The sequence below is a fragment of the Kitasatospora sp. NPDC032150 genome (assembly GCF_055579945.1).
This window is the reverse complement of sequence record NZ_JBVIMH010000017.1, coordinates 113043-161353: the sequence shown is the minus strand read 5'-3', so window position 1 is coordinate 161353 and position 48311 is coordinate 113043. Positions and strand designations below refer to the sequence as shown.

Below are 48311 nucleotides of genomic sequence, written 5' to 3'. Positions count from 1 at the left end.
GCCTTGGTGTTGAGGTCCTGGGCCGCCCATTTGCCGCCCTTGGGGCGGTAGGAGTCGGTGAGGTGACCGTTGCTCTGGTTGATGCGGAAGACGTGAACGGTGCCGGCCTTGTCGGTGACAGCAGAACTGGTGAACAACGAGTAGTTCTCGGTGACCGGAGTCGCGACGTCGAGGTAGTCGCGGTCGATCCCGATCTCGACCCCGCCCCACGTCTCCTGGACGTCTCCGCTGTACTGGTGGACGCGCTGGTGGTTCGCCCACGCTCCGCTGGGCAGGATCGGGTCGTCGGTGTCGGCGACCCCGTTCCAGTTCGCGTCGAAGACGACGTCCGGCATGGCGTAGGAACCGCCCAGGTTCCGCACAAGGTCGGAGATACCGGAGGAGGAGCTGCTGTAGACCGCCGAGACATAGCCACGCGCGTGGAGCTCCTTGGTCCAGGCGGACAGGTACCCGAGCACGTTGGCACTGTAGGTCGAGTTGTAGCTCTCCATGTCCTCGTACAGGACGCTTCCGACACCCAAACCGAGGGACTGGGCCTGGTTCACCGCATCGTCGGCGGCAGCGGTTCCCTCGCTGTCCGGCGAGCTGATCTTCTCGGCCATGGCGCCCGCGTACAGAGGCATGAAATGCCAGCCGGCGGCGGCCTGCTGCTGGACCCACGAAGCGGTGAGGTTGCGCTGGCCGCACGAGCGGCTCGGGCCGCCGATGTAGATGCCGACCGCGCCGTAGGGGGAGTTGGCCAGCCAGGTGTTCATCGCATCAGACGCTGGCGCGGTGCAGGCCTCGAAGCCCTTGCCGACGTAGTTCGTCACGCTGGCGGGCAGGAAAGCGGCTGCCGCGCTGTCGGCTGGGCCGGCGTTCGCCGCCGTCGCGGTCCGGGGCCGTTTCGGGTTGCCGGTGGGCAGGGCGGCCTTGGCCAGGATTCCACTGACGAGGGACTTGTCCTCGTCATAGGTGCCGGTGACCTTGATGTCACCTGCGGCGGCGTCGAGTTCGTGCGCCACGGAGTTGTCCGTCGTCCCCTGTGCAGCTGCCGGGGTGGTTGCCGGTTCGACGAGGAGGGCCTCTGTGCGGCCGGTCAGCCGAGGCGGGCACTGCTGATCCTTGCCCGGCGTTCCGAGGTACAGCGCATGCTGGTCGAAGCGTACGCAGGTGGACGGGTTGGCGGTCAGATCGAACACCGGCCAGGAAGTGGGAATGCTGAACACGTGCCCGTGGTAGGAGAGTTGCTTGAGACGGCCCGTCGTGTCCGAGGCCGCGTGGGCGGGGCTTGCGGGCATGGCGCAGACGGCGGCTGCCAGACCACCGAGGAGCAGCGATCGCGGGTACCGGCGACGGCGCGCGGTGGCTGTGGGCACGGGTATGGGCAGAGGTGTGTGCATAATCACCGGTTTCAAGGCGGATGCGGTTTCGTCAGAGGTGTCGCGGCGCCGACTGGTCACCGACTGGACCCCATCTGGGCGGCGATGGTGCCGCTCAGTAGCCCGGGCGTAGCGCAGGCCGTGGTGCGGGAACCGGTGAGCAGAGCAGTGACTTCGACGTACGAGCAGATATGAGTCACTCCTCTTGGGCCGGAGACATCGTTGTGTCCCGTTCGATTCCTACCGGCCGGGGCCGCCACCGGAAGCAGGCTGTGGCCGTTCGACGCAGTGATCTTCCCGGGGCCCGCCCACAGACGACTAACGTTCTGTCAACGGCCTGCCGAAGCGGCTTGCCGCTATCGATCGCCAACGAAGGAGCCGAGCCTTCTGCCGTGGCGCCCCGAGTCGGCGAGCCGAGCGGAGCCGGTCTCACCAGAGCCGCAGACAGGGACATGGCAGCTAGGCAACTGATCACTAACGTGCCGCGTTGACGCCTGGCGAATTCACCACCTCCGGGTGGCGCCTGACGTTCCGACAGTCATCACTTTCGCACCCGGGTAGCGTCGGTATCTGGCGGTAGTCAAATCGACACCAAGCGTGTCTGGCGGGGTGTACCGTGGCCGCCGTAACGGGTCGCCCCGCCGGAAAGGGGCGAGCCCGGCCGGGTGTTGACGCACCGGGCCGGGCTCTACACCCGTCGAGTGGACAAGGACCACTGAAGGATGCTCAGGCATGTTATCGCGCCCTCGCGCGACTTCACGCAGATCGCCAACACGCTTGTGTGGGACGACAATCTCTCGGACGCGGCCTTTCGGCTGCTGGTACGGGCGCTGGCGCTGCCGCCCTCGCGCGCTCGCGGCACCACGGTCACCGAGCTGGCGGCCGGGCTGCCCTGCGGCCGGATCACGGCGGATCGGGCCCGCCGTCAGCTGTCCGGGGCCGGGCTGCTGCACTGCGCGCGCTGGCGCAGTGCCACCGGGCAGGTGCGGACGGAGTCGTTGATCTCCAGCGTGCCGCTCGACGAAGCCGAGGCGGAGCGGTTCTTCGCCGAGCACTTCGCCAAGGTCGGCCCGGGTGCCGGAAGGCGAGCCCCCGGCGGGGCCGCCGCGCGGGAGTCCGGCACGGCCCTCCCTGCGGGAGAAAGACTGACAGAGGGGGAGACTTCCCCCCTCCCGGTCCCGCCCGAACCGAAACCGGACTCGGGGCCCGAGGCCGGCCCGGCCGACCCGGCGATGCTCGCTGAGGCCGAGCGGGTCCTGCTGTCGCTGCGGCGCACCGACCCGAGGCTCGTGCTCGGCGCGGCCGAGGTGGGGCGCCTGCTGCCGCTGGCCGCCGAGTGGCTGGCCAGAGGCGTGAGTTCGGCAGTCATGCGACACGCCCTGACCGCCGGCCTGCCGGCCCAGCTGAAGTGCCCGTCGGCCCTGCTGCGCTGCCGCCTGCGGGACAAGATGCCCGCACCCGTACGGATCGCCTCGCTGACGTCCTGCGAGGGCTGCGACCGCGCCTTCCGCCCAGTCAACGGCGAGCAATGCTGCGGGAGTTGCCGCCAGGAATCGGCAGCGGCAGCCCCCGCCCGAGTGGCCGGGAACGGCGGCAAGCTCGGCTGGCGCGAACGGGTGGCCCTGGCCGCGCGAGGTTGACGGTCGCCCTCTCCGTCGAGTGGGAGAAGAGTCACGCGCCTCCCTGCCGGCCCTCCGCTGCCGTGCGGCTGGCGGGTTTCAGTCCGTCCAGGGTGAGGTCGAGGAGGCGTTCGGCCTGCTCCCGCTGTTCGGGCTTCGCCGAGGTGAGGGCGATGCCGGCGAGGGCGGCAAACATGTCGGTCGGGCCGATGTCCGTCCGGATCGCTTCAGCAGTGGTGCAGGCGTCCATCAGGGAGGCGATGGCGGCTTGGATCATGTTGTGACTGTGGGCGTGGGGGTTGCTCCCCGAGGCGGCCACGGCTCGCAGGGCGTCGGCCATGCCGAGTTTGGCAGTGGCGTAGTCCATGAAGAGGCGGGTCCATGCGCGAAGGGCTTCGAGGGGCGGTTTCGTCGCCAGGAGGTCCGGGACGACATCACACAGCTGGGCTACTTCGTTGCGGTAGGCCGCCTCAACCAGGGCCTCCCGTGTGGGGAAGTTGCGGTACAGGGTGGCCGTGCCCACGCCGGCTTCCCTGGCGATGCGCTCGAGGTGCGCATCCAGTCCCTCCTCCGTGAACACGCGCACTGCGGCAGCGAGGATCTTGTCCCTGTTGCGTTGTGCGTCGGCTCTCAACGGGCGTCCGGCGTCTCGAGCCATCGGTGCGTCCCTTCCTCTTCCGCTTGCTAAGTGGAGGAGCATCCACTTAATCTGCAACAAGTGGTGGCGCCTCCACTTTCACTCTAGGGCATGGCCTGGCCTGCCCGAACTCCTCCACTTGGAAGGACTGACGATCATGTCGGGAATCGAGGGCAAGGTCGTGGCGATCACCGGTGCCAGCAGCGGCATCGGCGAGGCGACCGCTCTGCTGCTTGCCGAGCGAGGCGCCAAAGTCGTCCTCGGAGCACGCCGACCGGAGCGGCTCGAAGCCCTGGGCGCCCGGATCGCAGAAGCCGGCGGCGAAGCCGCGTGGACTCGCACCGACGTCACGCTGCGCGAGGACCTGTCCGGACTCGTCGAGCTGGCGCGTGACCGGTTCGGCAAGATCGACGTCCTGGTCAGCAACGCCGGGATCGGCCTGATCTCTCCTCTGGACGACCTCCGGGTCGAGGACTGGGAGAAGATGATCGACGTCAACCTCAAAGGCGTCCTGTACGGGATCGCAGCCGCACTGCCGGTCTTCAGGGCGCAGGGCTTCGGACACTTCATCAACACCGTCTCCACGGCCGGACTGCGCATCGTCCCGCTCCAGTCGGTGTACGCCGCAACCAAGAACGCCGTGCGCACCCTTTCGGAGGGGCTGCGCCAGGAAGCCGGCGACGGCCTGCGAGTGACCGTCGTCTCACCCGGCGTCACGCGCACGGAGTTCACGGAGTCCATGGCGCCCGAGATGAAAGCCCAGATCAACGATTCAATGGGAAAGATCGCGATCCCTCCGGACGCCATCGCACGAGCCATCGCCTTCGCTATCGAACAGCCGGACAACGTGGACGTGGGCGACATCGTCGTCCGTCCTACCGCGCAAGGCTAGTGTCCTTCGCCGGAGATCCGTCGGCAGAAGCGGGCCAGGGAGTCGAGGATCTCCTCGGCTGTCTTGGCTACGAGGGGGGAGGTCCGCACGGCGATGACTCTCCTCCTGCTCCTCAGTTCTGCGGCCCGCGGGGCCTGTGATCACTCTGTATCAACGGGCGCGACTTGAGGGCGTTGTCAGGGCGGCATCTTTGCGCCTGGCGCATTGAGGAGGGGGACAAACAAGCGAGAACCGGACAAAAGTCCGAGTCGGATGGCAGGGCCCGCACCGCCCGTGGGGAACGGCGCACCGCCGCCGGGCGCGGACCGTCCGACGGTTGCCGCCGGGCGCTCTTGCGGGCCGTCGGTGACCGCACCGCCGGCCGTCGCGGACCGTCCGGTCGGCCGTCAGGACGGTCCGCGCCTCGGGGCGGTCAGAGCATCGCGGCGGCCGGCTGGACCATGCCCCGGGCGGTCTTGGCGTCGACGTACTCGCCGACGGCGGTCATCACCCATTCGCCGGAGTACTGGCGGATCAGCTTGCACATCACCACGCCGGTCTTGGGTTCGGCGTGGGTGAGGTCGAAGCGGACCAGTTCCCGGCCCGAACTGCCGTCCAGCAGGCGGCAGTAGGCGTTCTTGATGTCGGTGAACTTCTGGCCGGAGAAGGAGTTGACCACGAAGATCAGGCCGCAGACCTCCGAGGGCAGGCCCTCCAGGTGGACGGTGATCGACTCGTCGTCGCCGGTGCCCTCGCCGGTGAGGCTGTCGCCGGAGTGGGCGATGGCGCCGTCGAAGACGCTGAGCTTCATGAACCAGGCAGTGTCGATCTTGTTCCGCTGGGCGTCGTAGGCGATGCAGGAGGCGTCCAGGTCGATGTTGCGGCCCTGCTTGGCGGGCTCCCAGCCGAGGGCCATCCGGACCGAGGAGAGCATCGGCTTGCCGTTCTTCTCCAGCGAGACCGAGCCGCCCTTGACCAGGCTGACCCGGCCCTTGTCCAGGGTGACCTTGGGCAGGGCGCCCGGTGCCGGGGCGGAGGCGGCGGGCTTGGAGGAGGACACCGAGACGCCGAAGTCGGTGGCGATGCCCGCCAGGCCGTTGGCGTAGCCCTGGCCGACCGCGCGGACCTTCCAGTCGTCGCCTCGCCGGTAGATCTCGACCACCACCAGGGCGGTCTCCCGGGTGAGCCGGCGCGGGGTGAAGGTGACCAGGACCGCTCCGGTGATGGTGTCCCGCAGCGTCGCGGTCGGCTCGGTGCCGGCGAAGGTCCCCGAGGAGTCGTCCAGGCTGGCGGTGACCACGACCTTGCTGATCTCGGGCGGCAGCGCGGCGGTGTCCACGGTGATCGCGCCCGGGGTGTTGCGGGTGGCCGGGCGGTGGGTCACGCCGGGGCCCTTGGGGGCGTTGTAGAAGACGAGGTCGGCGTCCGAGCGGACCTTTCCGGCCTCGGTCAGCAGCAGCCCCGAGACGTCCAGTGCCTTCGGGGCCGTCACCTCGACCGTCACGCGGCCGGCGGTGAGCGGCGCGTTGCCGCCTGGGGTCAGGTCCGTCGGCACGGTTCTCCTCCTGAGCTGGGTGGTTGCGGCACTTCGAGCAGTCCCACAGTAGTCACATCGCCTTCGCTGACGGCCCGTGGCCCGGCCCCCGGACGGCGCCCCCGCACGGCTCGGGCGGACCGGCAGGCGGTCCTCGGACCGCGAAAAGCCTTGCCCGCCCGCGCACCGCCGGGCGAGCATGCAGGGATGCGAGCTCTTCAACGTACCGAAGCGCGGATCCGTGCCCGACTCGTCCGGGTTCGCGAATACCGGATCGATCTGGACCTCACCCGGGGCGAGGAGGTGTTCGGCAGCAGTACGGTGATCCGCTTCGGCTGTGCCGAGCCCGGCGCCGCCACCTTCCTCGACCTGCGACCCGCCGTGCTGCACCGGGTGGTGCTCAACGGCCGGGAGCTCGACCCCGCCGGTCTCGACGGGAACCGCCTCGAACTGACCTCTCTGGCGGCCGAGAACGAGCTGCTGGTCGAGGCCGAGATGCGCTACTCGCGGGTCGGCGAGGGCCTGCACCGCTTCACCGACCCGGCCGACGGGGCGGTCTACCTCTACGCGACCTGCGGCCCCGACAACGCGCCGCTGGTCTTCCCCTGCTTCGACCAGCCCGACCTCAAGGCCCCGATCCACCTGGCCGCCACCGCCCCGGCGGACTGGACGCTGGTCGCCAACGGCGCGGGGGAGCGCACGGATCCGGGGGAGCGCACGGATTCTGCGGGGCGCGCGGACGCGGACTCGGGGGAGGGCACGGCCCACTGGGAGTTCGCGCCGACCCAGCCGATCAGCACGTACCTGTTCACCGTGGTCGCCGGCCCGCTGCACTCCGTTCACTCCGAGCACGACGGGATCCCGCTCGGCCTGCACGCCCGCCGTTCGCTCGCCGCCGACCTGGACCGCGAGGCCGAGGAGATCTTCGAGGTCACCCGGGCCTCGTTCGACCGGCTGCACGAACTCTTCGACGAGCGCTACCCGTTCGGCCGCTACGACCAGGCCTTCGTGCCCGAGTTCAACTGGGGGGCGATGGAGAACCCCGGCTGCGTGGTCTTCCGCGAGGAGATGCTCTTCCACTCGGCCCCGACCGAGGCCGAACGCGAGCTGCGCGCCGTGGTGATCGCCCACGAGATGGCCCACATGTGGTTCGGTGACCTGGTTACCATGCGCTGGTGGGACGACCTGTGGCTGAACGAGTCCTTCGCCGAGTACCTCGGCTACCGGATCGCCGCCGAGTCCACCCGCTTCACCGGGGCCTGGACCAGCTTCGGCGTCAAGCGCAAGGGCTGGGGCTACGACGCCGACCAGCGAAGCAGCACCCACCCCATCGCCGCCACCGGGGTCGAGAGCCTGGCCGAGGCGATGGTCAACTTCGACGGCATCGCCTACGCCAAGGGTGCCTCCGCACTGCGGCAGCTGGTCGCCTGGCTCGGCGACGAGGCGTTCTTCGCAGGCATCAACGAGCACTTCGCCCGGCACCGCTTCGGCAACGCCGAACTCGCCGAGTTCCTGGAAGCGTTGGCGGAGAGGAGCGGCCGGGACGTGCACGGCTGGGCCGAACGCTGGCTGCGCACCAGTGGCGTGGACACCCTGCGGCTGGACGTCCGCTACGACGGGACCGACCGGGTCGCCACCGCCGAGCTGGCCTCGGGCGGCACCCGGCCGCACCGGGTCGGCATCGCGGCGTACGACCTGCGGGCGGACGGTGCCCTGGTGCTGCGGGACGGCTTCGAGGCGGAGGTCGAGCCGGGCCGGCCGGTGGCGCTGCCCAAGCTGACCGGTTCCGCGCGGGCCGACCTGCTGCTGCCCAACCACGGCGACCTCACCTGGGCCAAGTTCCGCCTGGACGAGCACTCCTGGCGCACCGTCACCGGATCGCTCTCCCGGATCGAGGACCCGCTGGTCCGCGCCGTGCTCTGGGAGAACGCGCGCGACCTGGTCCGCGACGGCGAGTCGACGCCCGCCGAGTACCTGGACCTGGTCGAAACGCAGCTGCCCGGCGAGGACCGGGACACGGTGGTCGACGCCGTCCTCACCTTCGCCCGGACGGTGCTGGTCACCGAGTACCTGGCGCCCGAGGAGCGCCCCGCCGCTGCCGCGCGCCTCGCCGCCGTGTCGCGCCGGCTGCTGGCCCGCCCCGGGATCGAGGACGGGCTGCGGGTCGCCGCGCTGCGCGGCGCGATCGAGAACGCCGTCGGCGAGGAGCAACTGGACGAGCTGGAAGCCTGGTTGGCCGACGGCTCACCGGTCGGGGAGCTGAGCTGCGAGCTGCGCTGGGCCGTCCTGGCCAGGCTGGCGGCCGAGGGTCGGGTCGACGAGGCCCGGATCGCCGCCGAGTTGGCCGCCGATCCGAGCAGCAGCGCCCGCCAGGGTGCCGCCCGGGCCGGGGCCGCCCGGCCGGAGCCGGCGGCGAAGGCGGCGGCGTGGCGGCAGTTGTTCACCGAGGGCGCGCTGTCGAACCACCTGATGACCGCCGTCGCTCAGGGGTTCTGGCAGTCGGGCGCGGACGAGCTCCGTCAGGAGTACGTCCGGCGGTACTTCGCCGAGCTGCCGGACGCGGCGCAGCGGGGGGCGACCGTGGCCAGGGTGCTCGGCCGCGCGCTGTTCCCCGCCGGGCACACCGAGCCGGAGACGGTGCGGCTGGCGGAGGAGTGCCTGGGCCGGGAGGACCTGACGCCCTCGCTGCGGCGGGTGCTCGGCGACCAGGTGGACGACCTGCTGCGGGCGGTGCGGGTGCGCTCGCGCTGAGCCCGGGTGGCCGGTGGGCCGCCGTCCGGGCGGCCCCGGCCCCGGCCCCGGGCAACCGGGGCGGTGCGCGGTGCGCCCGAGGCGGCGCGGGGCTCAGCCGAAGGCGCCGCGGACGGCGAGGGCGCGGGGCGCGTCCAGGGCGAAGGCGGAGGCGGCCCAGGTCTCCTGCGGCGGCCGGTCCGAGGCGTCGGCGGGCCGGGTGCCGCGGACGCCGAAGGTGTAGCGGCCGGGGGCGAGGTCGAGGCCGACCGGTGCGGTGAAGCGGTAGACCAGGGCACCGCGCTCCTGGGCGACCGTCACCACCGCGCCGGGGAGGCTGCTCCAGGGGGTGGTGCCGGGGAGCGCCTCGGGGCGGGCCAGCCGGAGTTCGACCTGGAGCGCGGTCACGTTCTCACCGACGGTCAGTGCCAGGGTGTGCCGGACACCGGTGGTGCCGACCGCGTCGGAACTGCCGCTTCCGGACAGCCCGCTGTCCGGCTGCGGGCTGAACCGGGGCGCCGGGCCGCCGCTCGCGGTGCCGCTCGGGCTGCCGGTGCTCGCGGTGCCGCCGGCGGGCCGGGAGGCGCCGGGCGACGGTGCGGCGGCGGAGGTCCGGCCGCCGACGGGGGCGCTCGGGGACGCCGAGGGCGTACCGGACACCGGGGCGCCAGCGGACGGGGTCAGGGTGGTCCGGGGCGCCGCCTCGGGGGTGCCGAGCGCCCTGGCCTCCGCCGACGCCGTCACGGTCGGCGTCGAACCCGGGGAGCGGGTGGCCGGCCCGGCGGCCGCGTCGGCCGCGTCCGGGCTCGGCAGCGGCGGGCTCGCCCCGACGTTGGACATCCCGGGACGCCGGCCGACGTTCTGCTGTTCGTTGAGCAGCCAGGTGGTGGCGACGCTGATCCCCAGCACCGTGGACATCGCCATGGCAGCGCCGGAGAAGCGCAGACCGGGCAGCCGGAAGCCACCGAACGGCCTGGGCCGGCCGTGCCGTCCGGAGCGTTGGCCCGCGTGCTCCAGGCCGACGGGCCCGCGCACCGGCGCGCCGCACACTGCCGCTTCGGCGCGCTGCCGCTGCTCGCGCGGCCTGTCGCGAAGCTTCGCATTCATGGTCGGACGCCCTTCCAGGTCCCCCGCCGTGTCCTCTCCACGCCTCATCCGGGCTGGATGACGAGGGTATCAGCGGCACGCCGCTGATCCGCCAGCCCCGGAACGGAACGGGCTGATGGCACTTACCGGTATGACCTGTCCGATAATTGACGAAGCGTCTGATGTGTGTTCGTGTAGGCCCGGGAGCGGGCCGGCGGCCCGGTCGGTCAACGGCCGGTTGCAACCCTCTGCAACTCTTGCCGGACGCGGCACCGTGCAGCACGCTGGCCTGAACCCCAGCCGCCTCGGAGAGATCGTCATGCCGCGCGACCCGCTGTCCGCCTCCGCCAACCCGCCGCTCGCCGCCACCCCCACGGGCGACGAGGCGGGCAGAACCACCGGTGCTCCGGCGCCGGTGGAGGAGGTCCTGACCCTGCGGATCGCGTTGGAGAAGGACCTGGTCGGCGAGGTGCGCACGCGCTTCCGGTACGACCCGCAGCGGCCGTACGAGGTGCAGCTCACCTTCCACCTGGGCCGGGCGGACGAGGCGGACTGGGTATTCTCCCGGCAACTGCTGCGAGACGGCCTCGAAGGTCTGAGCGGCCAGGGCGATGTGAAGCTCTGGCCCGCGTACTGTCCCTGCCACGGCTCGACACTCCACCTCGCGCTGGAATCCCCGCACGGCAGCGCCCTGTTGGAGATGTCCAGGGCCGCGGTGAAGTCGTGGCTGAGGCGGACGTACGCCTGCGTCTCGGAGGCGGCGGAGGCGGCGGTGGAGCCCACGGACGAGCAACTCGCCCAGCTGGTGGGCTCCTAGGGCGCCCGGCGGGTTCCGGGACGTACCCGGTGGAGGCAGCGGGGCAGGCGTCTTCGGCGGGGCAGGCCCCGGGGCGCGGGGCCGCGAACGGCCGCGCACGGTGGGCCGGTCGGCGGGTCTCCCGGCCAGGGGTGCCATGAGGCGCGGGAGTCAGCGCGTGACCGTACCGTCCGCTGCGGGCGCTTCCTCGCGCTCCTGACCCGGCAGGCGGTACGTGCCCGCGAGGAGGCCGGCGCGGAGCGCGCGTACGGCGGGGGCAGAGGAGGTCGGGAGCAGGTCGTAGGGGTCGGCGGGGCCGGCCACGGAGACGGTGGCCGAGTGGGCGATCCGGTACGGGCGGTGCTCCAGGAGGCCGCCCAAGTAGCGGCGCAGGCGGGAGATCTCCGCGCGTACGGTGACGGTGCGCGCCGGGTCGGCGAAGAGGGCTTCGGCGAGCTGGGCGGCGCTGCGCCCCTCGCGGTGGACGGCGAGCAGCAGCAGGAGCTCGGCGTGCCGCGGGCTGAGGGCGTGGGACCAGCTGCCGGCCGCGCCGGTGACCAGCAGTTTCGGATGGTCGGGATGGCTCAGGTCCAGGCGGAAGGCGGCCCGTTCGGTCTGTTCGGCGACGGCGCCGGCGGAGCCGGTGAGCGGACGGATCAGCCAGCCGCCCGCCATGGGTTCGACGGCGCACTCGCCGAGGGTGGGCAGCCAGTGGATGTCGGAGGAGCCCCAGCCGTCGGCGGGCAGTCTCAGCCGGGCGAGGGGCGGCAGGCCGAGGGTGGCGGCGGTCCAGCCGTCGTCGTCCACCACCATGGCGGGCTCGGTGACCCGGGCGAGCAGCGGGGCGGCGACGGTGCGCAGCTGGTGCAGTGCCTCCAGCTGACGGGCCCGCAGCTCGGCCTCGGCCAGCCGGGCGGCGGTGGCGGCGAGTTGGAGCAGGTACGGGGCCATGGTGCGGGCCGGTCCGCTGAGGTCGACCACTCCGGTGAGCCGTCCGGTGCGCGGGTCGTGGACCGGTGCGGCGACACAGGTCCAGGCGTGGTGGCTGCGCAGGTAGTGCTCGGTGGAGTGGACCTGCATCGGGCGGCGGACCCGCAGGGCCATGCCGATGCCGTTGGTGCCGACCGCGTCCTCGGACCAGCGGGCGCCGGCGTCGAAGCCGATCCCGTCGGCGTTGCGGCGCAGGTGGCGGGCGCCCTCCTGCCAGAGCACATGGCCCTCCGCGTCGGCGACGGCGAACAGCAGCGGGGCGCCGGTGGAGGGCAGCAGCAGGGTGGAGCGCAGCACCGGGAGCACCTCGGCGAGGTGGGTCTCGCGGCGGCGGTGCTCGACCTCGGCGGCGCTGAGCCGGTCGACGTTGCGGCCGAGCTCGGGGTCGAGGCCGAGCCGGCGAAGCCGCTCCCAGGAGTCGCCGATCTCGGGCCGGGGCAGTACCGGAGAGGTGTCGCCGGCCAGGGTGAGTTCGTGCACCCTAGCCATCTCACCAGGTGAGACCGGGCCTGCGTGGGCCGAGCCCTCGCTGTCCAGCACCGCACTCTCCCCCCGTCGAGTCGCCCTCCAGGCCGCCCGTGTGTCATGTCCCCCGGATGCCCGCACACAGGGTACGGCGGGGAGCTCGCCGGGTGGCGGGGTTGCCGGATATTTCGTATCGCGCCGTGACGGCCCGGGCCCGCGTTCCGGCGGTGGCCGCAGTCCGAGGGGTGGACCGGAGGGGGAGCGGTTCGGCGCACCGCAGACCGACCGGTCACGGGGCCCGCGGCGTCCCGCGCTCCCCGTGGCCCGGCGGTCCCGTTCACTCCGCCGGCCGGGGTTCACCCGTTCAGCGGTCGCGCGAGGGGCTGACATCCGGCGGATCATCGGTCGATCAAGGGGTTGGCGGGTGAGCCGGGACACCGGCCCGCGCCTGGTCGAGCTGGTCCGCCCAGGGCGGGTTGGCGCCGGGGACGGCGCAGGTGAGGGCGGCGACCCCGGCCGCGTACGCGCAGGCGTCGGCGGTGTCCCCTTCGGTGAGCCCGTCGAGTGCGCCGCCGAGCAGGCCCCGGCTGCCCAGGCGGTGCAGCAGCCCGGCGGTGAAGGCGTCGCCCGCGCCGACGGTGTCCACCAGCCGGACGGGGACGGCCGGGACGGTGATCCGGGTGCCGTCCAGCGAGGCCAGCGCTCCGTCCGCGCCGAGCGTGATCACCACCAGCCGGACCCCGGCCGCGTGCCACCGGTCGCAGGCCTCCTCGGGCGGGACGCCGGGGAGCAGCAGCCCGAGGTCGTCGGCGGAGAGCCGGAGCAGGTCGGCGGCTGCGCACCAGCGGTCCAGCCGCTCGCGGTAGCGGGCCGGATCCACCAGCAGCGGGCGGACGTTGGGGTCGATCGAGACGGTCGGCCGGTCCGGGGCGCGGTGGACGTGGTCGAGGAAGTCCTCGACGGCGCGGCCGCCGGGTTCGCGGATCAGCGCCAGCGAGCCGGTGTGGACGCAGGCGGTGCCGGTGAGCGGTACCGCCGCGAGTTCCTCGGGCCGCCACTGCCAGTCCGCGGTGCGTTCGGCGTGGAACGAGTACGACGCCCGGCCGTCCGGGTCGAGGTCGGCGACGGCGAGGGTGCTGGGCTCGGCGGCGCGGACGCTGAGCGAGAGGTCCACGCCGGAGGCGGTGAGACGGGAGCGGAAGAGCCGGCCGAAGGTGTCCTCGGAGAGGCGGGCGACGAAGCGGGTGGGGGTGCCGAGCCGGGACAGGCCGACGGCCGTGTTGGCGGGGCCGCCGCCCGCGTGCACCCGTAGGGTCAGCTCGCCGGGTGCGGCCGGCTCGCCGGGCGCGGGGGGCTGGACGAAGGCGTCGGCGACGCACTCGCCGAGGACGGTGATCGGCTGGACGGGCATGCTCGCGGTCTCCCTCGATCCTCCGGTTTCGTTCAGGGCGGTCGGGTGCCCGTGTGCCGCAACGACGGCGGGCGGGCGCGCGGTTCCCCGGGCGCCCGGGGTGGTGCGATCTCCGGTCAGTGATGGGCCTGGGCGGCTTCGACGTTGTCGTGGAGGTCGGCGGTGGCCTCGGCGGCGGCGAAGGTGGTGAGGGCCAGGCAGGCGGTGAGGGCCAGGGCGACGGCGGTGCGGCCCGCGGTGCGGCGGCCGCGGCGGGGCGGGGTCAGTAGGGCGGCGACCCGGCGGGGGACCGGCCCGGAGTGGGCGGCGGGGGCGAGCCGGGGCCGGTGCGGCCGGGGCGCCGCGGCGGCGGCGAGTGCGGCGCGCCCGACCGCGCGGGCGGTGAGGGCGCGGTCGCCGGTGGCCTGGGCGGCGGCTTCGTCGGCCCACCGTTCCAGCTGGTAGCCGAGCGGTGCGCGCAGCGGTCGCAGGGCGGGGTGCAGCACGGTGGCGTACTCGGTCGCCGCCAGGAAGAGGTGGTGGCGGGCGTTGAGATGGGCCTGTTCGTGGGCGACCAGGACGGCGCGCTCGGGGCCGGTGAGGGCGCGGAGCATGCCGGTGGTGACCACGACCCGGCCGGGCTCGGTGGGACGGGCGAGCGGCCCGGGCAGTGCGAAGGCGTCGGCGTGGTCGTCGTCCAGGACGGTGAGCGGCCCGAGGCGGACCGGCTCGGTGCAGTCCTGGCGGTCGGTGGAGCTGAGGTGTCCCGCGTCGGCGGCGTCGCGGGCGCGGCGCAGATCGGTGAGCTGGCGGCGGCCGGTGCGCAGCAGCAGCGCGGCGGCGGCCACCAGCAGTACGGCGGCCGCGACCGCCGGGTAGGCGGGGCCGCCGGGCAGTCGGTGCGGCGCCAGGTGGCCGAGCGCGGCGACGATCGGCAGCCGCAGCATTCCGGCGGCGGCGAGCAGGCCGAGCGAGACGGCGGTCGCCCCGGCGGTGGTGGCGGCGGTGCCGGCCAGCACCCAGGCGGCGAGGCGCGGGCTGAGCGCCTCGGCGAGGTGGCGGGCGAGCGGGACGGCGAGGAAGGGCAGCAGCAGGGGAGCCCAGACGGCGACGATCACTCGTTCTCCCCGAGGAGCTGGCGGAGCAGGCGCTCGTCCTCGGCTGAGAGGTCGGAGACGAACCGGGCGAGCACGGTGCTGCGGTCGCCCCGGTCGAGTTCGCTGCGCATCCGGCGGGCGGCGAGTCCGGCCTGGTCCTCGACGGTGGGCGTGTAGGCGAAGGCCCGCCCGGCCTTGGTGCGTTCGACCGTCCCCTTGTCGTGGAGCCTGCCGAGGATGGTGGCGATGGTGGTTCTGGCCAGCCCGTCGCCGAGGGCGCTCTGAACGTCCTGCGGGGTCAGCGGCCGCCCGGCGTTCCAGAGTGCGGCCAGCACCTGGGCTTCCAGCTCTCCGGCACTGCGACGCGACTGCGGTCCGTCGGTCATGTCGCACACCCTCCGAGTTATCGTCTACAGTCCTGTCGACCGTCTACGTCATTGTAGACATTCGGGCGCCCCTCGCGGGGCCGCGTCCCAACGTACGGGAGGTCCGCCAGTCTTGGTCCAGTCGTCCGCCCAACTCGCGGTGAACGTGCTCGACGCCTCGTCGCTGCTCTCCGCCTTCGGCGCCCTGGGTGTCGCCGTCATCCTGTTCGCCGAGACCGGTCTGCTGGTCGGCTTCTTCCTGCCCGGCGACTCGTTGCTGTTCACCGCCGGGCTGCTCTGCGTGCCCGGTGCCACCAAGGGCCCGCAACTGCACCTCGCCCAGGTGATCCCGGCCGCACTGGCAGGGGCGCTGGTCGGTGCCCAGGTCGGCTACTTCATCGGCCGCCGGGGCGGACGGGCCCTGCTCGCCCGCAGCAACCGCAGGAGCCTGCGGCAGGGCGCCGAGCGGGCCGAGGAACTGCTGGCCAAGTACGGCCACGGCAAGGCGATCGTGCTCGCGCGGTTCATCCCCGTGGTCCGCACGGTGCTCAACCCGCTCTGCGGGGTGCTCGACGTACCCGCCGGGGTCTTCGCCCGCTGGCAGGTGGCCGGCGGCGTGCTCTGGTCGGTCGGTGTGGTGCTGGCCGGGTACGGACTCGGGTCCACCGTGAGCGGTATCGACGGATATCTGCTGCCGATCATCGGTCTGGTAGTAGTTGTCTCCGTGATCCCAGTTGTCCTAGAAGTCCTTCGCGCTCGACGTTCCGGTGGTGCTGCCCAGTGAGTCCGTACTTCCTCGCCTACGACGGCAGCGGCATCGACGGTGACCTGTACACCAAGGTGATCGGCTGGGCGCACTCGTCCCCGCACTGGTTCGACCAGTTGGTGAAGGTCTGGTCGGCCGTCGGTCTCGGCCTGTTCGCAATCTTCATGATCTACGGCTGGTGGAAGGCCCGCTCGGACGACTCGGTGGTCATGGCCAGGGTGCTGGCCTCGCCGCTGGTCGTGATCGCGGCCTATGCGGTCAACTCCGGTCTCAAGGGCCTGGTCCAGGAGAACCGGCCGTGCCAGCAGATGCCCACCAGCGTCACCCTGGAGACCTGCCCGGTTCCCGGTGACTGGTCCTTCCCGAGCAACCACTCGGTGATCGCGTTCGCCACGGCCACCGCGCTGGTCTTCGCCTACCGGCGGCTGGGTTGGGCGGCCATGGTGTTCGCCGCGCTGATGGCCGCTTCGCGGGTCTGGGTCGGTGTGCACTACCCACACGACGTCGCGGTCGGCGCGTTGGTGGGTGTGGTGATCGGGATTCCGCTCGCGCTGCTGGCCGGACGGTTGGCGCCGCTGGTCGACCGGCTGCGCGGCGGGGCGCTGGCGCCGGTGCTGGGCAGCGGGCCGGCGGTGCCCGCGGTGCAGTGGCAGGGCCGCTACTGACCTTGAACCAGCGTGGTGGTTGAACCATTGCGGTGAAGGGGTGCGGGGAACTGCGCGACCAGCCCTCGACGGAGGTGCCGGGTCGCTCGCGGAGTTCCCCGCGCCCCTTGGCATTTCCCGGTGTCCTCCGGGTTTCGAGGTACGGGTGTGACGCAAGGTGCGGGTCGGTCCGCGTAGTTCCCCGCGACCCCTTGAGGGTTGGGCCGGGCAGGGACAGCATGGAGAGCCGGGTGAGGGAGGGCCCTTGCCCGGCTCAGTCGTTGCTGCCCCCGTGGTGGTGGGTGGCGAGCGGCCCGGAGGGGGATGTCCGATGGCGTACCGGCTCGAAGTCACCCAGGGCGACTGGCCCGCCGAGGAGTTGGCCAAGGGGGTCGAGGGGCTGCTGGCCGAGAGCATGGTGCTCTCCCTCGCCACCGCGTCCCCGGAGCACGGGCCGCACGCCAACCTCGCCTTCTTCGCCCATGACGAGGACCTGGTGCTCTACTTCGTCAGCGAGCGCTCCACCCGGCACAGCCGGCACCTGGCGGAGGAGGCCCGTGCCGCCGCCACGGTGTTCCTGCCCCCGCCGGCCTTCGGCGAGCAACTGCGCGGTGTCCAGCTGACCGGTGGGGCGGGCGAGGCGTGGGGCCGGCAGGCGGAGGCGGCACTGGCGGCCTACCGGCGGCGGTACCCGGCGTTCGCCCAGGACCCGGAGGTGCGGCACCAGTTCCTCACCGGCGGCGGGGCGGCGGCGCTGTACAGGTTCCAGGTGGAGCGGCTGACGGTGGTGGACGAGCCGCACTTCGGGCGGCGCAACTACCTGCGGGCCCAGGTGCTGCGCGGCTGACCGGGGCGCCGTGCCGGGTGCCGCTCTGCGTCGATGTTGGCTGTACATCTTTGGCCATGTTGTATGCAGTTGTATGTACAACTCTTCCGATCGGTTCATCTCCGCGCAGTCAGGAGGACGCCGGTCGGACATCTCGCCGCCGCAGCCTGAAGACATGAGAATCGTCGTCGTAGGAGCAGGCGTGCTCGGCACCATGCACGCCTGGCAGGCCGTCGAGCGCGGCCATGAGGTCGTCCACCTGGAGCGCGAGAGCGAGGCCCGCGGCGCCTCGGTGCGCAACTTCGGGCTGGTCTGGGTGAGCGGCCGGGCCGCCGGTGAGGAACTCGCCGTCGCCCAGCGCGCCCGCGACCTGTGGGCCGGAATCGGGGAGAAGGTGCCCGGGCTGTACTTCCGCCCCAACGGCTCGCTCACGATGATCCGCACCGAGGCCGAACTGGCCGTCGCCGAGCAGGCGTTGACCCTGCCCGACGCCGAGGAGCGCGGCTACCGCCTGCTCGACGCGGCCGAGGCGCGGGCCAAGAACCCCGCGCTGCGCGGCAAGTACCTCGGCGCGCTGTGGTGCTCCCGGGACGGCGCCGTCGAACCCCGGCTCGCCCAGCCCGCGCTGCGCGCGGCCCTGGAGGCCAGCGGCCGCTACACCTTCGTGCCCGGCCGCGAGGTCCGCGAGGTGATCGGCGAGAACGCGGTCCGCGACGACCACGGCCGGGTGCACCAGGGCGACCTGGTCATCCTCTGCACCGGCGCCTGGCTCGGCGGGCTGGTCAGGGAGCTGGCGCCCGAACTGCCGGTCCGCCGGGTGCGGCTGCAGATGATGCAGACCGACCCGCTGGACGAGCCGCTCGCCACCTCGGTGGCCGACGGCGACAGCTTCCGCTACTACCCCGCCTTCGCCGGCACCGCGCTCGACGAGCTGCGGGCCGCCCAGCCGCAGCCGCCGGTCGCCGCCGAGCACAAGATGCAGCTGCTGATGGTCCAGCGCCGGGACGGCTCCCTGACCATCGGCGACACCCACGAGTACGACCAGCCGTTCGGCTTCGACGTGGTCGAGGAGCCCTACGAGCACCTGTCCGAGGTGGCCGAGGAGCTGCTCGGCCGCCCGCTGCCGCGCATCCGCCGCCGCTGGGCCGGGGTCTACGCGCAGACCGTCGACACCACCAGGGTCGTCCACCGCGAGCAGGTCCGGGACGGCGTCTGGCTGGTCACCGGACCGGGCGGCCGCGGCATGACCTGCTCCCCCGCCATCGCCGAGACCACCGCACAGATCTGCAACCTGTAAAGGCAGTCATTCATGACCAACACTGACATCCGGCTCGTCGTCCTGGACATGGCCGGCACCACCGTGGCCGACGACGGCCTGGTCGAGCAGGCGTTCCTGGCCGCTGCCGACCGGCTCGGCGTCGAGGCCGGCACCGAGCGCCACCAGCAGATGCTGGACTACGTCCGCGCCACCATGGGCGAGTCCAAGATCTCGGTGTTCCGCCACCTGTTCGAGGACGAGGAGCGCGCCCAGCTCGCCAACGTCGCCTTCGAGACCGCCTACCACGACCTGATCGACGCCGGGCACTGCGCCGCGCTCCCCGGCGCCGCCGAGGCCATCGGGCAGCTGCGGGCCGACGGCCGCGCGGTGGCACTCACCACCGGCTTCTCCCGGGCCACCCAGGACCGCATCCTCGCCGCCCTCGGCTGGCAGGACATCGCCGACCTGACGCTCTGCCCCGCCGACGCCGGACGCGGCCGCCCGTATCCGGACATGCCGCTCACCGCGCTGCTGCGCACCCGCACCGACTCGGTCCGCCAGCTCGCGGTGGTCGGTGACACCGGCTACGACATGCTCACCGGCACCCGGTCCGGCGCGAGCGTGGTCGCCGGAGTCCTGACCGGCGCCCACCGCGAGGAGCGCCTGCGCGCCGACGGCGCCACCCATGTGCTCGGCTCGATCGCCGAGCTGCCCGCGCTGCTGGCGGGCTGAGAGCGGCACCCGCGTCCCGCCCGCCGTACCCCGGCGGGCCGGACGCGTCGCTGTGCGACCGCCCTCACCGGCGCGGCCGGGAGGTCAGCCGCGCTGCGGCCCGTACCGCCAGGCCCGGCCGTTCATCGCCAGCCAGCCGCGCCCCACGCACCACTGGCAGGTCTCCGGCACCGTGCCGCTCCCGGTGGTGGTGCCGCGCATGCCCATCCGCACCCGGTACCGCACCCCGTCGGCGCAGTAGGGGCACGTCACCTTGAACGTCACGGATCTGGTTCGCTGGTGGCCTTCGCTCATGTGCCAAGTATTCCTGCGTATCGGTCCGGGCACACGAATCCGTCCGCTGCAGGCAACGGGTGAAGGCCATTCGCGTGGCCGGTATTGACTACGGGACGGCCGGCGGTACCGTTCGCGCCGCAGTGCTCACGTCCGGGCCGCCGTCTCGGTGCGGTAGCGGCCCGGGGTGGTGCCGAACTCCCGGTCGAAGGCGTGGGAGAGGGCGTACGGGGTGCCGTAGCCGACGCGGCGGGCGATGGCGGCCAGGGGGTCCTGGGTGTCGCGGAGCAGGGCGGCGGCGAAGGTGAGGCGCCACCAGGTGAGGTAGGCCATCGGCGGGCGTCCCAGCCGGGCCGGCCGGTCCGGGGCGGACCCGGCCGGCCGGGGTGCCCGTCAGGCCGGGAGGGCCCGGATGAGGACGAGCGAACCGTTGAAGCGGGGCTGACCGCGCAGCGCGCCGTGGTGCTCGTCCCAGGCGCCGCTGAGGAGGTCGCGGCGCAGCCGGTCGGTGTACTGCTCGGCCAGGGCGGCGTCCACGAAGCTCCAGGCCGAGCACGCCTGGCGGGCGCCGGGGTCGAGCAGGCGCTCGGGGCGGGCGTAGTACGCCTCGTTGAAGCCGTCGGTGCAGTCGGCCGGGATCGGGACCGGCTGCACGGTCGCGGTGCCGCCGAGGGCCTCGGTGATGTCCCGGACCGCCGGGTAGCGCCGGGCCTCGGTGTCCAGCACCAGCGGGGCGTACTCGTACAGCCAGAAGTCGCGGACGAGCGCCGGGTCACAGGTGAGGACGACGACCGGACCGCGCGCCACCCGGCGCATCTCCCGCAACCCCGCCCCGAGGTCGCTCCACTGGTGCACGCTGAACGTGGTCATCGCGGCGTCGAACTCGCCGTCGGCGAAGGGCAGCCGCTCGGCCACGGCGTCCACGGCGGGCGGCAGGTGGGCCGGCCGCTGGGCGCGCATGGACGCCGACGGTTCGACCGCCGTCACCCGCAGTGCCTCCGACTCGTACGACCCGGCGCCGGCTCCGACGTTGACCACCGTACGGGCGTCGCCCAGAGCCCGGGAGATCGCCCCGGCGATGCGCGGGTCGGGCCGCCGGTAGTCGGCGTAGCCGGTGCCGATGGTGCCGTAGTCCGCGTCTCCCGCGCTGCCGTCCGCTCTGCGTTCGCTCATGATCCGAAACTACCTGGACCGTCAAGCGGCCTGTCGGGGGCCGGGGTTGGGCGAGCGGGCGGTGAGTTCGGCGCGGGATCGTCGGCCCGGTCGGGCCGTAGACGCGACCGGGCCGGTTGGATCTGGCGGGCCGTCAAGAGCGCGTACAGGATCACCCGACGGTGAGCCGGGAAGTCTGGTCGGCGTTCGCGCCCGACGATGTCCCTCCGGATGTGGATCCAGTTCTGCATCTCCACGGTGATCTTCGGGGGATTCTCGCTGTGGATCATCCCGTGGCCCTGATCCGGCCGGCACCGCGCCCGTACGGCGGCCGGGTGCCGTACGGGCGCGGTCGCGGCGCTCAGTCCGCCGTCAGGATCTCCGGCACCGCCCGGCGCGGGGTCGTCGGCCCGGGCGGGCCGTAGCCGAGGCGGACGACCAGCTGGACGTGCCCGGGGTCGGTGGCCGGGTCGCGCAGCGCCCAGCGGGTGTCGGGCCACTCCAGTGCCTGGTGCAGGACCGAGAGCCGGGTGCCGTGGACGGTCGCCAGCAGCCAGACGTGCTCCAGGGCCTGGCCCGCCCGCAGCCAGTGCGCGGGCAGGTCGCCGAGGGTGGCGATGGTGCACAGCTGCGGCAGCGCCTCGAAGCGCTGGGACAGCATGTTCGGTTGCGGCGGGTGGCCGGTGAAGCCGCGCATCGGGACGTGGGCGTCGTGGTCCTGCGGGCCCAGGGCGTACTGCGGGATGCCGTCGGAAGCGGAAGCGGAAGCGGAAGCGGAAGCGGAAGCGGGCACGGCCGCGGGCGCCTCCAGGTGCAGCCACTTCCTGATCTCGGCCTGGCGTGCGGGGTCGTCGGCCGTGCGCCTTTCGGCCTCCGCGGTCAGGTCGCTGACCCGGCGGACGCCGTCCTCCTCCAGCGCGGAGAAGACGGCGCCCTCGGCGCGGGCCGCCGCGATGAGCTCGCCGAGTACCGCCTCGGGCACGTCACGGTTGGCGAACGGCAGGCGGCTGGAGTGCCGGTCGGCGATGGCGGGGTACAGGTCGCGGCCGGACGGGTGCGTGGCATGGCCGAAAGCGCGGTCCAGGGCGCGCGGGGCGGTGGCGGCCCGGGAGAGGTCCAGCACGGCGAACAGGTCGGGGTCGTCGTCGTCGGGGAACAGCCGCACCACCGGCTGCCGGCCGAGGTGGCGGGCGGCGACCCGCAGGTTGAACAGGGCGGCGCCCACCGAGATGTGCAGTGCGCGGCCGTCCGGGTCACTGAGCGGAAGAGCACGTTCCCGGTCCGCGTACACCCGCAGCTCCCCGGTGCCGGGCGACCAGCCGAAGCGCCAGGGCTGGGTGTTGTGCAGCGAGGGTGCCGCGCCGCCGGCCGAGGCCAGCAGGTGCAGTTCCTCGGTCGTCAGGATCGGCTCGGTCATGATCCGTCTCTCCTTGCCCGACCAGCGGCGGTCGCTCACGACCGCCGGACTCACCGGCAACTCCACGGTAGGCCGGGCGTTCCCGCCGGCCGCAGGGCCGAAGGGCCCGTCGAGGCGGGCCGAACGGACCGGCCTGCGGGGGCCGGTCCCGCACCTCCGGATGGTCGACGCACGGGCGGGGCGCACCGGCGGCCCTCGGTTCCTGGGTTGGCAATGGCTCTGGCGCACCTGTCGGGCGACGGTGCCGATCCGTCGCGGGCACCGGTGGCCGTCAGTGCAGGGGGCGTGTGGTGTGTGCGGTGTCCTGCATGACCGTGACCTCAACGCTGCTCGGAACATCCTGGCCGCCGGACAGGCGGACAGGCTAAACGCCTCCGGAGGGCCGGTCAGGCCTGGTGCGGCAATCCCGCACCAGGCACGGCCCGTTGAACGAGGAACCCACCGGAACGCCAACGGCACGGGGCGCAAGCCCCGCACCGCAGGCGCGGCCGGAATCCCCGCGCTTCAGCACGGGGAGGATGTCAACTTGGCCGACTCCAGCCGCTCGGCGTAGGTCGTCCGATCCGGGACGGGGGTGTTGGCGACCGGGGTGCTGTCGATCACTCCAGGCGCGGCGGACTTCGTGTGAACGGCGCATGACGCGCCGTCGGGAGAATGCGCAACTTGCCCGACCGGCGGTTCGCATTCCACTACGAGAGGGGGGCTCCCCAGCCGGTTTTCCGTCCGATAGCCTCTTGACGCGCCATCAGTGGAGAAAGTAATGGGGGAGTTGGGATGAGTTTTCTCGGGGACGCCTGGGATGACGCCAAGCACCTGGCCGGCGATGTCGTCAAGGTCGGCGAGGACATCATCATGGCGCCGGCGGAGATCGCGCACTGGGCCCTCACCCAGATGTTCGGCGGCGGCGAGGCGGAGCTGCACCAGATAGCGAACGAGCTGTCCGAACTGAGCAAGCAGATGGACGGACTGGCCAAGGAGATCAGCGGCGCCCTCGGGCAGCTGACCTGGCACGGACCGGCCTGTGACGCCTTCGTCGGCTACGCGCAGGCGCGGGTGGGCGAGATGAACGCGGTCGGCGACGACTTGGCCCGGCTGGGCGCTTCGGTCGACCGCCTGGCCAACGCCTACTGAGCCGCCGGCCGGCGGCTCTCTCCAGCACAACGAGGAAAGACGGGGGTATCGGCACGACATGGCACAGGACCAGTTCGGCTACCAGATGCAGGAACTCGCCCGGATCGAGCAGGATCTGCGCTCGGCCGGCGAGCGGATGGAGCAGCTGAACCAGCGGCTCGGGCAGATCTCGCAGACGCTGGCCAGGGCGACGGCGGTCGACCTGGCGTCGAGCCAGTTCGCCGGTATACCCGGCTTCGGGATCGCCTTCCAGGTGCTCGACGACGTCAAGCAGATATCGGAGGCGACCGACCGGCTGAAGGCCGACAAGGAGAAGCTGATCGGGCAACTCGCCGACGGCGCCGAGCGGATGCGGGCGGTGAAGGCCGAGTACGAGGCGACCGAGAAGAAGATCGAGGAAGACCTCAAGAAGCACGAGCACCAGAACCCGCCGCCCACTGCTCCGAAGCCCCAGCCCGGCGGCTCGGGTGGCCACGGCGGCGGTTCCGGCGGCCGCGGGGGTGGCCACGAGGGCGGCTCGGGCAGTCATGACGGTGGCGGTTCCGGTGGCCACGACGGCGGGTCGGGCGGTCACGAGGGCGGCGGTGGCGGCGGCAGCCACGGCGCTCCCGACGGGCACGTCAGCACCGCCAGCAGGATCCCGGTCTCGGACGTCACCTACGGCGGTGCCGGGTCGTGGAAGAGCGGCAAGGCGGCCACCGAGGACTACATCAACCAGGCGCTGGACAAGATGGGCATCACCGACCCGCAGGCCCGGGCCAACTGGATGCGCGGCATGCTCACCATCGCCGAGCGCGAGTCCACCTACAACCTGCCGACCTCCCAGGTGAACACGGGCGACAGCAACGCCCACGGCTCGCGGATGCCCGACGGCGCACCCGCCGGCTCCTCCCGTGGCGGCTGGCAGTGCGTACCGGGCACCTTCGCCGCGTACCACCAGCCCGGGACGTCGACCGATATCTACGACCCGGTCGCCAACTGCTGCGCGTCCATGAACTACGTCATGGACACCTACCACGTCTCCCGTGACGGCTCGAACCTGTCCCACAACGTCCAGCAGGCCGACCCGGGCCGCCGGCCGAAGGGGTACTGAGCGCCGCCCGCGCGGCAGCGCGGCGACCGGTGCCTAACCGGCCGCCGCGCCCAGTCGCGTCCCGTCGAACCCCTCAGGCCCGCCCCGCACACCCGAGGAAGAGCCATTCCCGTGTCCCGCACCACCCTTGCCGCGGCGAGTGCCGCGCTGCTCGTCGTACTCGGCTCGCTGACCGCCTGCGACCCCTCCGCCGACCCGTCCGCCTCCGCGAGCAGCGCGGCCCCGGCGCCGGCCGGGAGCGCCGCGAACTCGCCCGCGGCCGCGCCCTCCGGCAAGACCGCGCCCGCACCGTCGCAGAACACCGGCGCCGGCACGGCGGACGGCGTACCGGCCTCGGCCTGGACGCCCTCGAACGGCATCCCGATGGCGGCGCAGTACCACTGGGGTTCGCTGGCCGCTGCCGCGAAGGCCGTCAGCAACCCGAAGTTCGAGTTCGAGCAGCTCTGCCTGACGCCCCGCGACCCGTCGAACGACCTCGCGGACTGGAAGGGCCCCGCCGCCCAGGCGATCCTCAACTCCGGTCAGAACTCCGCCGATTGGCAGGTCCAGCAGACGATCGTCCACTTCCCCGGGACCAGCAGCGGCGGGGCGCAGATGGCACACGCCCTCTTCCGCGGGCTCGCGGACGAGCTGAACGGCTGCGGCAAGAGCGCCAAGGGCGCGACCGCGAAGGTGACCAGCACCGGCGGCGACGCCGGCAACAGCGACCTGGCCGCGACCGTCACCGTCCTGGAGTCGGGCGGCGGCAGCTACACCCTGCACCAGTACCTGTCGCTGACCGGCCGGACGGTGACCGAGCTGGCGCTCTGGTCGGACCACCCCACCCACCCGTGGCCGGCGCCGGCGGACGCCGTGGTGCTCAAGTCGCTCGAAGCGCCGCTCTGTTCGGCCTTCAAGGACTGCTGATGCCGGACCGCCGCCGCCGGGTGGGCCCTTCCCCCGGCGGCGGTCGCGTCAGAGCCGAGCTCAGCGTACTGCGCCGGTACCGGAGTTGGGCCGGCGACCAGGGCCCGGCCCGGCGGCTCAGCCGCAGTCCGGGGTGAGCGAGCCCACCCGGCGGCCGTCCAGCTCGTGGTCGCCGTAGCCGGAGACCTCCTGCTCCTCGCCCGCGAAGTGCGCCTTGTCGTTGAGCCGGACGATGCAGCCGAAGCCGTCGGGAACGGGGTTGCGGACCGAGTGCGGGTGGATGGCCGGAGCTATGTCGTCCAGCTCGCGGAGGTCGAAGCCGTTCCTGGTCACGTGCGCGTCCTCGGCGAGGAGCACCCGGCCGGTCTGGTGCGGCCCTTCGAAAAGGCAGAAGTAGCCCTTTCGGCACTGCGCGGCGCCGTCCGCCGGGGTGTCGGCGTGGCCGGCCGGAGCGGTGGTGAGGGTGAGGCCGATTGCTGACATGGCCACGACAGCAAGGCGGGCGGCGCGGTGGTGCATGTGAACTCCGTTCGTCGGGAATGCGCACTCGTGGTGTCCGGGTGGCAACCCAACGCTACCCCGCGAATGCTCCCTGTACGGAGCTTTTTGACGCGATCCGTGCGCCCGATGAGGCCGGAGAGCACAGAGGGGCTGACGGGAACCTGTTGTCCCGTCAACCCCTCTGGCCGTGACCGTCAGGTGGTGCTCAGTGGCTGCCGCGGAGGTTGAGCACCACCACGCCGATGATGATCAGCGCGATGCCCAACCACTGGGCGCGGCCCAGCTGTTCGCCGAAGGCGACGACGCCGATGGCGGCGACGGCCGCGGTGCCGGCGCCGGACCAGACCGCGTACGCGACCGAGACCGGGATGTGCTTCAGCGCCCGGCCCAGCAGCAGGAAGGAGAGCGCGTAGCCGATGCCCACACCGATGCTGGGCCAGAGCTTGGTGAAGCCCTCGGTGAGCTTGAGGCAACTGGTGGCGCAGACCTCGCTGGTGATGGCGAGGGCCAGCAGCAGGTAGGACGGCATCACGCGGGCCGGATGGCGAGCCGACCCAGCAGTGCCAGGTCGGCCTGCTCCAAGCTCTCCAGCAGGGTGATCCGCTCGGCGGCCGCGATCGGCACGGTGGAAGGTACGGCCAGCACGTTGCAGCCCGCCGCGTGGGCGGAGGCGACACCGGTCGGGGTGTCCTCGACGGCCACGCAGGCGGCCGGGTCCAGGCCGAGCCGGTCGGCGGCGGCGAGGTAGGGGGCCGGGTCGGGCTTGGTGCGCTCGGTGTCCTCGGCGGCCAGGGTGATGGTGAACCACTCGCGGCCGAGCGAGGAGAGCACCAGGTCGACCACCCGGCGCGGCGAGGCGGAGACCAGTGCGGTGGGCACGGCCGCGTCCCGCAGCTCGGTCAGCAGGGCCAGTGCGCCCGGCCGCGGGACGATCTCGGCGGCGACCTTGCTGGTGAACAGCTCGTCGAGCTGTGCCGCGAGCTCGGCCTCGGCGCGGTCGGTCCCGCTGGTGCGGTGCAGGTGTGCGGCGGTGTGCTCGACCGGGCGGCCGAGCACCTCGGGTATGTCCTCGTCGGTGAGGGTGAGCTCCAGCTCGGCGGCGAGTTCGGCGGTGGCCTGCCACCAGAGGTGCTCGGTGTCGACCAGGGTGCCGTCCATGTCGAACAGGACGGCGGCCGGGCCGGGGCAGGAAGGGGAGTCAGGCATGGCGGTACCTTCGGTGTTCATGAGAAGCAACGTTCGATGAGATCTCAGGCGGTGGCAAGCCGCCGGTCGACCAGGACCGGGCGCTGCGGCAGCGTGATCTCCGCGGTGCTGCCGATCGGCAGGCCGGCGGCCTCCTCGGTCGGCAGGTCGGCCTTGACCTCGGTGCCGTCCGAGAGCCGTACGGTGAGCCGGGTGACGCTGCCGAGGAAGGACGCGGACACCACCAGGGCCCGGCCGTCCGCGGCGGGGGTGAGGCCGACGTTCTCCGGCCGGACCAGTACGTCCAGCGCGCCGTCGGCGGGGACGGTGCCGTCCACCTCGTGCCGGCGGCCGAGCACCTCGACGCCGTCGCCGGAGCGCTCGCACGGGATGCGGCTCATGGTTCCGACGAACTCGGCCACGAAGGCGGTGGCCGGACGGGCGTAGAGCTCGGACGGGGTGGAGCACTGCTCCAGGCGGCCCGCGCGCAGCACGGCGACGCGGTCGGCCATCGACAGCGCCTCCTCCTGGTCGTGGGTGACGAACAGGGTGGTGATCCCCAGCTCCTGCTGCAGGCGGCGGATCTCCTCGCGCAGGCTGAGCCGCACCTTGGCGTCCAGCGCGGACAGCGGCTCGTCGAGGAGCAGTACGCGCGGCTTGAGGGCGAGCGCGCGGGCGAGCGCGACGCGCTGCTGCTGGCCGCCGGACATCTGGTGCGGGTAGTGCCCGGCACGCTGCGGCAGGCCGACCAGCTCCAGCAACTCCTGGGCGCGCCCGCGGCGTTCGGCCTTGGCGACACCGCGCATCCGCATCCCGAAGGCGACGTTGTCGAGCGCGGTCAGGTGCGGGAAGAGGCTGTAGGACTGGAACACCATGCCCGCGTCGCGCCTGTGCGCGGGGATCCTGGTGATGTCCTCGCCGTCGACCAGGACCTCACCACCGTCGTGGGTCTCGAAACCAGCCAGGATCCGCAGCGCGGTGGTCTTGCCGCAGCCGGACGGGCCGAGCAGGGCGAGCAGTTCGCCGGGCTCGACGGTCAGGTCGAGGCCGTCCAGCGCGGTGGTGGCGCCGAACTCCCGGCGCAGGGAGCGGAATTCGACGGTCGCGCCGCCGGTCGCGAGCGGCGCACCGGAGGAGAGGGCGGTAGCCGTGGTCATGCGGGGGACTCCTGAGTTGCGTGGGGTGGATCAGGAACGCGCGGTCTTGCGGCCGCGGCCGACGGCGGACATCAGCAGCAGCACGACCCAGACGATCAGCAGGCTCAGCATCGAGACCGCGACCGACATCTGGCCGTCGCTCTTGCCGTTGGAGTTGATCCACACCGAGAAGGGGGCGAAGCCGAGGATCGAGGCGGTGGTGAACTCGCCGAGCACCAGGGCGACGGCGAGCACGGCGGCGTTCAGCAGCGCGCTGCGCAGGTTCGGCAGGACCACGGTGAACACCGCGCGCATCCAGCCGGCACCGCAGTTGCGGGCGGCCTCGACCAGGGTGACCACGTCCACGCCGCGCAGTCCGGCGTCCAGCGCCCGGTACGCGAAGGGCAGGGCCATCAGCACGTACGCGATCACCAGGACGATCGGGAACTTCGGGTCCTGGATGGCCACGATGGTCTGGAAGAACGGGGTGTCGGACAGGTAGTCCGGGCCCCACCGCAGCACGCCGACGATGCCGGTGGTGAGCGCCACCACCGGGACCACCAACGGGAGCGAGCAGATCACCTCGATCACCGTGCGCAGCCCGGGCGCGCCGAGCCTGGCCGCGAGCAGCGCGGGCACCAGCAGGAGCAGCAGGATCACGACGGTGACGGCGGCGAGCTCCAGGCTCAGGGTGAGGCTGTCCGTGAAGCCGGGCGCGTTCAGCAGCTCGGTGTAGGCGCGGAAGGTGATGCCGCCCTTGGTGTCGTCGACGCTGAAGTAGACGGAGGCGGCCATCGGCACGGCGAAGTAGATGCCGCAGATCAGCAGGACCAGTCCGCGACCGGGGCGGAGCTTGGCCCGCAACGATTGAAAACTCAGGCTAGCCACTTGGCACTCCGGCGCTGAAGGGGCAGGTAGATCGCCATCACCAGGCAGGCGACCACGATCATGTCGAGGCCGAGTGCGAGCGCCAGGTTGCCCTGGCCGACCAGCACGTTGCCGGAGAGCGCGTCGCCGATCTGCATCGAGATCAGCGGCACCGAACTGCCGACCATGGCCTCGGCGGTGGCGTACGCGGCGAAGGAGGCGCCGAACAACAGCACGAACCCGCCGAGCAACGAGGGCAGCAGCACCGGCAGCGCGACGTGGCGCCAGTACTGGAGCACGGTGGCGCCGTTGTTGTACGCGGCCTCGCGCCACTGCACCCGCAGCCCCTCCAGGGCCGGGGTGATCGTGAGGATCATCAGCGGTACCAGGAAGTACAGGTAGACCACCGAGAGGCCGGAGAAGGTGTAGAGGCTCCAGCCGTGCTTGGTGAGGCCGAGCTTCTTGGTCACCTCACCGGAGTTGCCGAGGGTGGCGACGAACATGAAGGCGAGCGGCACACCGCCGAAGTTGGCCAGCACGCCGGAGCCGGAGAGCACCGCCTCGCGGAACAGCCGGAACCGGGAGGTGACCACCGCCTGGGCCAGCGGCAGACCGACCACGGTACCGATCAGCGCGGTCAGCAGCGAGAGCTTGACGCTGCCGAACAGCGCCGTCCAGTACGCGCCCTGGAGCGAGTCGGTGAGGTTCGCGGTGGTGAAGGTGCCGCCGCCGCCGGGCGAGTCGGTCGAGGTGGTGAACGCGCCGATCGCGATCGCCACCGTCGGCAGGCCGAAGCCGATCAGGAAGAACAGCAGCAGCGGGAGCGCGGCCAGCCAGGCGCGGCTGCCGCCGCGCTTGCGCCGCGGGGTGGCACGGGAGGTCCGTGCCTCGGGGGTGGCGGTGCGGGACGTCCCCGCGCCGCCGCCGAGATCGGCGGCGGCAGGGGTCGGCACCGGGGTGGGAGCCGTAGTCATGGTTGAGGATCAGCCCGCGATCGCGTTCGCCCAGTTCTCGGTCACGGTCTTCTTCGCCGCGTCCGTCTGGGCCTGGGTCGGGAAGGTGGTGAAGGGCTTGGCGACCGGCGGCAGCTTGGCGGCGGCCGCGGCGTCCAGGGTGCCGGCGCTCTTCATGGCGTCGAACAGGGCCGGGGTGGCGTAGCCGCCCAGGAAGCCGTTCTGGCCCTCGGCGCTGTAGAGGTACTCCTCCCACAGGCGAGCGGCGGCCGGGTGCGGGGCCCACTTGTTGATGGCCTGGTTGTAGTACTGGGCGTAGGAGCCGTCTGCGGGGATGGCGACCTTCCAGTCGATGTCCTTGTCCTTGAACTTGTCGGTGTAGCCGGTGTTCAGGTAGGACCAGTCGACGCTGATCGGGGTCTCGCCCTTCTCGATCGTCGCCGGGGTCACCTCGACCGGGTTGAAGTTGCCGGCCTGCTTCAGCTTGCCGAAGAAGTCGATGCCCGGCTGGATGTTGTCCAGCGAACCGCCGTTGGCCAGCGAGGCGGCCCAGACGGCGCTGAGCGCGGCGGCGGCCTTGGTCGGGTTGCCGTTCAGCGCGACCATGCCCTTGTAGTCGGGCTTCAGCAGGTCGGCGAAGGTCTGCGGGCAGGCCGAGACCTTCTTGGCGTCGCAGCCGATCGAGACGTAGCCGCCGTAGTCGTTGTACGACAGGCCGCTCGCGTCCTTCATGCTCGCCGGGATCTTGTCGAAGTCGGTGACCTTGTAGGGGGCGAGCAGGCCCTGGGCGCCGGCGCTCTGCGCGAAGGCGGTGCCGAGGTCCACCACGTCGGGGGCGCGGTCCTGGCCCTTGCGGGAGGTGATCGCGTTGATCTCGTCCTGGCTGGAACCGTCCGGGTTCTCGTCCTCGATGTCGATCCCGTACTTGGCCTTGAAGCCGTCCATCAGCTTGCCGTAGTTCGCCCAGTCCTTGGGCAGCGTGATGACGTGCAGCTTGCCCTCCTTCTTGGCGGCGGCGACCAGCGCGTCCATCCCACCGAAGTCGGCGGCGGAGGTGGCGTCCTTGGCGGCCTTGCCACCCGCCTTGGCCGGGGCGTCGGCGGAGGAGGTCGAGCCGGCCGACCCACAGGCGGTGAGGGAGAGCGCGGCGGCGGTCAGCACAGCCGCGAAGGCGGCGGCACGGGCACGGTGCAACGTCACGGGAAAGTTCTCCTGACAGGGAGGGAGCGGCAAGCTGGGGGGAACGCTCATTGGGGGAGGCATCGGACAACTTCTGGTCAAGTTGGCTAGGCAACTCATCGCCGACGTCGGTAAGTACGCCGGAGTCCGGTGACGGGAAGGTGAACGGACGGCCCAGCTCAGGGGGCGGCTGCGGGAACGGTGGAATCAGCGCCGCCGCGCAGAGATCAACAGCGGCTACAGTCGGTGGCGTCCGCGCTGCAACCGTGCGCGGGCCCTGCCCCAGGAGGGACATTGACACACGCGGCACAGGCACATGTGGCCCGGGAGGCAGACGTGACACAGGGGACACACGTGGCACAGGACTCCGAGCACACCACGACCGTCGACCGGACGTCCGGCGCGCTCTACCGCCAGGTGGCCTCCGACCTGCGCGAGGCCATCACCTCTGGCTCCTACGGCGAGTCCGGGCGCCTGCCCGCCGAGGGCGCGCTCGCCGAGCAGTACGGCGTCTCCCGCGGCACCATCCGGCAGGCGCTCGCCCTGCTGCGGGCCGACGGACTGGTCACCTCGCGGCGCGGCACCCGCCGGGTGGTGCTCGGCGGTGCCCGGGTCCAGAGCTTCTCCGAGCTGCTCAGCTTCACCCACTGGGCCCGCTCGATGGGCGAGGAGCCCGGTGGACGGCTGGAGTCGCTCATCCGGCGGCCGGCCGACGCGGCCGAGCGCGAACAGCTGCGGCTCGCGCCCGGTAGCGACGTGTACGTCGCGCTCCGGCTGCGCACCCTCTCCGGCAACCCCGTGATGGTGGAACGCATCGTGTATCCGCCCCGGGTGGGCGAGCTGGTCGCCCAGCTGCCGCCCGACGTGGTCTCGCACACCGAGTTCCTGCGCGAGCACGGCATCCTGTTCACCGACGCCGACCACACCATCGACGTGGTCGCCGCCAACGCGGACGACGCCCGGCTGCTCGGCTGCCGCCGGGGCAGCCCGCTGCTCAGGGAGCGCCGCCGCACCACCGACCCCACCGGCACCCCCGTCGAGTGGTCCCAGGACCGCTACCTCCCCGGCACGGTGGCCTTCAGCGTCCACAACTCCCTTGCCGCCTCGGCGCTCTCCCGCCACGCCCGCGAGGGCGACTGAACGCTCCACCGGGCGCACGCCCCCGTCCGCCCTCCCGTCAGGCCATCAGGCGCTCGAGCACCGGCCGGAAGTGGGCGAACGGCGGGGTCGGGGCGTCCGCTTCCTTGGCCCGGTCGTCCCAGCGGCGGACCGCCACCGCGTCCTCGGCGCCCGCGAGCGCGACCTTGCCGAGCCCGGATGAGAGGCAGTCGACGGACGGATGGCCGCGACGCGAACAGCGGCGGACCCGTGGGCGTCAGCCCACGGTCAGCACCGCGTTGCCGCGAATGCGGCGGCCGCGCAGATCGGCGATGACGTCGGCGGTCCTGGACCAGTCGCGGACCGTGCCGATCTCCGGGTGCAGCCGGCCGCCGGCCACCAGCCGCACCAGGGTGGCGAGATCGTCGCCGTATACCAGGTCGGAGACGGTGTAGTCGAAGTGCGCGATCCTGGCCTGGGCCGGGCCCCTGAAGAACTCGAAGAAGTCCAGGGTCGCCGGCGTGCCGCCGGCCTGGCCGAACCAGACCAGCAGGCCACCGGGTGCGGTCCGGGCCAGCGCCGCCGACAGCGACGGTCCGCCGACCGACTCCAGCACCACGTCGAACGGCCCCTCGGCCTCCTCCAAGGAGGTCACCACCTCGACCGCGCCGAGCTCCGGCAGCCGGGTGCCGCGCTCCCGGTTCGCGCAGACCGCCGTGACCGCCGCCCCGGAGGCGGCCGCCAGCTCGGTGACGTAGTGCCCGACACCGCCGCTCGCCCCGGTGAGCAGCACCCGCCGGCCGGCCACCGGTCCGGCGGCGCGGAGCAGCCGCAGCGCGGTGATCCCGGCGAGCGGCAGCGCGGCGGCGGTCACCGAGTCGACGCTGTCCGGCAGTTCGGCCACGTTCCGGGTCGGGACGGCAACCCGCTCGGCCCATCCGTACCCGGGCGGATGGGCCACCACCCGGATCCCGGCCGCCGGGCCGCTGCCGTCGGCGGCGGCCCGCAGCACCAGGCCGGCCACGTCCTTGCCCGGCCGCCAGCCCGGCCGGGGCCGGGGCAGCACCCCCGCCAGCTGGAGGGTCTCGCCCCGGTTGACCGAGTACGCCTCGACGGCGAGCACCAACTCGTCGGCCGCGGGCTCCGGTTCGGGAGCCTCGCCGAGCACCACCGGCGCACCGCTCCCGGGCAGCATCGCCTTCATGGCCGTCACTCCCCGGCGAAGACGACGGTCTTGGCGTGCAAGGTGTCCCCGAAGTACTCGCGGACCGAGGCGATCCGCCCGTCGCGGATGGTGAAGACGGCCAGGCAGTGCTGCTCGTACCGGCCGCCCGCCTTGGCCAGGCCCCGGCTGGTCCACTCGGCCAGCACCCGCTCGCCCTCGGCGATCACGCCCTCGAACTCCATCGACAGCGAGTCCGGCAGCAGCCGGGAGACCATCGCGGGGATGAACTCGCCGAGGATCTCGTCCGGTCCGGTCCAGGTCCGCGACAGCGGCAGGTCGCCCGCGAGCTTCCAGGTCGCGTCCGGTGCGAAGAAGCGGCGCAACGCGTCGAAGTCCCCGGTGAGCAGGGTGTCCATGTACTCGAGGACGACGGCCTTGCTGACGGCGGTGAGCTCTGCGGTGGTCATGGTGGTTCCGGCCCTTCTGGTGTTCGCTTTCCGGTAGCTGAACCCTAGGAAGAGCGCGCTACCTGAGGGAAAGACCGGTTTCCGATCGGATCAGAACGAAACGGCATCGCGGCAGTTCAGACTGGGTCGTAGACTGCCGGACATGCTCGAACTCCGCCGCCTGCGCTACTTCCTGGCCGTCGCCGAGGAGCGGAACTTCACCAGGGCGGCCGAGCGGCTGCACATCGCCCAGCCGGCGCTGAGCCGTCAGGTCCGCCAATTCGAGGAGGAGTTGGGAGTACGCCTGCTGGAGCGCAGCACCCACTCCGTCGAACCCACCGAGGCCGGACGGCTGCTGATGGAGCGTGGTGCCGCCCTCTGCGAGGAGTCCGACCGGCTGTGGCGCGACCTGAAGGGCTTCGCCGGAGGCGAGCAGGGCACGCTGTCCGTCGGGTACAGCACCAGCACCGGGTACGAGACCGCGCCCGCGCTGCTCGGTGCGCTGGCCGAGCGGCACCCCGGCATCGCCCTGACCACCAGGCTGCTGCCGACGGCCGAGATCGTGGCGGGCGTCGCCGACGGCACGCTCGACGCGGGCCTGGTGCGTTGCCCGCCGCCCACACCCGAACTGGTCCGCACCCTGCTGCGGCTGGAGCGGCAGGGCGTCCTGATGGCGGAGGGGCACCCGCTCGCGTCCGCCGAGCGGGTCGACATCGCCGCACTGTCCGGTGAGACCCTGCTGGTCCACCCCCGGGAGGCCAACCCCGGCCACTACGACGCGATCCTCGCCCTCTTCGGGGAGCCGGGGCGGGTACCCGGGCTGCTGCTGCGCCAGCTCTCCTTCGACGCGGCCCACACCACCGTGGCACGCGGCGAGGCCGTCGCGATCGTCGGGTGCTCCGCCGCGCAGAGCCTCCCGGCCGGCCTGCTGTGGCGCCCGCTCGCACCCGTCGCGACCATCGAGATCCACCTGCTCACCCGGGGCCGCCCCACCCGTGCGGCCGTCACCCGGCTGCTCCGGGTCGCCTCCGACACGGCCCGCGCCAACGGCTGGCTCCGCTCCCCGGACACGGCCGCACCCTGATCCGGGGCGGGCGTACGCAGGCGCCGGCGCGGTCTTTGCCCCAGGCGCCTACTCGGGCTGCCGGCGGGGCAGCAGCAGGGCCGGGAGCAGGGCCAGCCCCATCAGGGCGACCGCCCAGCCGTAGGTGTGGCGGAAGGCGTCGGCCGGGTGCGGGGCGGTCCGCTGGGCGTGGGTGAGCAGCACGGACATCAGCGCGGTCCCGGTGGAGGCGGCGACCTGCTGCAGGATGGTGACCGCCGTGGTGGCCAGCGGCACCTCCTCGGCGGCGACGCTGCGGGTGGCGGCCGCGATGGTGGGCATCATGGTCAGTCCCACGCCGACGCCCAGCACCGCGAGGGCGGTCTGCAGGTGCCAGAAGGGGACGTCATCGGTGACCTGCACGGTGAAGGCGAGGAAGCCCGTGGTGGCGACCAGCACGCCGGTGAGCACGATCCGGCCCGGCGGGTGGCGGTCGATCAGCCGTCCGGCGAACTGCATGGTCACCCCGGTGGCCAGGGCCTGCGGGATGCCCAGCAGCCCGGAGTGGGCGGCGCTCTGGCCCCGCAGCCCCTGGTAGTACAGCGGGAGCAGGATCAGCGAACCGAAGTAGGCGCAGACGAAGAGCACCTCGGACCCGGCCGCGGCGGCGAACGGCCGCCGGGCCAGCAGCCGGAGGTCGAGCAGCGGGTGGTCGCAGGTCAGGGCGCGGGCGATGAAGCCGAGCACCATGACGCCACCGGTCAGCATGAAGGCCGGATCCCTGCCGTGGATGAGCCCGTAGATCAGCATGGAAAGCCCGGGGGAGAGCAGCAGCAGGCCGAACACGTCCAGCCGGCGGCCCGGTCTCGGGACCTCGTGCGGCAGGATCCGGGCCGCCAGCACGATCGCTATGGCGGCCACGGGCGGGTTGATGAAGAAGATCCACCGCCAGGAGGCGGCGTCCAGCAGCGCACCGCCCAGGATCGGCCCCGCCAGCGGCCCGAGGAGCACGGGTAGGCCGAGTACGGCCATCGCCCGTCCGGTCCGCTCGGGCCCGGAGGCCCGGAGCACCAGGGTCATCCCCACGGGTGTCAGCATTCCGCCGCCCAGGCCCTGGACCACCCGGAAGGCGACCAGGCTCTCGGTGCTCCAGGCCAGCCCGGCGAGTGCCGAGCCGGCGCCGAACAGCACGAGGGCGGTCAGGTACAGCCGTTTGGCGCCGATCCGGCCGACCGCCCAGGCGGTGACCGGGATGACGGTGGCCAGGGCCAGGGTGTAGCCGGTGGCCACCCACTGGATGGTGGTGAGCGGCGCGCCGAAGCTTCGGCCGAGCACGCGCATCGCCGTGTTGACGGCCGTGGTGTCCAGCACGCTCATGAACGAGCCCAGCACGACGACCAGGGCGGTGGCCCGCAGCCCGGCAGTGCCGGCCGCCGGAGGGCCGAGGCGGGTGCGCGGGGTGGCACTGGTGGTCATGGCGCTTCCCCGCTCGGTCTCCGTAGGGCTGGATCGGTCGGGCCTGCCGCAACGCCCGGCCCTGCCGGGTCAGTTGGTCCAGCATGCCCACTGCGGTGCCCTCGGCCACGCTACCGTCCGCCGCTTCACCCTGCTCGTCGAAGGACGGCCGGACGGGGCGGCGGTCGGTGGCGTCCCGGTCGGTGGCCCCCGGTCGGTGGCGGGGTGCGGTGCCGGTCGGTGGCGGGTCCGAGTGGCGTCGGGGACGTCGGGGACGTCGGGGACGTCGGGGCTCCGCTCCGCCTGACGGGTGAACCCGAGCCGGTACGGCGATCGGCACCGTCCCGAGCGGCCGCACCGGTCCGGTGAACGGATGGTCGAGCGGATGGTCGAGCGGGTGGTGGAACCGATGGTCAGCGGCACAGTCGGCGGCGGAGCGTGACGCACTGCCAGCCGCACTGTCGGCCGCGCCGCCGGGGCCCCGCCCGGCTCAGGCGGTGGCGACGGCCGCACTCCACGCCGCGGACGCGGCCTCGGCGGCCCGGTCGGCGTCGGTGCCGGGAAGGACGGCGGCGAGCGCGGCGAGGACGGACTGGACGGTGTCCAGCGCGGCGGCGGTGCCGTAGTGGTTGACCCGGAGCATCTCGGCGGCGAGTGGACCGCCGCCGGCCTGGACCGGCAGGGCCGGGTCCAGCCGACCGGCGAGCTCGGCGGCGTGCAGACCGGACGGGGTGCGCAGGGTGGTGGCGACCGGCGCGGCGTGCTCGTCGCGGTGGACGTACGGGGTGAGGGCGCCCAGCGCGCGGACGCCCGCGCGGGTCGCGGCCGCTGCGGCGCGGTGCCGGGTGATGGTCGCGTCCAGGGTGTCGGCCGCGATCCGGTCCAGGCAGGCATCCAGCGCGAGCATCTCCAACTGGGCCGGGGCGTGCGGGAGTACGGTGCGTCCGGCGTCCGTCCAGCGCTCCTTCCAGTCAAGCAGCGAGAGGTAGGAGCGACGCGGCGCGGCCGGGTTGGCGGCGATCCGCTCCCAGGCGCGGTCGCTGACCGAGACGGCGGAGACCCCGGCCGGGCCGCCCATCGCCTTCTGGCCGCCGATCACACACAGGTCCACGCCCCACTCGTCGGTGAGCAGCGGCTCGGCGGCGACCGAGGCGACGGCGTCCAGCATCAGCAGCGCGCCGTGCTCCCGCACCACGGCGGCGATCTCGGCGACCGGGTTGGTGTTGCCGGTGGCGGCCTCGGCGTGGACCAGCGAGACGAAGTCGATCCCGGGTTCGGCGGCGAGCGCCCGGGCGACCTGCTCGGCGCCGGCCGCACCGTCGAACGGCACCACCAGGTCCACGACCTCGGCGCCGCAGCCGCGCAGCCAGTTGCCGAAGGTCTGGCCGTACGGGCCGGTGACGATGTTCAGCGCGGTGCTGCCCGGGTGCGCGGCACCGCGGATCGCCGCCTCCAGCGGGAGCAGCGCCTCGCCCTGGGTGATGATCACGTCCGCCGTGGTGTGCAGCAGTGCGGCGACCTTGTCCTCGATCGCTGCGAACTGCGCGGCACTCAGCGGCGGGAGGTCGAGGAAGGGGCTCACAGTCTGGCCTTTCGGACGGGTACACGGGGCGGGGCCCGGCCCAGTCTGCCGCATCGCCCGCACTGCCCCTACCCGCCGGTCCCGCCCGGCCGGCGGTCGACCCCGTTGTGGCGACCCGCAGCGCAACGGGACGAGGCCCGGGCCGGTCCCCTGCCGATTCCGGCTTGGCAGGGGACCGGGTGACCGGGCCTCGTCCCGTCATGGGGCGGACCGGTGGGATCAGCCCATGGCATCACCGCGGCATGTGACCGGTCGTGGAAACCGACCGGTCACGGATACGACTAGTCGGCCAGCAGGCGGTAGGTGTTCCAGCCGCCGCCGACCTTGACCGCGTCGTTGAACGGGTCGGTCTGGCCGCCGTTGCCCTTGTAGAAGTACAGGTTGCCGTTCCGGTCACGGGCGAGCAGGTCGGCGATGCCGTCGCCGTCCATGTCACCGGTGGAGACCAGCTTGTCGTACTTGTCCCAGCCGCCGCCGATCCGCACCCGCGAGTCGAACGGGTCGCCCCAGTTGCCGTTGCCCTTGTAGAGCCACAGCACGCCCGACTTGTCGCGCGCGACGATGTCCGGCTTGCCGTCGCCGGTGAGGTCGCCCACACCGGTGATCTGGTCGTAGATGTCCCAGCCGCCGCCGATCTTGTGGCGGTCGGTCAGCGTCCCGTCGGCGTAGGCGAAGTACTCCCACAGGTCACCGTTGCGGTCGCGGGCGATGATGTCGGACTGGCTCTCGCCGCCGAGGTCACCGGGGGACAGGACGGTGTCGTAGATGTCCCAGCCGCCGCCGATCCTGATCGACTCCTTGTCCTTGCCGGCGAAGACAAGGCTGCCGTCGTCCCACAGGTAGTAAGTCCCGTCCCAGAAGCGGTCCTTGTTGTTGTCGACGTCCGCGACCGTCTTCAGGTGCTTGAAGACGTCGTTCTGGGAGCCGTCGAACTCCTGGTAGCGGTCGTTGAAGTTGCCCTTGCCATCAGGCCAGTAGCTGTAGACGCTGCCCTGGGAGTCGATGCCGATCAGGTTGAAGATCGGCGACGCCTGGCCGGCCGTCACGCCCCGCGGGGCGGCGAGCTGTGCCGAGCGGGACTCGACGTTCTTCTCGTGAGCCTTGGCCGCCTTCAGGCTCGCGGCCTGGAAGGGCGAGGCGGTGGCGGCCGAGGCCGTCCCGCCTGCCGTGCCCGCCATGGCGGCGGCGAGTACGGCGGTAGCGAGTCCGCTGAGGACGCGCTTTCCCAGTCGGCCGGTGAGTACGGTCACGTAACTCTCCCCTATTACGTAAAGAGGGCGGTGCTCGGGACGAGCTGATCCGCTGTCGCGGAATCTTTCCACAGACGCCCTTTACGACAGTCAACCGGGGGGATTGGTTGTGCTGCAAGTGGAAAAAAAAGAGGGAGCTTGCCGTGGCGGCAGAACGCTCCTTCAGGCGTCGCTAATCGGACGAATTCCTTCTTTCGGGATGTTTCCGAATCATGATTTGTCGACAGCACCACTTGTCTTGTCCGCGCGTGAGGTGACACCGGCAGTACGCGCCATGACGGAACGTCATGAAGAAACTCCGGTGAAGTCGCGTTCCGGAATTCGTGTCGCGGTGACGGGTGCCCGAATCCCGCCCAGCCGGGTGCCGGTCGTGTCCTGGGTCTCGTCTCGGGGCGGCACCGCCGGTCCGGCCGGGCGCCACTTCGTGCGAGGTGTCTGGGCAAGGCGTTGACACGGCAGTAACTTGCCGGTCAGTCAGGCTAGTTCACGGTGCGAGCCCCCAACTCGCACCGGAGTCGGGTCCGGTCCCCGTGTCGAGGCCGGCCGGACCGGGCCCAGTGCCTCCACCCCCCCACCCGGAGGAAGCCATGCCCGCAACCCCCACGCACCCCACCCTGCCCAGACACCGCCGGCTCGCCTCGCTGGCGGCCGGCTGCGCCCTGCTGACCGCAGCACTGGCCGGCGCCGGCCCGGCCGGGGCGGCCACGTCCGCGGACACCCCGGTGCCGCACACCGACCCGGTGACCGCCGCCCAGGCGCTGGCCGCGCCGGGCGTGCCGGGTGCCAACGACTGGTCGTGCAAGCCGAGTCCGGCCCACCCGAGGCCGGTGGTGCTGGTGCACGGCACCTTCGCCAACGGTTCGGTGAACTGGGACACCATCGCGCCCGCGTTGGCCGGGGACGGCACTTGCGTCTTCGCGCTCACCTACGGCGCGATGCCCGGTGTCCCGTTGCTGCGTGCGGTCGCACCCGTGGCGGACTCCGCGCAGCAGCTGTCGGTCTTCGTCGACGGCGTGCTCGCGGCGACCGGCGCCGGGCAGGTCGACATCGTCGGCCACAGCCAGGGCGGGATGATGCCGCGCTACTACCTGAAGTTCGACGGCGGCGCGGCCAAGGTGCACACCCTGGTCGGGCTGGCCCCGAGCAACCACGGCACCACCCTGGACGGCCTGGTCACCCTGGCGAAGGCCTTCCCCGGCGCGCTCGACCTGGTCGGCACGGCCTGCCCGGCCTGCACGGACCAGGCCGTCGGCTCGGACCTGCTGGGCCGGCTGAACGCGGGCGGCGACACCGTGCCCGGGGTGACGTACTGGGTGATCGCGACCCGGTACGACGAGGTGGTCACGCCGTACCGGACGCAGTTCCTGAGCGGCCCCGGCGTGCACGACGTCACGGTCCAGGACCTGTGCCCGACCAACATCCCGGGCCATGTGCTGATGGCCGTCGACCCGCTGGTCCTGCACGAGGTCCGGCACGCCCTCGACCCCGCGCACGTGGCGGAGGCCGACTGCTGGGCCAATCTCACCGGCTGACCGGTGCGGCCGGGGGCCGGCCGGGACCTCCCGGCCGGGACCTCCCGGGCGGCCCTCCCGCCGGCGGTGGGCCCGTGGGTAGAGTGCGCGCATGAGCGATGGCGCGGTGCTGCACATCAGGGGACGGGTGCTGGTCGGGCCCGAGGACGTCCGGGACGAACTCTGGGTCGTGGACGGCCGGGTGACCTTCGACCGCCCGGCGCGGGCGAGTGACGTCCGTACGGTCACCGGCTGGGTCATGCCGGGCCTGGTGGACGCGCACTGCCACGTCGGCCTGGACGCGCACGGCGCGGTGGACGAGGCCACCAGCGAGAAGCAGGCGGTGACCGACCGCGACGCGGGCACGCTGCTGATCCGCGACGCCGGCTCCGCCGCCGACACCCGCTGGATAGACGACCGCGAGGACCTGCCCCGGATCATCCGGGCCGGCCGCCACATCGCCCGTACCCGCCGCTACATCCGCAACTACGCGCACGAGATCGAGCCCGGCGACCTGGCCGCCTACGTGGTGGCCGAGGCCCGGCGCGGCGACGGCTGGGTGAAGCTGGTCGGCGACTGGATCGACCGCGAGCGCGGTGACCTGGCCGCCTGCTGGCCCGGCGACACGCTCCGCGAGGCGATCGCCGCCGCGCACGCCGAAGGCGCCCGGGTCACCGCGCACTGCTTCGCCGCCGAGTCGCTGCCCGACCTGGTCGCGGCCGGGATCGACTGCATCGAGCACGCCACCGGACTGACCGAGGAGCTGATCCCGGTCTTCGCAGAGCGGCAGGTGGCGATCGTCCCGACGCTGGTGAACATCGCGACCTTCCCCAAGCTCGCGGACGGCGGCGAGGCGAAGTTCCCGGCCTGGGCCGCCCACATGCGGCGGCTGCACGAGCGCCGCTACGACACGGTCGGCGCGGCGTACGACGCGGGGATCCCGATCTACGTCGGGACGGACGCCGGAGGCTCACTGGCGCACGGGTTGGTCGCGGACGAGGTCGCGGAGCTGGTCAAGGCCGGGCTGCCGGCCGCGGCCGCGTTGTCGGCGGCGAGCTGGGGAGCCCGCGAGTGGCTGGGCCGGGACGGCCTCACCGAGGGCGCTCCGGCCGACCTCGTGGTGTACCCGGAGGACCCGCGGGCGGACGTCCGGGTGCTGGCCGACCCGCAGCTGGTGGTCCTGCGGGGCCGCGCGATCGGCTGACTCCGCCGTCCGCTTCTTCCGCCGGGGTGCCGGCCGGTGCTTCCGGTCGCCGGGGTGCCGGCCGACGCCGCCCCGCCGCCCGGGGGAAAGAGGGGGGATCCCGGGCGATCCCGGCGACGAGGGCCGTCCCGGGTGGACGGTGTCCGTTGGGCCGATAGGGTGGCGCCATGGCACCGCGTCCACTGAACGAGATCGTCGAACCCGGCTGGGCCAAGGCCCTGGAACCGGTGGCCGGGCGGGTCGCCGCCATGGGCGACTTCCTGCGCGGCGAACTGGCCGCAGGCCGCACCTACCTGCCGGCCGGGCCGAACGTGCTGCGGGCGTTCCAGCAACCCTTCGACTCGGTACGGGTGCTGATCGTCGGCCAGGACCCTTACCCGACGCCCGGGCACGCCGTCGGGCTGAGCTTCTCGGTGGCGCCGGAGGTCCGGCCGATCCCGGGCAGCCTGATCAACATCTACCAGGAGTACGGCCGGGACCTGGGCTTCCCGCCGCCCTCCAACGGCGACCTCACCCCGTGGACGCAGCAGGGCGTCCTGCTGCTCAACCGGGCCCTGACCACCGCTCCGGGCAAGCCGGCCGCGCACCGGGGCAAGGGCTGGGAGGAGGTCACCGAGCAGGCGATCCGGGCGCTGGTGGCGCGCGGCGGCCCGCTGGTGGCGATCCTCTGGGGGCGTGACGCCCGTAACCTGCGCCCCCTGCTGGGGTCGGTGCCCGCGGTGGAGTCGGCGCACCCGAGCCCGATGTCGGCGGACCGCGGTTTCTTCGGCTCCCGCCCGTTCAGCCGGGCGAACGAGATGCTGGTCGAGCAGGGCAGCCAACCCGTGGACTGGCGACTCCCCTGACGGCACATCCGCACCGATGGACGGCCAGGTGGGCGACGCGCAAGTGGCCACCGACGTCAAGTTCGAGACGCTCAAGAACTCCCGGCACGACGAGCGGACCCAGGCGGTCTTCGCCCAGTGGTCGCAGTGCATGAAGGACGCCGGCTTCAACTACCCGGATCCGCTGGCGGCGCTGGGCGACCAGCAATGGCGCAAGACCCCCACGGCCACGCCCTCCGAGCTACGGGCCGCGACCGCCGACGCGGCCTGCCGGCACAAGTCCAACGTGGTGGGCGTCTGGTACGCGGTCGACGTGGCCTACCAGCGGCGGCCGATCGCCGATCACGCCGAGGCCATGGCCAAGGTCAAGGCCGACCTGGAAACTCTGACGAAGGCCGCGACCCAGGCCATGGCCGACTGAACCGTCGCTGGTGCCGACCGCACCGGTGAGACCGACTCCGCACGGCGCGACTGCCCGCCCTCCCCGCCGAGGACGGGCAGTCGCGCCTTTGCATTCCGGGGGAAACGGTAGGTGATGAGATTGCCTGTACCGCGCTGGCACCAGCTCGGCCTGACCGATGTCGGCCCTGGCGGCTTCACGGTGCCCTGGCGACTCGCGAGTCCGACGGTCGATCAAAGTCCGATCCGGCTGGTCGCAGTCGCCTGTCTGGGCGGTGACGGTCCGACCGATGTGGTGGACGCGCTGGCACTGCCACCCGCCGCCCCCACGCAGCCGCAACCGGTGACGCTGGGCGAGGGCGAGCGGAGCCTGGCCGCGCGGACCGCCTGCGGCTACCCCGCCAAGTAACGGTGCCGCACGGCGTGGCCGGGTGCGGCCGCGCCACTCTCCCACTCTGCCCAGGGTGTGCCCGTTCGTCCGGTTGTCCGGGAGGGCCGGACAACCGGACGTCGCCGGACAACCGGACGATGTCCGGGAAGGCCGGTAGCGGGCCCAGCTGCCCGCGTGTTCGCGTCGGCCGCTGTCCGGAGTTGGCCGCCCATCACCAATCTCTGCGGGACTGACTGCCTCCCGGCGCCTTAGAGTGCAGTCGCGCCGGGAGATCGAGAACCACCTGCCCGCCTCCGTCCGAACACCTCGGGTCGGCTGAGCACATGACGTCCACTCGGAAAGAAACGCACCCGACCGCGACAGCCCTGCTGGCCGGCGTAGCGGTCGTTGCGGGTTCCTCGGCCTCGTCCGCCGGTGTCCGCGCGCTCCGAGGTCCCTGGCCGGGGGCGCCGGCGGGGTGAGGCGGCGTCACGTGACCTGTCTCGAACCGGAGCGCGCCGTCAACCCGGTGCCGGGGACTCGGCGGTGCGGTCTGTCCGCGGAAGAAGCTCACTCCAATGCCCTGGCGACGCCGGGGGCATCTCCTCCATTCCCGTTTCCTGAAAGAAGGTTGTTCGTCATGCGCATATTCACCAAGATCGCGGCCGTCGCCGCCCTTGCCGTGCCGGCGCTCGTCGCTGTTCCCGGGACCGCCAACGCCTCCACTCCGTCTGGTTGTTCCAGTGTCACGCAGATCGGTAGCACCGCCTACCTCAACGTCGACGGGCAGACGATGGCGTCGGTGAAGCAGTACAAGGGCTGCGGGAAGAACTACTCCTACCTGTACGTGTGGGAGGGCTACCGCAACTCCCACAGCAGCTGGGATGCGTGCGCGTCCATCCTCACCGGCACCACCATCCGGGACCTCCAGTGCAACTCCAACATGGTGGAGCTGTGGTCCTCCGGCGCCGACACCCTGTCGGAGTGCACCAAGGCCATGGGCTGGAACGGGACCGGCCCCTTCCCCTACCCCAACGAGGTCGTCGCCAAGACCGACGAACGCTGCTGATCGTTCGGCCCACGGCGACCGCCGTGGCGCCGGGTCCCGGAACGGCTGTTGCCGACTGTTCGGCGGATTCCCCGAAGCCGGTCATGTCCATCGAGCAGTACTGACCCCCGAGCCGTCACCAGAACTCGTACCGGTCGCCCGGCGGCGCCGGGGCAGCGGCAAGTGCATCTGCCCCGTCGCCGCCCTTCTCCGCAGCAACCACGTCAGCGACGGCCGCACCGACCAGCGGTGCGGCCGAGCGCTGCCCCGGTCGGGAGCCCTTCATCGGAACCCTCACCCGCCTGCTGCCCGGCACCGGGACGGGGTCGGGGCCGATCCTCCACCAAACCAGAAGGAACCACCGCATGGCATCCGTCATCAAGACCCGGAACACCGCAACCCGACTGCTCGCGGCCGTCGCCGTCCTGAGCGGCCTGGTGCTGAGCGCCGCACAGGCCCACGCGGCAACCCCACCGCCCCATGCCGAGGCATCGGCGGCCACCGCTGCCGCGCTGCCCGTGGTGGACATGGAAGCCACTGTTCTGGCTGCCCAGATCGATCCCCGACGCCCCGACAACACGCTGACCCCGGGGGCCCATGACTCGGTCCTGGCCGTCGAGCAGGCTCTGCAGGCCCGTGGCCTCCTCGACGCCCGTTGGGTGGACGGCTACTTCGGCACCACCACCATCACCGCCTACGCCGCCTTCCAGCGCTCCCTCGGCTACACCGGCCTGGCTGCCAACGGACTGCCCGGCGCCTCCTCCCTCAGCGCACTCGGGCAGGGCCGGTTCACCGTCACCCACAAGATCGGGCCCGGCGCGAAGCTGCAACGCGACGGATACACCATCGACACCCGCACCCAGAACATGCTCACCGAAGCCGAGCGCCTCCTGGGCTTCCACCTCACCCTGTCCCAGGGCTCCTACAACCCCGGCGGCGATCCCACTTCCGCCGGCACCCACGACGGCGGTGGCGTCGTGGACATCGACGTCGACGGCATGTCCAGCAGCACCCGCACCGACGTCGCCAAGGCACTGCGCCAGGTCGGATTCGCCGCCTGGGTCCGCAACCCCAGCCAGGGCGACTGGCCGTGGCACATCCACGCCGCAGCGATCAACGACACCGATCTGTCCACCCAGGCCCAGCACCAGACCGGTGACTACTACCTCGGCCTCAACGGCCTGGCCAACCAGGCCGACGACGACGGCCCCCGCATCCCCATCCAGACCTGGGAGGAGTACCAGCGCACCCACTGACCGCGCGCGGTACCACCCGAACACGACCAGAGAACCCGTCGATGACACGTCACGAGAAGAGTAAGCCTTGAAGAAGATACGCACCACGCTCGCCGTCGCCGGCACCGCACTGGCCATGGCCGTTCCCCTCATCGGCGCCACCTCCGCCCCCGCCTTCGCCGCGTCCCGCGACGGATCCTGCGACGACGGAGAGTTCTGCTACTACTACAACAGCAACGAGGCCGGCTCGGTCTCCGACTTCACCGGCTCCATGAGCGACCTCGGAGCCACCCAGCCGACCTGCTACGAATTCAAGGGCGGCGGCAACGGCCAGGGCGTCTGCGTCAAGAACAACGCCGCATCGGTGTGGAACCGCACCGGGCAGACCGTCCGCGTCTACTTCAACAGCGGCTTCGGCGGCGCCAGCCAGGACTTCGCCCCCGGCGAAAAGGGCAACCTCAACGCCACCCTGAAGAACAACAATGCCTCTCACAAGTTCCTCGGCGGCGGCAGCAGCAGCAGCGACAACCAGCGCGCCACCGACGACTTCGACCACGGTTTCACCCGCGGCTTCTCCAAAAACAACTGCACCGCCTTCGCGGCATTCCGCGTCGCCAGCCGTCTCGGCGTCCCGGACTTCAGCAACTCCTGGGGCGGCACCACCTGGGGCGACGCCAAGGACTGGGCCGGTGCCGCCCGCAGCGTCGGCGTCACCGTCGACACCACCCCCACCGTTGGTGCCATCGCCGTCAACACCGTCCACGGGGACTACGGCCACGTCGCCTACGTCAACGCCGTCTACTCCGACGGCTCCTTCGACGTCGAGGAATACAACTGGAACCACAAATACGCCTACGGCACCCGCAGCCACCTCCACGTCAGCAGCGAGGACAATGAGTTCCAGCGGATGCTCCACTTCTGAGCAACCACCAGCAGGACACCGGCACACCCGGGCCAAGGGCAACCTCACAGCCGGGATGATCTCGTGAGTGTGCAGGTCACGGCGGTGTGACGATGTCCGCCGGAGCCGCAGCGGCGCGCATCGAAGCCCCGTCGGGCAGGTGACCTCTCCAAGTCGCCTTCGTTCGACGGGGCTTGGACGTGCCGCCGGTCCGCCGACGTCCGCCCGGCCGAGTCGAGCCGTGCCGGCACTGCAGAGGTGCTTCGAGAGCTTGATCACCGCGGTCGCCGGGACCAGCGACGCATCGGCGCGGGCCGCAGCCGAGGTGTGGGGCGCCCGGCACGCCTTCACCGACCCCGAGGCGCTCATGGCACACCCGGAGGTCGACCTGGTCACCATCGCCGTACAGCTTCCGCGCCGCGACGGGCTGGTCTCCGCGGCCATCGCGGCGGGCAAACACGTCTACAGCGAGTGGCCACTGGCCCTGTCCGCGGCCCAGGCCGAGCGGTTCCGGACGGCGGCGGAGTCCGCAGGGGTGCGACACGCGGTGGGACTGCAGAGCCGCCACCATCCGGCGGTCCGGCTGATGCACGACCTGATCGCGGACGGCCTCGTCGGAGAGGTGCTGTCGGCCTCGCTGACGTACTCCCTGTCGACACCGGAGGTCTGGTCCGAGCGGTACGCCGCGCTGTTCGACCACACCAAGGGCGTCAACCACGTGGCGGTCGTGGGCGGCCACTCGATGAACATGTACCGCTTCGTCGTCGGCGACTTCACCGAACTGTCGGCGACACTGACGACCCGGATCCGCCGCATCACGCTGGAGGAGACCGGTCGGGAGATCGAGGTAGCCTCCCCGGACCAGATCGCGGTAGCCGGGCTGCTCCATTCCGGTGCCGTACCATCGGCGCACCTCATGACGGGCGGCTGCGGATCGGCAGACACGGCGGCGGACCGCTGGCGCCGCCGCCGGTGGAGGACGCGCAGTGCAGCGGCCGCCGTTCGCACGCTGTGCGGTGATACCGCGGCGAGACCGCGGCGATACCGCAGATCAGCACACTGGGGCGGGCAGTCGGTCGCGTGCTTGTGCGGCCCGGCGGAAGTCATGTGAACGGAATTCAGTACATGCGTGGAATTGCGTGCCGATTCGCTGCCACCGCGACATCCAGCGAGGAGATCTCATGAAGATAAGTCAGTTCTCGGGTTCGCGTCCGCGGAAGGCCGGGGTGCGGGCCGCTGTGGTGTGCGCCGCGGCTCTCACCGTAGTCGGCCTGTCCGGAGCGGAGGCGATGGCCCTGGACTCCGGCTCCACGGCCGCCACCTTCACCCTCTCGCAACCCGACTGGCACGCCAACAGCAGCGCGTCCTCCTCCAGCGTCACGTTGGAGCTGTGGAGCGACGGAAACCTGGTGCTGCACACCATCAGCGACACCGACGGGGGGACCCGGCTGTGGGCCAGCGGTACCGGCGGCAGGGGCGTGACTCACGTGGACTGGTCGCAGTCCGGCTACGCCAAACTGCTGGACGCCTCCAATAACGTCGTGTGCACGCTCGGCAAGCTCAACCCCGCCCCGGGCGGCACGGTCCGGATCCAGGACGACGGCAACATGGTCTTCTACGACACCAACGGCAAGGCCACCTGGTCCACCGGCACCTACAACGGGCCGGGCAACCTCAACTACTGCTACACCTGAGCATCCGGTCCAGCCGCAGACCCCTGCGGCCGGGCCCCGGCCAGAGGGACACCATCGTCGGGCCCGCCGCGGCACAGCGGTGACATCGCGCCGCCCGTCCACGTGCGAGCTCCGGAACCGCCGTGTC

Annotated in this window: 47 protein-coding genes and 1 pseudogene; 24 read left to right on the top strand and 24 right to left on the bottom strand. The window is 72.2% G+C overall.

Annotated features, from left to right (window positions below):
- The coding region (locus ACZ5ON_RS21395) for a DUF1906 domain-containing protein (RefSeq protein ID WP_465594812.1) at positions 1-1442 on the bottom strand (1442 nt) is incomplete at its 3' end.
- 641 nt (positions 1443-2083) lie between these two features.
- On the opposite strand from ACZ5ON_RS21395, the gene ACZ5ON_RS21390 reads away from it, so the two are divergent.
- A complete protein-coding gene (locus ACZ5ON_RS21390) occupies positions 2084-3001 on the top strand; it encodes a hypothetical protein (protein ID WP_465594809.1) in 918 nt (305 codons plus the stop codon).
- 31 nt (positions 3002-3032) lie between these two features.
- On the opposite strand, the gene ACZ5ON_RS21385 is transcribed toward ACZ5ON_RS21390, so the two are convergent.
- Complete coding sequence (locus ACZ5ON_RS21385) at positions 3033-3638, bottom strand: TetR/AcrR family transcriptional regulator (protein WP_465594806.1); 606 nt, start codon at positions 3636-3638, stop codon at positions 3033-3035.
- Between the two features lie 136 nt (positions 3639-3774).
- On the opposite strand from ACZ5ON_RS21385, the gene ACZ5ON_RS21380 reads away from it, so the two are divergent.
- Positions 3775-4509, top strand: coding sequence for an SDR family oxidoreductase (locus tag ACZ5ON_RS21380; RefSeq protein ID WP_465594803.1), 735 nt, complete (start codon positions 3775-3777; stop codon positions 4507-4509).
- A 412-nt stretch (positions 4510-4921) separates the two neighbouring features.
- Here the strand turns inward: ACZ5ON_RS21380 and ACZ5ON_RS21375 are convergent, their stop codons facing one another.
- A complete protein-coding gene (locus ACZ5ON_RS21375; protein ID WP_465594824.1) occupies positions 4922-6031 on the bottom strand; it encodes a TerD family protein in 1110 nt (369 codons plus the stop codon).
- 198 nt (positions 6032-6229) lie between these two features.
- Here ACZ5ON_RS21375 and pepN point away from each other — a divergent pair, with 198 nt between their 5' ends.
- The gene (gene pepN, locus ACZ5ON_RS21370) at positions 6230-8773 is read left to right on the top strand and encodes an aminopeptidase N (protein ID WP_465594800.1); all 2544 of its coding nucleotides are present in this window, start codon (positions 6230-6232) and stop codon (positions 8771-8773) included.
- A gap of 93 nt (positions 8774-8866) precedes the next feature.
- Here the strand turns inward: pepN and ACZ5ON_RS21365 are convergent, their stop codons facing one another.
- Positions 8867-9859: a hypothetical protein gene (locus ACZ5ON_RS21365; protein ID WP_465594797.1), complete on the bottom strand. Its 993-nt coding sequence runs from the start codon at positions 9857-9859 to the stop codon at positions 8867-8869.
- Positions 9860-10157: 298 nt separating this feature from the next.
- On the opposite strand from ACZ5ON_RS21365, the gene ACZ5ON_RS21360 reads away from it, so the two are divergent.
- Entirely contained in the window at positions 10158-10655 is a 498-nt protein-coding gene (locus ACZ5ON_RS21360; RefSeq protein WP_465594794.1) for an SsgA family sporulation/cell division regulator, read from the top strand.
- Positions 10656-10805: 150 nt separating this feature from the next.
- Here ACZ5ON_RS21360 and ACZ5ON_RS21355 read toward each other — a convergent pair whose 3' ends face one another.
- The 4 genes from ACZ5ON_RS21355 to ACZ5ON_RS21340 all read right to left on the bottom strand — a co-directional run bounded on the left by ACZ5ON_RS21355 (position 10806) and on the right by ACZ5ON_RS21340 (position 14962).
- Positions 10806-12113 carry a helix-turn-helix domain-containing protein gene (locus tag ACZ5ON_RS21355; protein WP_465594791.1) on the bottom strand — a complete coding sequence of 436 codons (1308 nt, stop codon included), beginning with the start codon at positions 12111-12113 and terminating at the stop codon, positions 10806-10808.
- Positions 12114-12498: 385 nt separating this feature from the next.
- Positions 12499-13500, bottom strand: a complete 1002-nt coding sequence (locus ACZ5ON_RS21350) for a carbohydrate kinase family protein (RefSeq protein WP_465594788.1) — start codon at positions 13498-13500, stop codon at positions 12499-12501.
- A gap of 116 nt (positions 13501-13616) precedes the next feature.
- Positions 13617-14597, bottom strand: coding sequence for a M48 family metalloprotease (locus tag ACZ5ON_RS21345; protein ID WP_465594785.1), 981 nt, complete (start codon positions 14595-14597; stop codon positions 13617-13619).
- Positions 14594-14962: a BlaI/MecI/CopY family transcriptional regulator gene (locus ACZ5ON_RS21340; RefSeq protein ID WP_465594782.1), complete on the bottom strand. Its 369-nt coding sequence runs from the start codon at positions 14960-14962 to the stop codon at positions 14594-14596. Before ACZ5ON_RS21340 ends, ACZ5ON_RS21345 begins: the two co-directional genes overlap by 4 nt.
- Before the next feature lie 112 nt (positions 14963-15074).
- Here ACZ5ON_RS21340 and ACZ5ON_RS21335 point away from each other — a divergent pair, with 112 nt between their 5' ends.
- The 5 genes from ACZ5ON_RS21335 (at position 15075) to ACZ5ON_RS21315 (ending at position 19167) form a co-directional block, all read left to right on the top strand.
- Positions 15075-15725, top strand: a complete 651-nt coding sequence (locus ACZ5ON_RS21335) for a DedA family protein (protein WP_465594779.1) — start codon at positions 15075-15077, stop codon at positions 15723-15725.
- Positions 15722-16372 carry a phosphatase PAP2 family protein gene (locus ACZ5ON_RS21330; RefSeq protein WP_465594776.1) on the top strand — a complete coding sequence of 217 codons (651 nt, stop codon included), beginning with the start codon at positions 15722-15724 and terminating at the stop codon, positions 16370-16372. The genes ACZ5ON_RS21335 and ACZ5ON_RS21330 overlap by 4 nt, the downstream gene beginning before the upstream one ends.
- Before the next feature lie 310 nt (positions 16373-16682).
- On the top strand, positions 16683-17198 hold the full coding sequence (locus ACZ5ON_RS21325) for a pyridoxamine 5'-phosphate oxidase family protein (RefSeq protein WP_465594773.1): 516 nt from the start codon (positions 16683-16685) through the stop codon (positions 17196-17198).
- A gap of 154 nt (positions 17199-17352) precedes the next feature.
- Entirely contained in the window at positions 17353-18474 is a 1122-nt protein-coding gene (locus ACZ5ON_RS21320; RefSeq protein ID WP_465594770.1) for a TIGR03364 family FAD-dependent oxidoreductase, read from the top strand.
- Between the two features lie 12 nt (positions 18475-18486).
- Positions 18487-19167 (top strand): phosphonatase-like hydrolase, encoded by a 681-nt coding sequence (locus tag ACZ5ON_RS21315; protein ID WP_465594767.1) that lies wholly within the window; start codon positions 18487-18489, stop codon positions 19165-19167.
- A gap of 84 nt (positions 19168-19251) precedes the next feature.
- On the opposite strand, the gene ACZ5ON_RS21310 is transcribed toward ACZ5ON_RS21315, so the two are convergent.
- From ACZ5ON_RS21310 to ACZ5ON_RS21295, 4 genes and pseudogenes are all read right to left on the bottom strand, one after another.
- Complete coding sequence (locus ACZ5ON_RS21310) at positions 19252-19461, bottom strand: hypothetical protein (RefSeq protein ID WP_465594764.1); 210 nt, start codon at positions 19459-19461, stop codon at positions 19252-19254.
- Positions 19462-19587: 126 nt separating this feature from the next.
- A pseudogene (locus ACZ5ON_RS21305) lies at positions 19588-19794 on the bottom strand (helix-turn-helix transcriptional regulator); the annotation flags it as partial.
- A 39-nt stretch (positions 19795-19833) separates the two neighbouring features.
- Complete coding sequence (locus ACZ5ON_RS21300; protein ID WP_465594761.1) at positions 19834-20613, bottom strand: class I SAM-dependent methyltransferase; 780 nt, start codon at positions 20611-20613, stop codon at positions 19834-19836.
- Positions 20614-20953: 340 nt separating this feature from the next.
- Positions 20954-22009, bottom strand: a complete 1056-nt coding sequence (locus ACZ5ON_RS21295; RefSeq protein ID WP_465594758.1) for an Acg family FMN-binding oxidoreductase — start codon at positions 22007-22009, stop codon at positions 20954-20956.
- A 774-nt stretch (positions 22010-22783) separates the two neighbouring features.
- Here ACZ5ON_RS21295 and ACZ5ON_RS21290 point away from each other — a divergent pair.
- The 3 genes from ACZ5ON_RS21290 to ACZ5ON_RS21280 all read left to right on the top strand — a co-directional run bounded on the left by ACZ5ON_RS21290 (position 22784) and on the right by ACZ5ON_RS21280 (position 25139).
- Positions 22784-23140 carry a WXG100 family type VII secretion target gene (locus ACZ5ON_RS21290; protein ID WP_465594755.1) on the top strand — a complete coding sequence of 119 codons (357 nt, stop codon included), beginning with the start codon at positions 22784-22786 and terminating at the stop codon, positions 23138-23140.
- A gap of 58 nt (positions 23141-23198) precedes the next feature.
- Positions 23199-24233: a hypothetical protein gene (locus tag ACZ5ON_RS21285; RefSeq protein WP_465594752.1), complete on the top strand. Its 1035-nt coding sequence runs from the start codon at positions 23199-23201 to the stop codon at positions 24231-24233.
- 111 nt (positions 24234-24344) lie between these two features.
- Entirely contained in the window at positions 24345-25139 is a 795-nt protein-coding gene (locus ACZ5ON_RS21280; RefSeq protein ID WP_465594749.1) for a hypothetical protein, read from the top strand.
- Positions 25140-25256: 117 nt separating this feature from the next.
- Here ACZ5ON_RS21280 and ACZ5ON_RS21275 read toward each other — a convergent pair whose 3' ends face one another.
- The 7 genes from ACZ5ON_RS21275 to ACZ5ON_RS21245 all read right to left on the bottom strand — a co-directional run bounded on the left by ACZ5ON_RS21275 (position 25257) and on the right by ACZ5ON_RS21245 (position 30981).
- Entirely contained in the window at positions 25257-25622 is a 366-nt protein-coding gene (locus tag ACZ5ON_RS21275; protein WP_465594746.1) for a peptidase inhibitor family I36 protein, read from the bottom strand.
- A gap of 223 nt (positions 25623-25845) precedes the next feature.
- Positions 25846-26169: a DMT family transporter gene (locus ACZ5ON_RS21270; RefSeq protein ID WP_465594821.1), complete on the bottom strand. Its 324-nt coding sequence runs from the start codon at positions 26167-26169 to the stop codon at positions 25846-25848.
- Positions 26169-26846 (bottom strand): HAD family hydrolase, encoded by a 678-nt coding sequence (locus ACZ5ON_RS21265; protein ID WP_465594743.1) that lies wholly within the window; start codon positions 26844-26846, stop codon positions 26169-26171. The genes ACZ5ON_RS21270 and ACZ5ON_RS21265 overlap by 1 nt, the downstream gene beginning before the upstream one ends.
- A gap of 44 nt (positions 26847-26890) precedes the next feature.
- The gene (locus tag ACZ5ON_RS21260) at positions 26891-27982 is read right to left on the bottom strand and encodes an ABC transporter ATP-binding protein (RefSeq protein WP_465594740.1); all 1092 of its coding nucleotides are present in this window, start codon (positions 27980-27982) and stop codon (positions 26891-26893) included.
- A gap of 30 nt (positions 27983-28012) precedes the next feature.
- Positions 28013-28825 (bottom strand): ABC transporter permease, encoded by an 813-nt coding sequence (locus ACZ5ON_RS21255; RefSeq protein WP_465594737.1) that lies wholly within the window; start codon positions 28823-28825, stop codon positions 28013-28015.
- An 11-nt stretch (positions 28826-28836) separates the two neighbouring features.
- Complete coding sequence (locus ACZ5ON_RS21250) at positions 28837-29802, bottom strand: ABC transporter permease (protein ID WP_465594734.1); 966 nt, start codon at positions 29800-29802, stop codon at positions 28837-28839.
- A 9-nt stretch (positions 29803-29811) separates the two neighbouring features.
- A complete protein-coding gene (locus ACZ5ON_RS21245) occupies positions 29812-30981 on the bottom strand; it encodes an ABC transporter substrate-binding protein (protein WP_465594731.1) in 1170 nt (389 codons plus the stop codon).
- A gap of 333 nt (positions 30982-31314) precedes the next feature.
- Here ACZ5ON_RS21245 and ACZ5ON_RS21240 point away from each other — a divergent pair, with 333 nt between their 5' ends.
- Positions 31315-32100 carry a GntR family transcriptional regulator gene (locus tag ACZ5ON_RS21240; RefSeq protein WP_465594728.1) on the top strand — a complete coding sequence of 262 codons (786 nt, stop codon included), beginning with the start codon at positions 31315-31317 and terminating at the stop codon, positions 32098-32100.
- Between the two features lie 235 nt (positions 32101-32335).
- On the opposite strand, the gene ACZ5ON_RS21235 is transcribed toward ACZ5ON_RS21240, so the two are convergent.
- Together ACZ5ON_RS21235 and ACZ5ON_RS21230 are read right to left on the bottom strand one after the other, a co-directional pair.
- Positions 32336-33262: a zinc-binding dehydrogenase gene (locus tag ACZ5ON_RS21235; RefSeq protein ID WP_465594725.1), complete on the bottom strand. Its 927-nt coding sequence runs from the start codon at positions 33260-33262 to the stop codon at positions 32336-32338.
- A 5-nt stretch (positions 33263-33267) separates the two neighbouring features.
- Positions 33268-33690, bottom strand: a complete 423-nt coding sequence (locus ACZ5ON_RS21230; protein WP_465594722.1) for a nuclear transport factor 2 family protein — start codon at positions 33688-33690, stop codon at positions 33268-33270.
- A gap of 142 nt (positions 33691-33832) precedes the next feature.
- On the opposite strand from ACZ5ON_RS21230, the gene ACZ5ON_RS21225 reads away from it, so the two are divergent.
- Positions 33833-34753 carry a LysR family transcriptional regulator gene (locus ACZ5ON_RS21225; protein WP_465594719.1) on the top strand — a complete coding sequence of 307 codons (921 nt, stop codon included), beginning with the start codon at positions 33833-33835 and terminating at the stop codon, positions 34751-34753.
- A 48-nt stretch (positions 34754-34801) separates the two neighbouring features.
- On the opposite strand, the gene ACZ5ON_RS21220 is transcribed toward ACZ5ON_RS21225, so the two are convergent.
- From ACZ5ON_RS21220 to ACZ5ON_RS21210, 3 genes are all read right to left on the bottom strand, one after another.
- Positions 34802-36187 (bottom strand): DHA2 family efflux MFS transporter permease subunit, encoded by a 1386-nt coding sequence (locus ACZ5ON_RS21220; protein ID WP_465594716.1) that lies wholly within the window; start codon positions 36185-36187, stop codon positions 34802-34804.
- 469 nt (positions 36188-36656) lie between these two features.
- Positions 36657-37802 (bottom strand): pyridoxal-phosphate-dependent aminotransferase family protein, encoded by a 1146-nt coding sequence (locus ACZ5ON_RS21215; protein WP_465594713.1) that lies wholly within the window; start codon positions 37800-37802, stop codon positions 36657-36659.
- A gap of 227 nt (positions 37803-38029) precedes the next feature.
- A complete protein-coding gene (locus ACZ5ON_RS21210) occupies positions 38030-38998 on the bottom strand; it encodes an FG-GAP repeat domain-containing protein (RefSeq protein WP_465594710.1) in 969 nt (322 codons plus the stop codon).
- 587 nt (positions 38999-39585) lie between these two features.
- On the opposite strand from ACZ5ON_RS21210, the gene ACZ5ON_RS21205 reads away from it, so the two are divergent.
- From ACZ5ON_RS21205 to ACZ5ON_RS21160, 10 genes are all read left to right on the top strand, one after another.
- Complete coding sequence (locus ACZ5ON_RS21205; RefSeq protein WP_465594707.1) at positions 39586-40530, top strand: esterase/lipase family protein; 945 nt, start codon at positions 39586-39588, stop codon at positions 40528-40530.
- A gap of 91 nt (positions 40531-40621) precedes the next feature.
- On the top strand, positions 40622-41713 hold the full coding sequence (locus ACZ5ON_RS21200; protein ID WP_465594705.1) for an amidohydrolase family protein: 1092 nt from the start codon (positions 40622-40624) through the stop codon (positions 41711-41713).
- A 167-nt stretch (positions 41714-41880) separates the two neighbouring features.
- A complete protein-coding gene (locus ACZ5ON_RS21195; RefSeq protein ID WP_465594703.1) occupies positions 41881-42558 on the top strand; it encodes a uracil-DNA glycosylase in 678 nt (225 codons plus the stop codon).
- A gap of 28 nt (positions 42559-42586) precedes the next feature.
- Positions 42587-42958 (top strand): hypothetical protein, encoded by a 372-nt coding sequence (locus tag ACZ5ON_RS21190; RefSeq protein WP_465594700.1) that lies wholly within the window; start codon positions 42587-42589, stop codon positions 42956-42958.
- A gap of 114 nt (positions 42959-43072) precedes the next feature.
- Complete coding sequence (locus tag ACZ5ON_RS21185) at positions 43073-43345, top strand: hypothetical protein (protein WP_465594697.1); 273 nt, start codon at positions 43073-43075, stop codon at positions 43343-43345.
- Between the two features lie 601 nt (positions 43346-43946).
- The gene (locus ACZ5ON_RS21180; protein ID WP_465594695.1) at positions 43947-44375 is read left to right on the top strand and encodes a hypothetical protein; all 429 of its coding nucleotides are present in this window, start codon (positions 43947-43949) and stop codon (positions 44373-44375) included.
- A 344-nt stretch (positions 44376-44719) separates the two neighbouring features.
- Positions 44720-45610: a peptidoglycan-binding domain-containing protein gene (locus tag ACZ5ON_RS21175; RefSeq protein ID WP_465594692.1), complete on the top strand. Its 891-nt coding sequence runs from the start codon at positions 44720-44722 to the stop codon at positions 45608-45610.
- 67 nt (positions 45611-45677) lie between these two features.
- Positions 45678-46511, top strand: a complete 834-nt coding sequence (locus tag ACZ5ON_RS21170; protein ID WP_465594688.1) for a CHAP domain-containing protein — start codon at positions 45678-45680, stop codon at positions 46509-46511.
- 250 nt (positions 46512-46761) lie between these two features.
- Positions 46762-47601, top strand: a complete 840-nt coding sequence (locus ACZ5ON_RS21165) for a Gfo/Idh/MocA family protein (RefSeq protein WP_465594685.1) — start codon at positions 46762-46764, stop codon at positions 47599-47601.
- Between the two features lie 70 nt (positions 47602-47671).
- A complete protein-coding gene (locus ACZ5ON_RS21160) occupies positions 47672-48184 on the top strand; it encodes a hypothetical protein (RefSeq protein ID WP_465594682.1) in 513 nt (170 codons plus the stop codon).
- The last annotated feature ends 127 nt before the right edge of the window (positions 48185-48311 follow it).

Coding starts and splice junctions, on each gene's coding strand:
- ACZ5ON_RS21390 (WP_465594809.1), top strand. CDS start 2,084: ATGCTCAGGCATGTTATCGCGCCCTCGCGCGACTTCACGCAGATCGCC.
- ACZ5ON_RS21385 (WP_465594806.1), bottom strand. CDS start 3,638: ATGGCTCGAGACGCCGGACGCCCGTTGAGAGCCGACGCACAACGCAAC.
- ACZ5ON_RS21380 (WP_465594803.1), top strand. CDS start 3,775: ATGTCGGGAATCGAGGGCAAGGTCGTGGCGATCACCGGTGCCAGCAGC.
- pepN (WP_465594800.1), top strand. CDS start 6,230: ATGCGAGCTCTTCAACGTACCGAAGCGCGGATCCGTGCCCGACTCGTC.
- ACZ5ON_RS21365 (WP_465594797.1), bottom strand. CDS start 9,859: ATGAATGCGAAGCTTCGCGACAGGCCGCGCGAGCAGCGGCAGCGCGCC.
- ACZ5ON_RS21360 (WP_465594794.1), top strand. CDS start 10,158: ATGCCGCGCGACCCGCTGTCCGCCTCCGCCAACCCGCCGCTCGCCGCC.
- ACZ5ON_RS21355 (WP_465594791.1), bottom strand. CDS start 12,113: ATGGCTAGGGTGCACGAACTCACCCTGGCCGGCGACACCTCTCCGGTA.
- ACZ5ON_RS21350 (WP_465594788.1), bottom strand. CDS start 13,500: ATGCCCGTCCAGCCGATCACCGTCCTCGGCGAGTGCGTCGCCGACGCC.
- ACZ5ON_RS21340 (WP_465594782.1), bottom strand. CDS start 14,962: ATGACCGACGGACCGCAGTCGCGTCGCAGTGCCGGAGAGCTGGAAGCC.
- ACZ5ON_RS21325 (WP_465594773.1), top strand. CDS start 16,683: ATGGCGTACCGGCTCGAAGTCACCCAGGGCGACTGGCCCGCCGAGGAG.
- ACZ5ON_RS21320 (WP_465594770.1), top strand. CDS start 17,353: ATGAGAATCGTCGTCGTAGGAGCAGGCGTGCTCGGCACCATGCACGCC.
- ACZ5ON_RS21315 (WP_465594767.1), top strand. CDS start 18,487: ATGACCAACACTGACATCCGGCTCGTCGTCCTGGACATGGCCGGCACC.
- ACZ5ON_RS21310 (WP_465594764.1), bottom strand. CDS start 19,461: ATGAGCGAAGGCCACCAGCGAACCAGATCCGTGACGTTCAAGGTGACG.
- ACZ5ON_RS21300 (WP_465594761.1), bottom strand. CDS start 20,613: ATGAGCGAACGCAGAGCGGACGGCAGCGCGGGAGACGCGGACTACGGC.
- ACZ5ON_RS21295 (WP_465594758.1), bottom strand. CDS start 22,009: ATGACCGAGCCGATCCTGACGACCGAGGAACTGCACCTGCTGGCCTCG.
- ACZ5ON_RS21290 (WP_465594755.1), top strand. CDS start 22,784: ATGAGTTTTCTCGGGGACGCCTGGGATGACGCCAAGCACCTGGCCGGC.
- ACZ5ON_RS21285 (WP_465594752.1), top strand. CDS start 23,199: ATGGCACAGGACCAGTTCGGCTACCAGATGCAGGAACTCGCCCGGATC.
- ACZ5ON_RS21275 (WP_465594746.1), bottom strand. CDS start 25,622: ATGTCAGCAATCGGCCTCACCCTCACCACCGCTCCGGCCGGCCACGCC.
- ACZ5ON_RS21270 (WP_465594821.1), bottom strand. CDS start 26,169: ATGCCGTCCTACCTGCTGCTGGCCCTCGCCATCACCAGCGAGGTCTGC.
- ACZ5ON_RS21265 (WP_465594743.1), bottom strand. CDS start 26,846: ATGCCTGACTCCCCTTCCTGCCCCGGCCCGGCCGCCGTCCTGTTCGAC.
- ACZ5ON_RS21260 (WP_465594740.1), bottom strand. CDS start 27,982: ATGACCACGGCTACCGCCCTCTCCTCCGGTGCGCCGCTCGCGACCGGC.
- ACZ5ON_RS21250 (WP_465594734.1), bottom strand. CDS start 29,802: ATGACTACGGCTCCCACCCCGGTGCCGACCCCTGCCGCCGCCGATCTC.
- ACZ5ON_RS21235 (WP_465594725.1), bottom strand. CDS start 33,262: ATGAAGGCGATGCTGCCCGGGAGCGGTGCGCCGGTGGTGCTCGGCGAG.
- ACZ5ON_RS21230 (WP_465594722.1), bottom strand. CDS start 33,690: ATGACCACCGCAGAGCTCACCGCCGTCAGCAAGGCCGTCGTCCTCGAG.
- ACZ5ON_RS21225 (WP_465594719.1), top strand. CDS start 33,833: ATGCTCGAACTCCGCCGCCTGCGCTACTTCCTGGCCGTCGCCGAGGAG.
- ACZ5ON_RS21220 (WP_465594716.1), bottom strand. CDS start 36,187: ATGACCACCAGTGCCACCCCGCGCACCCGCCTCGGCCCTCCGGCGGCC.
- ACZ5ON_RS21215 (WP_465594713.1), bottom strand. CDS start 37,802: ATGCGGCAGACTGGGCCGGGCCCCGCCCCGTGTACCCGTCCGAAAGGC.
- ACZ5ON_RS21205 (WP_465594707.1), top strand. CDS start 39,586: ATGCCCGCAACCCCCACGCACCCCACCCTGCCCAGACACCGCCGGCTC.
- ACZ5ON_RS21200 (WP_465594705.1), top strand. CDS start 40,622: ATGAGCGATGGCGCGGTGCTGCACATCAGGGGACGGGTGCTGGTCGGG.
- ACZ5ON_RS21195 (WP_465594703.1), top strand. CDS start 41,881: ATGGCACCGCGTCCACTGAACGAGATCGTCGAACCCGGCTGGGCCAAG.
- ACZ5ON_RS21185 (WP_465594697.1), top strand. CDS start 43,073: ATGAGATTGCCTGTACCGCGCTGGCACCAGCTCGGCCTGACCGATGTC.
- ACZ5ON_RS21180 (WP_465594695.1), top strand. CDS start 43,947: ATGCGCATATTCACCAAGATCGCGGCCGTCGCCGCCCTTGCCGTGCCG.
- ACZ5ON_RS21175 (WP_465594692.1), top strand. CDS start 44,720: ATGGCATCCGTCATCAAGACCCGGAACACCGCAACCCGACTGCTCGCG.
- ACZ5ON_RS21160 (WP_465594682.1), top strand. CDS start 47,672: ATGAAGATAAGTCAGTTCTCGGGTTCGCGTCCGCGGAAGGCCGGGGTG.